Origin of the sequence: Kitasatospora sp. NPDC058406 (genome assembly GCF_042722765.1) — a bacterium.
Classification (GTDB): Bacteria; Actinomycetota; Actinomycetes; order Streptomycetales; family Streptomycetaceae; genus Kitasatospora.
Genome location: NZ_JBHXKE010000001.1, coordinates 62084 through 117793 on the forward strand (window position 1 = coordinate 62084; position 55710 = coordinate 117793).

At 73.8% G+C, this 55710-nt stretch carries 50 protein-coding genes, 1 pseudogene and 1 riboswitch; of the genes and pseudogenes, 19 read left to right on the forward strand and 32 right to left on the reverse strand.

All coding sequences use genetic code 11. The features are described from left to right. Nucleotides 1-133 precede the first annotated feature (133 nt). From ACFWOG_RS00265 to ACFWOG_RS00295, 7 genes are all read right to left on the reverse strand, one after another. On the reverse strand, nucleotides 134-748 hold the full coding sequence (locus ACFWOG_RS00265; protein WP_329948884.1) for a hypothetical protein: 615 nt from the start codon (nucleotides 746-748) through the stop codon (nucleotides 134-136). Between the two features lie 153 nt (nucleotides 749-901). Then, the gene (locus tag ACFWOG_RS00270) at nucleotides 902-1705 is read right to left on the reverse strand and encodes an exodeoxyribonuclease III (RefSeq protein ID WP_329880456.1); all 804 of its coding nucleotides are present in this window, start codon (nucleotides 1703-1705) and stop codon (nucleotides 902-904) included. 151 nt (nucleotides 1706-1856) lie between these two features. Next, complete coding sequence (gene ggt / locus ACFWOG_RS00275; RefSeq protein WP_329948885.1) at nucleotides 1857-3659, reverse strand: gamma-glutamyltransferase; 1803 nt, start codon at nucleotides 3657-3659, stop codon at nucleotides 1857-1859. Nucleotides 3660-4122: 463 nt separating this feature from the next. Beyond that, the gene (locus ACFWOG_RS00280; protein ID WP_380353293.1) at nucleotides 4123-5229 is read right to left on the reverse strand and encodes an ROK family glucokinase; all 1107 of its coding nucleotides are present in this window, start codon (nucleotides 5227-5229) and stop codon (nucleotides 4123-4125) included. Next, nucleotides 5226-6188, reverse strand: a complete 963-nt coding sequence (locus ACFWOG_RS00285) for an ATP-binding cassette domain-containing protein (protein ID WP_380353296.1) — start codon at nucleotides 6186-6188, stop codon at nucleotides 5226-5228. The genes ACFWOG_RS00280 and ACFWOG_RS00285 overlap by 4 nt, the downstream gene beginning before the upstream one ends. Continuing rightward, nucleotides 6185-7216 carry an ABC transporter permease gene (locus ACFWOG_RS00290; RefSeq protein ID WP_380353299.1) on the reverse strand — a complete coding sequence of 344 codons (1032 nt, stop codon included), beginning with the start codon at nucleotides 7214-7216 and terminating at the stop codon, nucleotides 6185-6187. Before ACFWOG_RS00290 ends, ACFWOG_RS00285 begins: the two co-directional genes overlap by 4 nt. Beyond that, nucleotides 7213-8229 carry a substrate-binding domain-containing protein gene (locus tag ACFWOG_RS00295; RefSeq protein WP_329948888.1) on the reverse strand — a complete coding sequence of 339 codons (1017 nt, stop codon included), beginning with the start codon at nucleotides 8227-8229 and terminating at the stop codon, nucleotides 7213-7215. The genes ACFWOG_RS00290 and ACFWOG_RS00295 overlap by 4 nt, the downstream gene beginning before the upstream one ends. 355 nt (nucleotides 8230-8584) lie before the next feature. On the opposite strand from ACFWOG_RS00295, the gene ACFWOG_RS00300 reads away from it, so the two are divergent. After that, the gene (locus ACFWOG_RS00300) at nucleotides 8585-9712 is read left to right on the forward strand and encodes an alpha/beta hydrolase-fold protein (protein WP_329948889.1); all 1128 of its coding nucleotides are present in this window, start codon (nucleotides 8585-8587) and stop codon (nucleotides 9710-9712) included. A 141-nt stretch (nucleotides 9713-9853) separates the two neighbouring features. Here the strand turns inward: ACFWOG_RS00300 and ACFWOG_RS00305 are convergent, their stop codons facing one another. Next, nucleotides 9854-11446 (reverse strand): PucR family transcriptional regulator, encoded by a 1593-nt coding sequence (locus ACFWOG_RS00305; RefSeq protein ID WP_380353303.1) that lies wholly within the window; start codon nucleotides 11444-11446, stop codon nucleotides 9854-9856. 421 nt (nucleotides 11447-11867) lie between these two features. Between ACFWOG_RS00305 and ACFWOG_RS00310 the strand changes: the two genes are divergently transcribed. The 5 genes from ACFWOG_RS00310 to ACFWOG_RS00330 all read left to right on the forward strand — a co-directional run bounded on the left by ACFWOG_RS00310 (nucleotide 11868) and on the right by ACFWOG_RS00330 (nucleotide 18779). Further along, nucleotides 11868-12755 carry an FAD binding domain-containing protein gene (locus tag ACFWOG_RS00310; RefSeq protein ID WP_329948891.1) on the forward strand — a complete coding sequence of 296 codons (888 nt, stop codon included), beginning with the start codon at nucleotides 11868-11870 and terminating at the stop codon, nucleotides 12753-12755. Beyond that, on the forward strand, nucleotides 12752-13240 hold the full coding sequence (locus ACFWOG_RS00315; protein ID WP_329880469.1) for a (2Fe-2S)-binding protein: 489 nt from the start codon (nucleotides 12752-12754) through the stop codon (nucleotides 13238-13240). The genes ACFWOG_RS00310 and ACFWOG_RS00315 overlap by 4 nt, the downstream gene beginning before the upstream one ends. Continuing rightward, the gene (gene pucD / locus ACFWOG_RS00320) at nucleotides 13237-15633 is read left to right on the forward strand and encodes a xanthine dehydrogenase subunit D (protein ID WP_380353306.1); all 2397 of its coding nucleotides are present in this window, start codon (nucleotides 13237-13239) and stop codon (nucleotides 15631-15633) included. The genes ACFWOG_RS00315 and pucD overlap by 4 nt, the downstream gene beginning before the upstream one ends. Nucleotides 15634-15921: 288 nt before the next feature. Continuing rightward, nucleotides 15922-17412, forward strand: a complete 1491-nt coding sequence (locus ACFWOG_RS00325; protein ID WP_380353309.1) for an NCS2 family permease — start codon at nucleotides 15922-15924, stop codon at nucleotides 17410-17412. Between the two features lie 167 nt (nucleotides 17413-17579). Next, on the forward strand, nucleotides 17580-18779 hold the full coding sequence (locus ACFWOG_RS00330) for an XdhC family protein (RefSeq protein WP_380353312.1): 1200 nt from the start codon (nucleotides 17580-17582) through the stop codon (nucleotides 18777-18779). Between the two features lie 60 nt (nucleotides 18780-18839). On the opposite strand, the gene ACFWOG_RS00335 is transcribed toward ACFWOG_RS00330, so the two are convergent. After that, the gene (locus tag ACFWOG_RS00335) at nucleotides 18840-19136 is read right to left on the reverse strand and encodes a hypothetical protein (RefSeq protein ID WP_329880474.1); all 297 of its coding nucleotides are present in this window, start codon (nucleotides 19134-19136) and stop codon (nucleotides 18840-18842) included. Between the two features lie 158 nt (nucleotides 19137-19294). Here ACFWOG_RS00335 and ACFWOG_RS00340 point away from each other — a divergent pair, with 158 nt between their 5' ends. Then, complete coding sequence (locus ACFWOG_RS00340) at nucleotides 19295-19588, forward strand: hypothetical protein (protein ID WP_329948895.1); 294 nt, start codon at nucleotides 19295-19297, stop codon at nucleotides 19586-19588. 10 nt (nucleotides 19589-19598) lie between these two features. On the opposite strand, the gene ACFWOG_RS00345 is transcribed toward ACFWOG_RS00340, so the two are convergent. From ACFWOG_RS00345 to ACFWOG_RS00410, 14 genes and pseudogenes are all read right to left on the reverse strand, one after another. Beyond that, complete coding sequence (locus ACFWOG_RS00345) at nucleotides 19599-20228, reverse strand: LysE family translocator (protein WP_329880477.1); 630 nt, start codon at nucleotides 20226-20228, stop codon at nucleotides 19599-19601. 99 nt (nucleotides 20229-20327) lie between these two features. Beyond that, nucleotides 20328-20525 (reverse strand): hypothetical protein, encoded by a 198-nt coding sequence (locus ACFWOG_RS00350; protein ID WP_380353315.1) that lies wholly within the window; start codon nucleotides 20523-20525, stop codon nucleotides 20328-20330. Next, complete coding sequence (locus ACFWOG_RS00355) at nucleotides 20518-20715, reverse strand: type II toxin-antitoxin system VapB family antitoxin (RefSeq protein WP_329880480.1); 198 nt, start codon at nucleotides 20713-20715, stop codon at nucleotides 20518-20520. Before ACFWOG_RS00355 ends, ACFWOG_RS00350 begins: the two co-directional genes overlap by 8 nt. A 72-nt stretch (nucleotides 20716-20787) precedes the next feature. Further along, the gene (locus ACFWOG_RS00360) at nucleotides 20788-22584 is read right to left on the reverse strand and encodes an SDR family oxidoreductase (protein WP_380353318.1); all 1797 of its coding nucleotides are present in this window, start codon (nucleotides 22582-22584) and stop codon (nucleotides 20788-20790) included. Next, nucleotides 22581-23477: a M24 family metallopeptidase gene (locus ACFWOG_RS00365; protein WP_380353321.1), complete on the reverse strand. Its 897-nt coding sequence runs from the start codon at nucleotides 23475-23477 to the stop codon at nucleotides 22581-22583. The genes ACFWOG_RS00360 and ACFWOG_RS00365 overlap by 4 nt, the downstream gene beginning before the upstream one ends. A 30-nt stretch (nucleotides 23478-23507) precedes the next feature. After that, the gene (locus ACFWOG_RS00370) at nucleotides 23508-24641 is read right to left on the reverse strand and encodes a PDR/VanB family oxidoreductase (RefSeq protein ID WP_329880484.1); all 1134 of its coding nucleotides are present in this window, start codon (nucleotides 24639-24641) and stop codon (nucleotides 23508-23510) included. Nucleotides 24642-24736: 95 nt separating this feature from the next. After that, nucleotides 24737-25651: a metal-dependent hydrolase gene (locus ACFWOG_RS00375; protein WP_380353323.1), complete on the reverse strand. Its 915-nt coding sequence runs from the start codon at nucleotides 25649-25651 to the stop codon at nucleotides 24737-24739. 233 nt (nucleotides 25652-25884) lie between these two features. Beyond that, on the reverse strand, nucleotides 25885-26664 hold the full coding sequence (locus ACFWOG_RS00380) for an IclR family transcriptional regulator C-terminal domain-containing protein (RefSeq protein ID WP_329880488.1): 780 nt from the start codon (nucleotides 26662-26664) through the stop codon (nucleotides 25885-25887). 347 nt (nucleotides 26665-27011) lie between these two features. Then, complete coding sequence (locus ACFWOG_RS00385) at nucleotides 27012-28472, reverse strand: catalase (RefSeq protein WP_329948900.1); 1461 nt, start codon at nucleotides 28470-28472, stop codon at nucleotides 27012-27014. Between the two features lie 367 nt (nucleotides 28473-28839). Next, nucleotides 28840-29895 (reverse strand): annotated as a pseudogene (alc, locus tag ACFWOG_RS00390) (allantoicase); the annotation flags it as partial. Then, nucleotides 29892-31337 (reverse strand): allantoinase AllB, encoded by a 1446-nt coding sequence (gene allB, locus ACFWOG_RS00395; protein ID WP_380353328.1) that lies wholly within the window; start codon nucleotides 31335-31337, stop codon nucleotides 29892-29894. The pseudogene alc and the gene allB, both read right to left, overlap by 4 nt. A 111-nt stretch (nucleotides 31338-31448) precedes the next feature. After that, nucleotides 31449-32591, reverse strand: coding sequence for a glycerate kinase (locus ACFWOG_RS00400; RefSeq protein ID WP_380353331.1), 1143 nt, complete (start codon nucleotides 32589-32591; stop codon nucleotides 31449-31451). Between the two features lie 366 nt (nucleotides 32592-32957). Then, the gene (locus ACFWOG_RS00405) at nucleotides 32958-33845 is read right to left on the reverse strand and encodes a 2-hydroxy-3-oxopropionate reductase (protein WP_329948904.1); all 888 of its coding nucleotides are present in this window, start codon (nucleotides 33843-33845) and stop codon (nucleotides 32958-32960) included. A gap of 66 nt (nucleotides 33846-33911) precedes the next feature. Continuing rightward, nucleotides 33912-34775, reverse strand: a complete 864-nt coding sequence (locus ACFWOG_RS00410; RefSeq protein WP_380353334.1) for a TIM barrel protein — start codon at nucleotides 34773-34775, stop codon at nucleotides 33912-33914. Between the two features lie 192 nt (nucleotides 34776-34967). Here ACFWOG_RS00410 and ACFWOG_RS00415 point away from each other — a divergent pair, with 192 nt between their 5' ends. The 7 genes from ACFWOG_RS00415 to ACFWOG_RS00445 all read left to right on the forward strand — a co-directional run bounded on the left by ACFWOG_RS00415 (nucleotide 34968) and on the right by ACFWOG_RS00445 (nucleotide 40783). After that, on the forward strand, nucleotides 34968-35234 hold the full coding sequence (locus ACFWOG_RS00415) for a thiamine-binding protein (protein ID WP_329950530.1): 267 nt from the start codon (nucleotides 34968-34970) through the stop codon (nucleotides 35232-35234). Then, entirely contained in the window at nucleotides 35231-35611 is a 381-nt protein-coding gene (locus ACFWOG_RS00420; protein WP_329880499.1) for a helix-turn-helix domain-containing protein, read from the forward strand. The genes ACFWOG_RS00415 and ACFWOG_RS00420 overlap by 4 nt, the downstream gene beginning before the upstream one ends. Nucleotides 35612-35812: 201 nt before the next feature. Further along, nucleotides 35813-36316 (forward strand): 2-oxo-4-hydroxy-4-carboxy-5-ureidoimidazoline decarboxylase, encoded by a 504-nt coding sequence (gene uraD / locus ACFWOG_RS00425; protein ID WP_380353338.1) that lies wholly within the window; start codon nucleotides 35813-35815, stop codon nucleotides 36314-36316. Between the two features lie 59 nt (nucleotides 36317-36375). Continuing rightward, on the forward strand, nucleotides 36376-36711 hold the full coding sequence (uraH, locus tag ACFWOG_RS00430; RefSeq protein ID WP_329880501.1) for a hydroxyisourate hydrolase: 336 nt from the start codon (nucleotides 36376-36378) through the stop codon (nucleotides 36709-36711). A 28-nt stretch (nucleotides 36712-36739) separates the two neighbouring features. Continuing rightward, on the forward strand, nucleotides 36740-37654 hold the full coding sequence (gene pucL / locus ACFWOG_RS00435) for a factor-independent urate hydroxylase (protein ID WP_329950517.1): 915 nt from the start codon (nucleotides 36740-36742) through the stop codon (nucleotides 37652-37654). A gap of 198 nt (nucleotides 37655-37852) precedes the next feature. Continuing rightward, nucleotides 37853-39340, forward strand: coding sequence for a nucleobase:cation symporter-2 family protein (locus tag ACFWOG_RS00440; protein WP_380353342.1), 1488 nt, complete (start codon nucleotides 37853-37855; stop codon nucleotides 39338-39340). Nucleotides 39341-39397: 57 nt separating this feature from the next. Continuing rightward, nucleotides 39398-40783 carry an 8-oxoguanine deaminase gene (locus tag ACFWOG_RS00445; protein WP_329950515.1) on the forward strand — a complete coding sequence of 462 codons (1386 nt, stop codon included), beginning with the start codon at nucleotides 39398-39400 and terminating at the stop codon, nucleotides 40781-40783. A 363-nt stretch (nucleotides 40784-41146) separates the two neighbouring features. Here ACFWOG_RS00445 and aceB read toward each other — a convergent pair whose 3' ends face one another. After that, nucleotides 41147-42796, reverse strand: a complete 1650-nt coding sequence (gene aceB / locus ACFWOG_RS00450; protein WP_380353346.1) for a malate synthase A — start codon at nucleotides 42794-42796, stop codon at nucleotides 41147-41149. Between the two features lie 182 nt (nucleotides 42797-42978). Here aceB and ACFWOG_RS00455 point away from each other — a divergent pair, with 182 nt between their 5' ends. Further along, nucleotides 42979-43794 (forward strand): IclR family transcriptional regulator, encoded by an 816-nt coding sequence (locus tag ACFWOG_RS00455; RefSeq protein ID WP_329950513.1) that lies wholly within the window; start codon nucleotides 42979-42981, stop codon nucleotides 43792-43794. A gap of 267 nt (nucleotides 43795-44061) precedes the next feature. Next, entirely contained in the window at nucleotides 44062-44586 is a 525-nt protein-coding gene (locus tag ACFWOG_RS00460; RefSeq protein ID WP_329950512.1) for a hypothetical protein, read from the forward strand. Nucleotides 44587-44628: 42 nt separating this feature from the next. Here ACFWOG_RS00460 and ACFWOG_RS00465 read toward each other — a convergent pair whose 3' ends face one another. Further along, nucleotides 44629-45888, reverse strand: a complete 1260-nt coding sequence (locus tag ACFWOG_RS00465) for a hypothetical protein (protein ID WP_329880509.1) — start codon at nucleotides 45886-45888, stop codon at nucleotides 44629-44631. Between the two features lie 9 nt (nucleotides 45889-45897). Beyond that, a riboswitch (cyclic di-AMP (ydaO/yuaA leader) is annotated at nucleotides 45898-46046 on the reverse strand. A 520-nt stretch (nucleotides 46047-46566) separates the two neighbouring features. On the opposite strand from ACFWOG_RS00465, the gene ACFWOG_RS00470 reads away from it, so the two are divergent. Further along, the gene (locus ACFWOG_RS00470) at nucleotides 46567-46896 is read left to right on the forward strand and encodes a MoaF N-terminal domain-containing protein (RefSeq protein WP_329880511.1); all 330 of its coding nucleotides are present in this window, start codon (nucleotides 46567-46569) and stop codon (nucleotides 46894-46896) included. A gap of 81 nt (nucleotides 46897-46977) precedes the next feature. Here ACFWOG_RS00470 and ACFWOG_RS00475 read toward each other — a convergent pair whose 3' ends face one another. Both ACFWOG_RS00475 and ACFWOG_RS00480 read right to left on the reverse strand, forming a co-directional pair. Next, entirely contained in the window at nucleotides 46978-48120 is a 1143-nt protein-coding gene (locus ACFWOG_RS00475; RefSeq protein WP_380353351.1) for an alpha/beta hydrolase, read from the reverse strand. Nucleotides 48121-48469: 349 nt separating this feature from the next. Further along, nucleotides 48470-49090 carry a TetR family transcriptional regulator gene (locus tag ACFWOG_RS00480; RefSeq protein ID WP_355406053.1) on the reverse strand — a complete coding sequence of 207 codons (621 nt, stop codon included), beginning with the start codon at nucleotides 49088-49090 and terminating at the stop codon, nucleotides 48470-48472. 191 nt (nucleotides 49091-49281) lie between these two features. On the opposite strand from ACFWOG_RS00480, the gene ACFWOG_RS00485 reads away from it, so the two are divergent. Continuing rightward, nucleotides 49282-50046: an SDR family NAD(P)-dependent oxidoreductase gene (locus ACFWOG_RS00485; RefSeq protein WP_380353354.1), complete on the forward strand. Its 765-nt coding sequence runs from the start codon at nucleotides 49282-49284 to the stop codon at nucleotides 50044-50046. An 85-nt stretch (nucleotides 50047-50131) separates the two neighbouring features. Here ACFWOG_RS00485 and ACFWOG_RS00490 read toward each other — a convergent pair whose 3' ends face one another. The 5 genes from ACFWOG_RS00490 to ACFWOG_RS00510 form a co-directional block, all read right to left on the reverse strand. Further along, nucleotides 50132-51067, reverse strand: coding sequence for a phosphotriesterase (locus ACFWOG_RS00490; RefSeq protein ID WP_380353357.1), 936 nt, complete (start codon nucleotides 51065-51067; stop codon nucleotides 50132-50134). Beyond that, a complete protein-coding gene (locus tag ACFWOG_RS00495; RefSeq protein WP_380353359.1) occupies nucleotides 51064-51567 on the reverse strand; it encodes a carboxymuconolactone decarboxylase family protein in 504 nt (167 codons plus the stop codon). Before ACFWOG_RS00495 ends, ACFWOG_RS00490 begins: the two co-directional genes overlap by 4 nt. Nucleotides 51568-51584: 17 nt before the next feature. Continuing rightward, complete coding sequence (locus ACFWOG_RS00500) at nucleotides 51585-52160, reverse strand: DUF4865 family protein (RefSeq protein ID WP_380353362.1); 576 nt, start codon at nucleotides 52158-52160, stop codon at nucleotides 51585-51587. Between the two features lie 73 nt (nucleotides 52161-52233). After that, a complete protein-coding gene (locus ACFWOG_RS00505) occupies nucleotides 52234-52800 on the reverse strand; it encodes a helix-turn-helix domain-containing protein (protein ID WP_329880520.1) in 567 nt (188 codons plus the stop codon). Nucleotides 52801-53012: 212 nt separating this feature from the next. After that, the gene (locus tag ACFWOG_RS00510; RefSeq protein ID WP_329950506.1) at nucleotides 53013-54050 is read right to left on the reverse strand and encodes an LLM class flavin-dependent oxidoreductase; all 1038 of its coding nucleotides are present in this window, start codon (nucleotides 54048-54050) and stop codon (nucleotides 53013-53015) included. Between the two features lie 579 nt (nucleotides 54051-54629). Between ACFWOG_RS00510 and ACFWOG_RS00515 the strand changes: the two genes are divergently transcribed. Beyond that, nucleotides 54630-55619: an aldo/keto reductase gene (locus tag ACFWOG_RS00515; protein ID WP_329880523.1), complete on the forward strand. Its 990-nt coding sequence runs from the start codon at nucleotides 54630-54632 to the stop codon at nucleotides 55617-55619. Nucleotides 55620-55710 lie beyond the last annotated feature (91 nt).

The following is a 55710-nucleotide window of genomic DNA, read 5'->3' on the forward strand; positions in this document are numbered from 1 at the left end:
CCGCCCCGGGCGGCCCCCCGCCCCCGGCCTCCCCCCCCCCCCGCGGGCCGGCCGCCCGGGCGGACCGGGCGGGCCCGCCGGCGGCCCCGCCCGGCGCCACCTCTGCGCGAACCCCTCCGGGGCCGGCACGTCTTCAGGCGGACCCGGTACCGGCCCGCCGCCGCAGCAGCCAGAAGCCACCGACGCCGCCGGCGATCAGCAGCGCGCCACCCGCGAGCTCCAGCGGGTCGGCCGCCACCGAGCCGCCGAGGCCGGTCTTCACCGCGCCGTGCGGGGCGACCTGCTGGCTGCCCGCGCCGGACTGACCGAGCGACCCGGCCCACTCGCCGGCCGCCTCGCTCCACCCGCCCAGACCCGAGGGCGTGGACCCGGCGCCGGAGGACGAGACCGTCACGGTGGTCACGGTGACGGTGGTGGCGAAGGCCCCGCCGTCCGGACAGGTGCCGTCGACCTTGCTGTCGCCGCTGTGCTTGCCCGCCAGCCGGGCGGAGCCGGTGTGCTTGCCGTCCGAACCGAGCGTGAGGGTGGCCGGCCCGCCCTCGAAGGCCGGGGAGTTGGCGGTGATGGTCTTGGCTTCGGGCTTGTCGGACTTCTCGCAGGAGACCGTGACCGTCACGGTCTGGCCCGGTGCGGCCTGGGTCGGGCTGACCGTGGCGGCGCCGTCCTTGGCCAGCGCGGTGGGAGCCGTCAGGCCGGTCAGCACCGCTGCGCCGATCAGGGCGGCGGCGGCCGTACGCGTGGGGCGCATGCCGGAACCTCCGGGATTCTCGGGCGCAGCCGCGGACTCGGATGTCCACGTGATCGAACAACTACACCCAGTTACTCACCGACGGTAGGCACCTCTCCCCCGCCCGGCCACCGCTCGGAGCCGTTCGAGCGACCGGCCGTCACCCACCGTGACTCAGAGGTCGAGGTCCACGACGACCGGGGCGTGGTCCGACGTGCCCTTGCCCTTGCGGGCCTCGCGGTCGACGTAGCTGTCGGTGACGGCGTCGACGAAGGGCTTGTTGGCGTAGGTGAGGTCGATCCGCATGCCGCGGTTCTTCGGGAAGGCCAGCTGCCGGTAGTCCCAGTAGGTGTAGGGGTGGTCGTACTTGAGCGGGCGGGGCACCACGTCGTGCAGGCCGGCCTCGCCGAGGGCGGCCAGCGCGGCCCGCTCGGCGGGGGTGACGTGGGTCAGGCCCTCGAAGGCGGCGACGTCGAAGACGTCCTCGTCGGCCGGGGCGATGTTGAAGTCGCCGAGGACGGCGAACGGGCGGCTGCCGGCCGCGTCCTCCAGCGAGGCCTGGCGCAGCGCCTCCAGCCACTCCAGCTTGTACCGGTAGTGGGCGTGGTCGACCTCGCGGCCGTTGGGCACGTAGACCGACCAGACCCGGACCGGCCCGCAGGTGGCGGCGACGGCGCGCGGCTCGACGTCGGGCAGCAGCGCGTCGTCGGCGAGGTAGCCGGGCTGGCCGGGGAGGTCCCGGACGACGTCCTCCAGGCCGATCCGGGAGACGATCGCCACGCCGTTCCACCGGCCGGTGCCGTGCGCGGCCGTCTCGTAGCCCAGCTCGCGGACCGGCTCGTACGGGAACGCGTCGGCGGCGCACTTGAGCTCCTGGAGGCAGAGCACGTCGGGCTTGGCGCTCTCCAGCCATTCGAGGAGCTTGGGCAGCCGCGCGGTGACGGAGTTGATGTTCCAGGTGGCGATGCGGACGGTCACGGCGGGCGGCCTTCCCGATGGCGGTACGGACGAGGGGTGGACGCCCTGGCAGGCGTCCACCCCGAATCTACCGAACGGCACCGACAATCCGGCCCGGCCGCAGGGCCCGGGCCCTGGTCGGGCTCTGGTCGGGCCCGGGTCGGGGGGCAGGTCAGGGAGCGGGGCGGACCACCGCCGCCGAACCGCCGCCGCGCCGCACCGGTTCGGCGGCCGCGACCCAGCGGCCGTCCGGCAGCCGCTCGACGCCGGTCGCGGCGCCGATCTCCGGCGTGCTCGCGAAGACGTGGCCGAGCGCCTCCAGCCGGGCCCGCTCGGGCAGGGCCAGGAAGGCCGGCTCGGCCTGGGTGGCGGCCGTGTTGCGCTGGCTGGCCCGCGGTGCGGCGATCGCCTGCTCCAGGCTCAGCCCCCGGTCGAGGCGACCGAGCAGCACCTGGAGGGTGGTGGTGATGATGGTCGCACCGCCGGGCGATCCGACCGCCAGCACGGGCTCGCCGTCGCGCAGCACGATGGTCGGCGAGAGCGAGGAACGCGGGCGCTTGCCGGGGCCCGGCAGGTTGGGGTCGGGAACCCCGGGGACGAGCGGCGTGAAGTTGAAGTCGGTCAGCTCGTTGTTGAGCAGGAAGCCGCGGCCGGGGACGGTGATGCCGCTGCCGCCGGTCTGCTCCAGGGTGAGGGTGTAGGAGACGACGTTGCCCCAGCGGTCGGCCACGGTGAGGTGGCTGGTGCTCAGACCCTCGTACGGCTCGGCGGTGGGCGCCACGCCCTCGCTCGCGCAGTCGGCGGGGTGACGCGGGTCGCCGGGCGGGAGCGGGCTGGTGAGGGCGCGGTCGGGGCTGATCAGGCAGGCGCGCGAGGCGGCGTAGCGCGCGGAGAGCAGCTCCCGCACCGGGACGTCGTTGAACGCCGGGTCCCCGACCCAGCGGTTGCGGTCGGCGAAGGCGATCCGCGTGGAGTCCAGGAAGTGGTGGTAGTACTGCGTGGCGTCGTAGTCGCCGACCTCGCCGTCCTCCAGGATGCCGAGGGACTCGCCGACGGTGGTGCCGCCGGAGCTGGACGGGGCGATCGAGTAGAGGTCGTAGTCCCGGTAGGCGACGTGGGTGGGCTGCTGCCGGCGGACCTGGTAGCCGGCCAGGTCCACGGCGTCCACCTTGCCGGGCCTGGCGACGCGGCCGGAGGCGGGGTCGACCGGCGGGTGCTGGACGGTGCGGACGATGTCGGCCGCGAGGTCTCCCTGGTAGAGCGCCTTGACGCCCTCCCGGCCGAGCTGCGCGTACGTGGCGGCGAGGTCGGGGTTGCGGAACGTCGAGCCGACGACCGGGAGGCCGCCGCCGGGCAGGAAGAGCTTCGCGGTGTCCGGGAAGTCCTTGAACCGGGCCTGGTTGAGGGCGGTCTGGTCCTGGAACGTCTGGTCGACGGTGAAGCCCTGCTCGGCGATCCGCCGGGCGGGTGCGAGCGCCTCGGCGAAGGGGCGCTTGCCCCAGAGCCGGACGGCGGTCTCCCAGGTGGCCGGGGAACCGGGGACGCCGACGGAGAGGCCGCTGGTGACGGCGTCGGCGAACGGCAGCGGCTTGCCGTCCTCCAGGAACAGGGACGCGTCGGCGGTCCGGGAGGCGGTCTCCCGGCCGTCGATGGTGTGCACCCGGCCGGTGTCGTGGTCGTAGTAGACGAAGTACCCGCCGCCGCCGATCCCGGCCGAGTACGGCTCGGTGACGCCGAGCGCCGCGGCGACGGCCACGGCGGCGTCCACCGCGTTCCCGCCCTTGCGCAGGACTTCGATCCCGGCGGCCGTGGCGTCGGCGTCCACACTGGCCACCGCCCCGCCCCGGCCCACGGCCTCGGGCACCTTGGCCGGTGTCGCCGACGGCGGCCCGGCCGCCCCGGCAGGGCCGGCGACCGAGCACACCAGGGCGGTGGCAAGCAGCAACGGCGGGGCGATTCGAGCCAGCGCTCTCATCCGAAATCCTCCTGAATAGGCGTCAACTCCGTTGTTTCACAGGAGCCATGACCCCGACAACAGGGCCACGGCGCTACCAACGGGTAGTTGACGCGCGGCGGCCGGCCCGGAGGAGACGGACGGGCACGCTTCGGCTCCGGTCCGCCGGAACGAACGGGCAGCCGCCCGTGCGGCCGGTGGCCGGCGCGCGTACCCGTCGAATCCCGGCACGAAGGGCGCGGCCCCTCCGTGCACCCGGCCCCGCCACCGCCGCTCCCCGGCGCCGCCCGTCCTGCCCCGCGCCCCTGGTGGCATCGGCGCGGGGCGCACGTCGGCCGGAGGGACCACCACGACGGGCGGAGGCTCCACCACCCCGGGCAGTTCCTCGGCCGGCTGACGCGTCCCTGCGGGGCGCTCCCTGCGCAGGAAGTCGGCCGGGCCGACTTCCTGTGCTCCGGCCCTCCGCCCGGCCGCCTTGCAGGGCCTACGGGAGGGTGCGTTCGACCCGGCGCCGCTTGATGGTGCGGAAGCGTCGGGCGACCTGGCGGGCGAGGTCGGCAGCGCCGACCAGGCCCGCCTCGTTGCCGAGCGCGGCGTGCACGATGGTCGCCTCCGGGCGGAAGCCGCGGCCGGTCAGGGCGCGGCGGAAGGTGTCCCGCGCGGGGCCGAGGAGGAGGTCACCGGCCTCGGAGACGCCGCCGCCGATGACGAAGCGGCCCGGGTCGAGGGCCGCGGCCAGATTGGCGATGCCGACCCCGAGCCAGGTGCCGACCTCGTAGAGCAGTTCGGTGGCGGTCGGGTCGCCGGCCCGGGCGGCCTCGGTCACCAGCGGGCCGGTGATGCCCTCGATCACGCCGCCGGCCCGCGCCAGCAGCGGCTGGACCACCGGGGACTCCTCGACCACCAGCTCGCGGGCGTCACGGACCAGCGCGTTGCCCGAGGAGTACTGCTCCCAGCAGCCCCGGTTGCCGCACGGGCACCGGTGACCGCCGGGCACCACCTGCATGTGCCCGAACTCGCCCGCCAGCCCGTACCTGCCCCGGTCGACGAAGCCGTCGCGGACGACGGCGCCGCCGATGCCGGTCCCCAGGGTGAGCATCACCATGTGGTCCTCGCCCCGGCCGGCGCCGAACCGCCACTCGGCCCAGGCGGCGGCGTTGGCGTCGTTCTCGACGATCACCGGGAACCGCAGCCGTTCGCTGAGCGCCTGCTGGAGCGGCTCGTTGCGCCAGTTCAGGTGCGGGGCGAAGAGCACCGTGGCCCGGTCGGCGTCCACCCAGCCGGCCGCACCGATGCCGACCGCGTGGACGTCGTGCCGGTCGGCGAGCCGGAGCACCAGCTCGACGATGACGTCCTCGACCACCCGGGGGCTCTTGGACTTGTCCGGGGTGTCCGTGCGCAGCTTCTCCAGCACCCTGCCCTCGCCGTCGACCACGCCGGCGACGACCTTGGTGCCGCCGATGTCGACGCCGATGGTCGGCAGCCTCAGCAGGCCGGCGGGCAGGGAGCGGCGGCGGCGTTCGGCGCGCGGGCCGAGGCCGAGCAGGGTGGGCAGGACCGGAGGCCGGGTGGTGCCTTGGGGGCTGGTCACGGCTGCGGGCGCTCCTCGGCTGAGTCGGTGGACGCGGGATCGGCGGACGCGGGGCGAGGGGACCGCGGATCGGTGGACGCGGGATCGGCGGGCGCGGGGCGGGGGGACCGCGGGTCGCCGGACGCGGGATCGGCGGCCGGGCCGGGGGCGGTGGGCCGGGCCAGCTCGTGGGAGAGCTCGGCGAGGTCGGAGCCGCCGGCCATCTCGGTGGTGAGCTGTTCGAGGCCGATCTCCGCCCTGGCGTGGCTGCCGGCCATCCGACCGCGCCTGAGCAGGGTGAAGTGGTCACCGACCAGGTACGCGTGGTGCGGGTTGTGGGTGATCAGCACCACGCCGAGACCGGCGTCCCGGGCGGCGGTGACGTACTTGAGCACCACTCCGGACTGCTTGACGCCGAGCGCGGCGGTCGGCTCGTCCAGGATGAGCACCCTGGCGCCGAAGTGCACGGCGCGGGCGATCGCCACGCACTGGCGCTGGCCGCCGGAGAGGGTGCCGATCGGCCGGTCGACGTCGGGCAGGTCGATGCCCATGTCGGCGAGCGCGCTCCGGGTGGTGGCGCGCATGCCGTCGGCGTCCAGCCGCAGCCCGCCCCAGCGCTTGTAGCCCTGCTCGGAGCCGAGGAAGAAGTTCCGCCAGACGGGCATCAGGGGCACCACGGCGAGGTCCTGGTAGACGGTGGCGATGCCGCGGTCGAGGGCCTGGCGCGGCGAGTCGAAGCGGACCTCCTCGCCGCCCACCGTGAGGGTGCCCGCGTCGTGCCGGTGCAGCCCGGCGATGATCTTGATCAGCGTGGACTTCCCGGCGCCGTTGTCACCGAGCACGCAGCTGATCTCGCCGGACCGCAGGGTCAGCGAGACGTCCTCCAGCGCACGGACCGTGCCGTACGTCTTGCCGACGCCTTCGAGGGCGAGCAGCTCGGTGCCCGGGGCGGGCGCCGTCGTCGTGTCAGGCACGGTCATCGCGGCCCCCGTTCGGCACGGCGCTTCACCCAGGAGTTGAGCAGGGCCGCGAGCAGCAGCATCCCGCCGAGGAAGAACTTGAACCAGTCCGGGTTCCACTGGGCGTAGATGATGCCCTTACTGGCCATGCCGAAGATCAGCGCGCCGAGCGCGGAGCCGGCCACCGAGCCGTAGCCGCCGGTGATCAGGCAGCCCCCGATGACGGCCGCGACGATGTAGATCAGCTCGTTGCCGACGCCCTCGCCGGACTGCACGGTGTCGAAGGAGAACAGCAGGTGCTGGCCGAGCACCCAGGCACCGAAGCCGACGAACAGGTAGAGCACGGTCTTCGTGCGGGCGACCGGGACGCCGACCGCGCGGGCCGCGTCCGCGTCGCCGCCGACCGCGAACACCCAGTTGCCGAAGCGGGTGCGCAGCAGTACCCAGCTGCCGACGAGCAGCAGGCCGAGCCACCACCAGACGGTGGCCTTGATCGTCAGGCCGCCCACCGTCACCTCGGAGGCGAACAGCCAGCGGCAGGAGGCGAAGCCCTCCATGTCGGAGATCGGCTTGGTGGAGACGGTGCCGGAGACCAGCTTGGTGACGCCGAGGTTGGCGCCGGTGAGCATCAGGAAGGTGCCGAGCGTGACGATGAAGCTCGGCAGCTTGGTGCGGGCCAGCATCCAGCCGTTGAACAGGCCGACGGAGAGCGTCACTCCCAGGGAGACCAGCACGCCCACCCAGGTCACCGCGGTGAGCTGGTAGGAGACCATCGAGGAGGTGAGCGCGGCGGTGGTGACCAGCACGCCGGCGGACAGGTCGAACTCGCCGCCGATCATCAGCAACGAGACCGGCACGGCCATGATCCCGATGGTGGAGGCCGCGTACAGCACGGTGCCCAGCGAGGAGACCCGCAGGAACGGTTCGGCGACCGCGGCGAAGACCAGGAAGACCGCGGCGGCGGCGATCAGCGCGCCGAGTTCGGGCCGGGCGGCCAGCCTGCGCAGCGCCGCCGGGCGGTCCTGGGCCAGGACGTCCGGGGTGCTCAACGCGTCCCCCTCGCCACGTACTCGGCGAGCGCGTCGGCGTTCTCCCGGGTGAGGATCTGCGGGCCGGTGGCGACCGGCTTGCCCCCGCCGAGCATGTCGAGGTTGGAGCGGTAGAGCCAGAGCAGGTCGACGCCCTCGTAGCCCTGGAGGTAGGGCTGCTGGTCGACGGCGAAGCCGACGGAGCCGGACTTGAGGCCGGACACCACCTGGGTGCCCAGGTCGAAGGTGTCGAGCTCGACCTGGCGGCGGGCGTCCTGGACGGCCTGCAGGCCGGTGGCGGCCATCGGGCCGGAGAGGGTGAGCACGGTGTCGATGCCCTGGTCGGACTGGAGCTTGGCGGAGATCGCCGCGCGGGCGTCCGGCATGTTGACGCCGTCCACGTAGAGCACCTGGAACGGGCCGCCGGACTTGGCCTGGGCACCGGAGCAGCGCTGTTCCTGCCCCACGTTGCCCTGCTCGTGGATCACGCAGAGGACGTTCTTGCGGCCGCGGGCGGCCAGCTCGGCGCCGGCGGCCTGGCCGGCGGTGGACTCGTCCTGGCCGATGTGGGTGAGCGCGCCGAACCGGGCGGAGTACTCCTGGCCCGAGTTGATGGTGATCACCGGGATGCCGGCGGCCTTGGCCTTGCCGAGCACGTCGGCCATCGCCTCGCCCTTGGCGAGCGTGACCAGCAGGCCGTCGACCCGCTGGTCGATGGCGGCCTGGACGAGCTGGACCTGGTTCTGGGTCTGCGCGTCGTTGGAGTACAGGAAGGTGATGTTGTCCTTGGCGGCGGCCTGCTCGGCGCCCTTGCGCACGGTGTCCCAGAAGGCGTCGCCGGCGCCCGCGTGGGTCACCATGGCCACCTTCCAGCGGGGGGTGGTGACGGCGCCGCCGGCGGCCGAGGCCTGGGCGCGGGCCTGCTCGGCGCGTCTGCCTCCGGTGCTGCTGCAGCCGGCGACGGCGACCAGGAGGGCCAGGACGGCGCAGGCGGGCAGGAGCCGGCGGAGGGGACCAGTGCGGGTTGTGCTCATCCCCCTAGTCTCGCTGCCCGGCGGACGCGGCTTCGCACCGCCTCGCCCGGCGACCGGATCCGTACGGGCGGTATCGTGCCCTGCGGGGGATTCCTGGGAGTCCGCTGGACGCGACGTCCGGGCAGAGGCTGCCAGGGTGGCAGACTAGGGCGGGCCCGAAAAGGGAGCAGCGCGTAAACGTGATGTTCCTCTCAGGTTTCGCACAGATTCGGACGGCAACCGATCCCCGTTTCAGGCCGTCTGATGCCATTGAGGTGGCGTTCCGGGCGAGTGGGGCCCGGGCGGCTTCCAACCCGGATACGAGAACTTCATGCAACTGACAGGTACGCCATTCTTCATCTGCACGGTCATTCTCGTGCCGATCTCCATCGCGGTGGCGATGCTGCTCTGGGGCAAGGTCCGAGGGCCGCAGCCGGTGCGTGTCCTGTCCAGGCTCGCGATGCTCGTGTTCTGCCAGGTCACGGCCGTGATCATGGTCTTCGTCATGGTCAACAACGCCAACCTGATCTACGGCAGCTGGGACGACCTGCTCGGCACCGGCAAGCACGTCCGGGCGGTGCCCGCCGTCCCGCCGGCCGACCCGGGCGCGGCGAACGGCACCGGGCCGGCCCCGACCCCCGGGGCCACCGGCGCACCGGCGGGCGGCGGGGACGCCAAGCCGCCGGCCACCAAGGTCCAGCAGGCCTTCCGCGGCGTCGACGACCCGAAGGTGCCGGGCGACGTCCAGAAGACCGACCTCAAGGGCCAGCTCTCCGGCGTCGACGGCGAGGTGCTGGTCTGGCTGCCGCCGCAGTACAACGACCCGGCGTTCAAGGACAAGAAGTTCCCGGTGGTCGAGCTGATCCCCGGCTACCCGGGCTCCTCCTCCACCTGGTACGGCACGCTGAAGGTCTCCGAGCAGCTCAAGCCGCTGATGCAGCAGGGCAAGGTGGCGCCGTTCATCCTGGTCTCGCCGCGCACGCTGCTGCTGGGCAACCGCACCGACGCGGGGTGCACCGACATCCCGGGCAAGGTCAACGCGGACACCTGGCTGACCCGCGACGTCCCGCAGATGATCCTGGACAACTTCCGGGCCGACCCGTCCGCCGACCGCTGGGCGATCGCCGGGTACTCGGCCGGCGCGCACTGCGCCTCCAAGCTCTCGCTGGCCCACCCCAACCGCTACCGGGCGGGGATCAGCCTCTCCGGCTACAACGACCCGGCGACCGAGAAGGACTCGCTGGTCGGCAAGGACCCGGCGCTGCGCGAGGCCAACAACCCGGTCACCATCGTCAAGCACGCCGCCCAGCCGCCGAAGGTGGCGCTCTACGTCTCCGGCAACAAGGGCGACGGCTTCGAGGACGGCCAGGCCATCGCGGCGGCGGCGAAGGCGCCGACCACCGTCCAGGCGGTCGAGACCACCGGCCCGCACTCCAGCGACGTCTGGAAGGACATGGTGCCGGGCGTCTTCGAGTGGCTGACCGGCGTCATCCCGGTCCAGTAGCCCCCCGACGGGTCACGGTCCGCCCGGCGGACACGACGGACACCCGGACACGACGGACACGACGAACACGCGGTCATGGCGAGGCCCCCGGAGCACGGTGCTCCGGGGGCCTCGTCTCCGTCCGGGCGGCGGCCGGCCCGGTCAGGCCAGTTCGAGGGCCAGGTAGAAGTCCACCCGGTCCTCCAGCCGGGACAGGTCGCGGCCCGTCAACTCCTCGATCCGGCCGATCCGGTAGCGAAGCGTGTTGACGTGGACGTGGAGCTGCGCGGCGCACCGCGTCCACGAGCCGTCCGACCGGAGGAACGCCTCCAGGGTGCGGACCAGGTCGGCCTGGTGCTCGATGTCGTAGGCGATCACCGTGTCCAGCAGCCGGCTGCGGAACGCCCGGCGGACCTCGTCCGGGACGGCGGCCAGCAGCAGCACGTGCGAGGCGAGTTCCTCCGGCCCGGCCACGCAGACCCGGCCGACCCGGGCGGCGGCGATCCGGCGGGCGTGCCGGGCCTCCTCCAGCGCGCCGCGCAGGCCGCCCGCCTCGGAGGCCGGGGCGGAGACGCCGAGGGTGATCCGGCCCTCCGAGCCGAGCCCGGCGTCCAGCGGGGCGAGCAGTTCGCGCAGGGTCTCGGCGGGCACCGCGCTCTCCAGGGCGGGCATCACCACCACCGCGCCGGTGCCGGCCCCGGCGACCAGCGCGCGGTCGGTGGTGCCGTTGAGAGCTTCCTCCAGGATCGCGCGCACCGCGCCCTCCGGCAGGCCGGTGCCCTCGGCGCTGAGCACCAGCCAGGAGCCCTCCGGCGCCTGCGGCCCGGGCTCGGGGCTCTCGTAGCGGGCGGCCATCGCCGAGGACGCGTACAGGGTGCGGCTGATCTCCGCCGGGTCGGCGTCCCGCTGGAGCAGGGTCAGCACCTCGTCGGCGAGGCGGCGGCGCAGCCGGCGCCCCTCGTCCCGGCGGTGCCGCTCGGCGGCGACCAGCCGGGCCAGGTTCTCGGCGAGCTGCTGGCGCTTGCCGGTCCATTCGGTGACGTCACCGGCCACCACCAGCACCCAGTCGGCGAGCGGCGCCTGCGTCTCGGGGGCGACGGGCGCCGGCAGCAACGAGTACGGGCCGACGGCCAGCCGGGCCCGGTGCGGCGGGCGGCGGCGCTGGCGCTGCGCGGCCAGATGGGCGCGGACCAACTGGTCGCGGTCCGCCGCGGGGAGCCGGTCCGCGGGGCCGGCGATCACCGCGCCGGTCGGGGTGAGCACCCAGCAGTCGAGGTCGAGGTCACCGCCGAGCAGGTCGAGGACGGCGTCCAGGCCGCCGCCGCCCGCGGCGGAGACCAGCAGCCGGTGCCGGTCGACCAGGGCCGACAGGTCGGCGGCCCGGTCCGCGGAGACCTGGCGGCCGACGAACTCGGTGACGGTGCCGAAGGCGATGTCGTCGGGTACGGCCAGCAGCGGCATCCGGTGCCGCCGACAGGCCTCCACCAGGTCCTCGGGGACCGGCCCGACCTCGGCCTCGCCCGCCGCCAGGGCGACCGCCCCGCCCGCCACGATCGTCCGTACGAACCGCTCGGAGTCGGCCGGTCCGGTACGCCAGAGCATGCCGGTGAGGACCAGCTCGCCGCCGTGCAGGTACCGGCCCGGGTCATGCAGGTCGGTCGTCATCACACCGCTGACCTGCCGGTCCAGCTCGTCCTCGGCCGCGAGCAGGCGCAGGCGCGGGGCGCCGGGGGCGAGCAGATCACGGACACGCATCCGCGGGCTCCTAACGGGCTGGGGGTGGGGGAACGGGACCGGGCGTCCGGTCCGGGGTGACAGTGTGCCCGAACACGCGTGCTCGGTGTTACGTCCCAACGGGTGCCCGGATCACGGGGTCGCGGCTCGGAAATCACGGCCGGATCACGGTCGTGGGTGGCACTCGGCGCACGGCTGGGCTGCGACGTCGTTCTCCTTAGAGGAACGTACAGGATGCCGGGCGGGACCACAGCCGGGGCTTCATGCCATCGGTGACTGCCAGTGGGCCCCGTCACAGCGGTTCACTGGCCACACGCCGCCGGACACACTCCGGTGACCGGGGCCCGACGCGGAGGGAACGACGCGGCGAGCACGGCCCGAACACACGGTCCGGGCACTGTGCCCACCCGTCCGGCCGGAAACGACTTGAGGAGACACCCGCATGGAGTTCCTTCGGCCCGCCACCTGGGACGAGGCGCTCGCGGCGAAGGCCGAGTACCCGGCCGCGCTGCCCATCTCGGGCGGCACGGACGTCATGGTCGAGATGAACTTCGACGTGCACCGGCCACCCGCGATTCTCGACCTGAACCGCGTCACCGAGCTCACCGAGTGGACCGACGACGGCGAGGTCGTCCGGCTCGGCGCAGCCGTCCCCTACAGCCGCATCATCGACGAGCTGTCCGGCCCGCTGCCGGGTCTCGCACTCGCCGCCCACACCGTCGGCTCGCCGCAGATCCGCAACCGGGGCGGCGTGGGCGGGAACCTCGGCGCGGCCTCGCCGGCCGGCGACTCCCACCCGGCGCTGCTGGCCGCCGGCCGCGACGTGTTCGTCGAGGCGGCCTCGGTGCGCGGCACCCGGCTGATCCCGATCGACGACTTCTACGTGGGGGTGAAGCGCAACTGCCTGGAGGCCGACGAGCTGATCCGCGCCGTGCGGATCCCGGTCGCGGACGGCCCCCAGCAGTTCTCGAAGATCGGCACCCGCAACGCGATGGTGATCGCGGTCTGCGCGTTCGGCTTCGCCCTGCACCCGGGGACCGGCACCGTCGGGACCGGGATCGGCTCGGCCGCCCCCACGCCGCGCCGCGCCGTCGAGGCCGAGGAGTACCTGCGGGACGTGCTCGCCGAACGCGGACTCTGGGAGACCGGCGAGCTGCTGGGCGCCGAGGTCGTCCAGCGGTTCGGCGAGCTGGTCAAGGGCGCCGCCTCCCCGATCGACGACGTCCGGGGCACCGCCGACTACCGGCGGCACGCGCTCGCCGTGATGGCGCGGCGCACCCTCACCTGGACCTGGAACGACTACCGCAAGCAGATCAGGAGCGCGGCATGAGGGTCACTTTCACCGCCAACGGCCGGCCGGTCGAGGCCGACGACGTCTGGGAGGGCGAGAGCCTGCTCTACGTGCTGCGCGAGCGGGTCGGCCTGCCCGGTTCGAAGAACGCCTGCGAGCAGGGCGAGTGCGGTTCCTGCACGGTCTACCTGGACGGGGTGCCGGTCTGTTCCTGTCTGGTCGCGGCCGGCCAGGTGCAGGACCGCGAGGTGCGCACCGTCGAGGGGCTCGGTGGCGAGGACGGCGAGCTGGGCCTGGTCCAGCAGGCGTTCGTCGACGCCGGCGCCGTCCAGTGCGGCTTCTGCACCCCCGGCCTGCTGGTGCAGACGGACGCGCTGCTGGAGGAGGACGCGCAGCCGTCCGACTCCGACATCCGGGAGGCGCTGTCGGGCAACCTGTGCCGCTGCACCGGCTACGAGAAGATCATGGACGCGGTGCGGCTGGCGTCCGCCCGCAAGTGCGCGGGTAAGGCGGTCGCGGAATGACCACGCGTTCGAGCGCGCGGAACGCCGCGCGCAGCATCCAGGGGCAGAAGAACCTCCAGGACATCCGGCAGTCCAGCAAGGACGGCATCGGCGGCTCGCCGCTGCGTCCCGACGGCACGCTGAAGGTGCGCGGCGAGTTCGCGTACTCCTCGGACCTCTGGCACGAGGACATGCTCTGGGGCACGGCGCTGCGCTCGCCGCACCCCCGGGCCACCATCCTGAGCGTGGACGTCTCCGAGGCGCTCACCGTGCCCGGCGTCTACGCGGTCCTCACCCACGAGGACATCCCCGGCACCAAGTACTACGGACTGGAGATCGCCGACCAGCCGGCGCTGGCGATCGACAAGATCCGCTACCACGGCGAGGCGATCGCGCTGGTCGCGGCCGACCACCCGGAGACCGCCCGGCGCGCGATGAAGAAGATCAAGGTCGAGTACGAGGTGCTCACCCCGATCGTCACCGAGGAGCAGTGCCTCGACCCGGAGACGCACGGCTACGTGCACGAGCCGCACGAGTACAAGTCGCACGCCCACGGCAACATCTGCCACGAGCAGCGGCTGGTCTCCGGCCGCGGCGTGACCGACGAGGTGCGGGCGCTCGCCGACGTCGTCGTCACCGGCACGTACGAGGTCGGCATGCAGGACCAGGCCTTCCTCGGCCCGGAGTCCGGGCTGGCCGTGCCCGCCGAGGACGGCGGCATCGACCTCTACGTCGCCACCCAGTGGCTGCACGTGGACCGCCAGCAGATCGCGCCGGTGCTCGGCCTGCCGGAGGAGAAGGTCCGGCTCACCCTGGCGGGCGTCGGCGGTGCCTTCGGCGGTCGCGAGGACCTCTCGATGCAGATCCACGCCTGCCTGCTGGCCCAGCGCACCGACAAGCCGGTCAAGATCGTCTACGCCCGGGACGAGTCCTTCTTCGGCCACGTCCACCGCCACCCGGCGAGGATGTTCTACGAGCACGGCGCCACCCGCGACGGCAAGCTGGTCTACGCCGACGCCCGGATCGTGCTCGACGGCGGCGCGTACGCCTCCGCCTCGCCCGCCGTGGTCGGCAACGCGGCCTCGCTCGGACACGGCCCGTACGTGATCCCGAACGTGCGGATGCACGCCGTCGCGCTGTACAGCAACAACCCGTCCTGCGGGGCGATGCGCGGCTTCGGCGCCGTCCAGGCCGCGTTCGGCTACGAGACCCAGATGGACCGGCTCGCCGCCGAACTCGGCATGGACCCGGTCGAACTCCGGCAGCTCAACGCGGTGCAGCAGGGCGACCTGATGCCCACCGGCCAGGAGATCGACGCGCCCGCGCCGGTCGCCGAACTGCTCCGGCGGGTCAAGGACATGCCGCTGCCCCCGCCGCTCGACCTCGACGACCTGGACGTCCGGCAGCTGCCCGGCGCGCTCTCCAACACCTCGCACGGCGAGGGCATCGTGCGCGGCGTCGGCTACTCCGTCGGCATCAAGAACGTCGGCTTCTCCGAGGGCTTCGACGACTACTCGACCGCCCGGGTGCGGCTGGAGGTGATCGGCGGCGAGCCGGTCGCCCTGGTGCACACCGCGATGGCCGAGGTCGGCCAGGGCGGCGTCACCGTGCACGCGCAGATCGCCCGCACCGAGCTCGGCGTCGAGCAGGTCACCATCCAGCCGGCCAACACCGAGGTCGGCTCGGCCGGTTCGACCTCGGCCTCGCGGCAGACCTACATGACCGGCGGCGCCGTCAAACTCGCCGCCGAGGCGGTCCGGCACGCGCTGATCGAGAAGGGCCGGGGCCGCTACGGCTGGTCCCAGAACGACATCACGCTGGTCGGCGGCAAGGTGGTCTCGGCGTCGGCCGGCCCGCTGGTCTCCATGGTCGACCTGCTCGGCGACGAGGCGATCGACCTCACCCGGGAACACCACCACCGGCCGACCGTGCCGTTCGACAAGGAGACCGGGCAGGGCTTCGGCCACGTCCAGTACACCTTCTGCGCGAACCGCGCGGTGGTCGACGTGGACATCGAGCTGGGCCTGGTCAAGGTGGTCGAGCTGACCGCCGTCCAGGACGTCGGCAAGGCCCTCAACCCGCTCTCCGTGGTCGGCCAGATCCAGGGCGGCTGCACCCAGGCGCTCGGACTGGCCGTGATGGAGGAGATCATCGTGAAGGACGGGAAGGTGCGCAACGCCTCCTTCACCGACTACCTGATCCCGACCATCCTCGACACCCCGCCGATCCCGGTCGAGATCCTCGAACTCCCCGACCCCAACGCGCCGTACGGGCTGCGCGGAGTGGGTGAGGCGCCGACCGTCTCGGCGACGCCGTCCATCGTGGCCGCCATCCGCAACGCCACCGGCCTGGCGCTCCACCGGATCCCGGTCCGGCCCGAGCACCTGACCACCGAACGGCCCGGGGCGCTGTAGCCACCGGACCCGAGGACCTCCCCGGGGCGGCGACCGTCTTCCCCGCCGCCCCGGGGCCGCACCACCGGCACGTCACCGAACCACCGCACCCCTGCGCCCTCGCACCCTCGCGTCACCGCACCCTCGCGTCACCGCAGCACGGACCGCCGCCTCCCACGCCGGGGCTCGGCGGCGGCCCGGACCACCCGCGCACCAGTGAGTCGAAACGTCCCCCTGTGCCACAGCTTCGTTGACTGGCTGTCAGGTCGGCTCGCCCACCCCAACCCCCTTTGACACTTGGGAGTGGACATGACCAGGATCCCCACGGAGCCCGGCACCACTGAAGACAGACCCACCGAGTCCACCGAGGACGGCGCCCCCACGCCGGCCGCGGCCGCCCCGCCCAGGAACGCCCTGGACGCCTACTTCAAGATCTCCGCCCGGGGATCGACCCTCGCCAACGAACTCCGCGGTGGCGTCACCACGTTCATGGCGATGGCCTACATCATCCTGCTCAACCCGCTCATCCTGGGCGGCGCCGACGTCACCGGCGTCAAGCTGGACCACGCCGCGCTCACCACCGCCACCGCGCTCGCCGCCGCCGTCACCACGATCCTGATGGGCGTGGTCGGCAACGTCCCGCTCGCGCTCGCCGCCGGCCTCTCCGTCTCCGGCGCCGTCTCCGCGCTGGTCGTCCCGCACACGACCTGGCCGCAGGCGATGGGCCTGTGCGTCATCTACGGCCTGCTGATCGTGCTGCTGGTGGTCTCCGGCCTGCGCGAGAAGATCATGAACGGCATACCCCTGCCGCTCAAGCACGCCATCACCATCGGCATCGGCCTCTTCGTCACCGTCATCGGCCTCTTCAAGGCCGGGTTCACGCACACCGGCGGACCCACCCCGCTGTCGCTCGGCCCGGCCGGCGAACTCGCCGGCTGGCCGGTCCTGGTCTTCTGCGTCACCCTGCTCGCCATCTTCGTCCTGATGGCCCGCAACGTGCGCGGCGCGATCCTCATCGGCATCGCCGGCGGCACCGTCCTCGCGGTGATCGTCAACAAGGCGGCCGGCGTACCCGCCGGGGCCTGGCGCAACTCCGTGCCCGTCTGGCCCGGATCCCCCGTCTCCGCACCCGACTTCGGCCTCTTCGGCGACGTCGACCTGTTCGGCGCCTTCGGCGGCTCGGGCATGGGCGCGATCAGTGCCTCGGTCGCCGTCTTCACCCTCGTCCTCGCCGGGTTCTTCGACGCGATGGCCACCATCATCGGCGTCGGCACCGAGGCCGGCCTCGCCGACAAGCGGGGCCGGATGCCCGGCCTCTCCAAGGCGCTGTTCATCGACGGCGCCGGCGGCGCGGTCGGCGGTCTGGCCGGCGCCTCCGGCCAGACCGTCTTCGTCGAGTCCGCCACCGGGGTCGGCGACGGGGCCCGCACCGGCCTCGCCTCCACCGTCACCGGCGGGCTCTTCGCCCTGATGCTGTTCTTCTCGCCGCTGGCCGGCATCGTCCCGGTCGAGGTCGCCTCCGCCGCCCTCGTCGTCATCGGCTCGATGATGATGAGCCAGGCCCGGCACATCGACTGGTCCGACCGCGACGTGGCCATCCCCGCCTTCCTCACCTGCGTCCTGATGCCGTTCACCTACAGCATCACCGCCGGGGTCGCGGCCGGCGTCATCTCCTACACGGTGATCAAGGCCGGCCGGGGCAAGTGGCGCGAGCCCGGCGCGCTGATGTGGATCCTGACCGCCCTCTTCGTCGTCTACTTCGCGCTCACCCCGGTCAAGTCCTGGCTGGGTGTGCACTGACCGACCCGTCCGAAGCGGTACCGCCGCCGTACGGGATCGTTCTCCCGTACGGCGGCCCGGTCCGTCGGCGGCCCGGTCCGTCGGCCGACCCTTCCGTCCGTGACCCTTCCGTCCGCGCCCGCCGGTCCCTCTCCGGCTACCCTCGAAAGCGACAAGGAGCTCCCGCCATGCAGGACATCGCCGAGCAGCTGCAGGCCTGGCACGCGTCCGGCCGCGCCTTCGCCGTGGCCACGGTGGTCGGGGTCTCCGGCAGCGCGCCGCGCGACCCCGGTGCCGCGCTCGCCGTCGACGAGGCCGGCGAGGCGATCGGGAGCGTGTCCGGCGGCTGCGTCGAGGGCGCCGTCTACGAGCTCTGCCGGGCCGCCCTGGAGTCCGGCCGGCCCGTCCTGGAACGGTTCGGCTACAGCGACGAGGACGCCTTCGCCGTCGGCCTGACCTGCGGCGGCGTCATCGACGTCTTCGTCCAGCCGGTCGTCCCCGGCGCCGACCCGGCCCTCGACACCGGCCTCGCCGCCGTCGCCGCGGGCACCCCGGTCGCCCTCGCCCGTGCCGTCGCCGGCCCCGCCGCCCTGCTCGGCGCCACCCTCACCGTCACCGCCGACACCCACCACGGCGCCCTCTCCCCCGCCCCCTCCACGGTGGCCGCCCTGGAACGGGCCCTGGTCACCGAGGCCCGGGCCATGCTCGACGCCGGCCGCACCGGACAGCTGGTGCTCGGCCTCGACGGACGCCCCTGCGACGAGCAGGAGCGGGGCACCGTGACCTTCTTCGTCGAGTCCTACGTGCCCCCGCCGCGGATGCTGGTCTTCGGCGCGATCGACTTCGCGGCGGCGGTCGTCCGGATCGGCAAGTTCCTCGGCTACCACGTCACCGTCTGCGACGCCCGCCCCGTCTTCGCCACCCGGCAGCGCTTCCCCGACGCCGACCGGGTCGTCGTCGACTGGCCGCACCGCTACCTCGACACCCAGCTCGACCGGCTCGACGGCCGCGCCGTGCTCTGCGTGCTCACCCACGACGCCAAGTTCGACATCCCGCTGCTGGAGCGCGCGTTGCGGCTGCCGGTCGGCTACGTCGGCGCGATGGGCTCCCGCCGCACCCACCGCGACCGGGAGGCCCGGCTGCGCGCGAGCGGCCTGACCGACGCCGAGATCGGCCGGCTGCGCTCCCCCATCGGTCTGGACCTCGGCGCCCGCACCCCCGAGGAGACCGCCGTGTCGGTCGCCGCCGAGATCGTCGCCCACCGCAGGGGCGGCAGCTGCCTGCCGCTCAGCGCCGGGGACGGGCCGATCCACCACGACCTGGCGCTCGCGGACGCCCCGGCGGACGCGGCGGAGCCGGGGAGCGTGCGGAAGCCGCACGCGGCCTGACCCGACGGGCCGCATCGGGTCGGGAACAGGTCAGGCCCGGTCAGGAACGGATCGGGTCGGTCAGGTCACCACGCTGTAGGCCTCGCAGATCAGCGGGGGCGCCGACGGGATCCCGATCTCGCGGAGGATCGGCAGCAGCACCGTCCCGAACTGCTCGAACGCCTCCCGGGACTCCCAGACGTCGGTGACGTGCCAGCCGCGACCGTCCGGATTCGGCCCCGACACGTGCAGCACCAGCCCGCGCACCGGCCAGTCGGCGGGACTGTTCAGCCCCGCGCCGCCGGTCAGCCGGTCCACCGCCTCCTCGTACTGCGCCTGGGAGAGTTCGGGGAAGTCGAAGGTCACGATGATCGCCATGAGGTGCTCCTGTCCGCGCCGGGGTGGCGATCCCAGTGCAGCCCGCGACCCACCGGGCGGCCATCCGGCGCCGCCGCCCGGGTGACGTTGCGTGGCCGCCGGGGCAGCGGGAGCCTGGAGAGGAGGACTCACCGCGAGCCCGCGGAAGGAGCACCGCCATGCGTGCCCTGCTGGAGATCGAGCTCGACACCGCGACGGCCAACCAGGTCGTCAGGGACGGCGCCGTCGCCGAGAAGTTCGACCGGATCATGGCCGGTCTGAAGCCCGAGGCCGTCTACGCCTTCGCCCGCAACGGCCGGCGCTGCCAGATCGCCGTCATCGACGTACCCGACGAGGCCGCGCTGCCCTCCGTCTGCGAGCCGTTCTGGCTGGAGTTCAACGCCTCCGTCGACGTGCACCTCTGCATGGACACCGACCAACTGCGCGAGGGCCTGCGCCGTCTCGGCAGCTGAACCGGCGACGCTAGGGCGTGTCCGAGACCGCCAGCCGCACGCCGAAGCCCAGCACCACCAGCCCGGTCACCCGGTCCATCGCCCGGCGCGCGGCCGGCCTGCGCAGCCAGCCGCGCAGCACCTGGGCGAAGCCCACCAGGACCGCCGACCAGAGCAGCCCCTCCGCGACGTGCACGCAGGTCAGCGCCACGCCCGCGGCGAAGTGCGGCGCCCCCGCCGGGATGAACTGCGGCAGCACCGCCACGTAGAAGACGCCGACCTTGGGGTTGAGCAGGTTGGTCAGCGTGCCGCGCCGCCAGCCGTGCGCCAGCCCGCCGCCGGACGGCTGCGCCTCCTCCGGCTCGGCGTCGCCGCCCTTGCTCCGGAGCATCCCGATCCCCAGCCACACCAGGTACGCGGCGCCCGCCCACCGCAGGATCTCGTACGCCAGCTGGGAGGCGGTGAGCAGCGCGGTGACGCCCGCCGAGGTCAGGGTGCCCCAGAGCAGCGTCCCGGTCTGGATCCCCAGCACCACGCCCCACGCCTGCCGCCGGTGCCCCAGCGCGGACGTGCGCAGGACCAGCGCGGTGTCGAGCCCGGGCGTGAGGGTCAGCAGCCCCACGACGAAGGCGAAGGACCAGAGGGCGGTGCTCATCTCCATGGTCCGTGATCGTACGGGCCGCCCCGCCCGCACACGGACACCCTGCGCGGCGGCCCCGGCGGCGGGCGGACGAGCGTCCGCTCCCCGCCGGGCACGACGTCAGTCGGCCGTCCCGGGTGGAACGACCCGAATGCGCAGGGCATCCGCCTTGGAACGGGCGCTGTGCACGATCTCCAGCTCGACAGCACCGCAGACGGCGAGCAGCCCGGCGTTGTGGAGCGGTTCGATCACCGCTCGAACCGCCGGCTTCGGGTACCGCGCGAATGCCGACTTGTCGATCAGAAAGCGCTCACTCACCGTGGTCCGCCGAACCGGTGAGGTCAGGCAGACCCCCTTCGGCAAGCCAGTTGAGGAAGGACTCACGCTTCCGACGATTGACCGCGTCCTCCAGGGCGGCATTGACCGTCGCCACCTTGGTGGTCGTCCCGAAGATCTCTGCGGCCTCGGCCAGCAGCTCGTCCTTGACGTCTATCACCGTGCGGGTCACAGCGGACCTCCGGGGATCGAAGAGCCTGTGGTGATATCGAAATTCACCGTATCCGATATCTCGGCCGCGGGATCAGGTCACGTTGAGGCGGGCGGCCAGGCGGAGCAGGCCCGGGGAGAGGCGGGAGAGGAAGCGGGCGGCCTTCGCCTCGGGCGTCACGGGGACGACGGCCTTCCCGGTCCGTACCGCGTGCAGGACGGCGGTGGCGACCTTCTCGGGCGGGAAGCCGCGGCGGGCGTAGAGCCTGGCGGCACGGGCCTGCTTGGCGGCCTGCTGGTCGGCGGTGGTCGCGGAGAAGGTGGAGGTGCGGGTGATGTTGGTGTTGACGATGCCGGGGCAGATCGTGGAGACGCCGATGCCGTGGCCGGCCAGCTCGGCACGCAGGCAGTCGGAGAGCATGAAGACGGCGGCCTTGCTGGTGGCGTAGGCGGTGAGCGCCTTGGACGGCAGGTAGGCGGCGGCCGACGCCAGGTTGACGATGTGACCGCCCTCGCCGCGGTCGGCCATCAGACTGCCGAACGCCCGGCAGCCGTGGATGACGCCCCAGAGGTTGACGTCGAGGACGCGCTGCCACTCCTTCTCGGTCGTCTGGAGGAAGGTCCCGGAGTGGCCGATGCCCGCGTTGTTGACGATCACGTCCGGCACTCCGTGCTCGGCGGCGACCTGCTGGGCGAAGGCGTCGACCGCGGCGCCGTCGCTGACGTCGACCCGGTAGGCGTGGGCGGGCGGCCCGATCAGGGCGGCGAGTTCGGCGGTGCGGCGGGCCGCGTCCAGGTCGAGGTCGCAGACCACCACCCGGGCACCGTCCTCGGCGAAGGCGAGCGCGGTGGCCCGGCCGATGCCGCTGCCACCGCCGGTGACGACGACGAGCCGGCCGTCCCCGGCGGCAGCGGCGGCGCGGTCCTCGGGGGCGTCCCGGCCGGCCTCGGTGCGGGCGACGTGTTCACGGACCATCCGGGCCAAGGCGGTTCCCTTCTCCAGCAGTGCGGACCAGTGGGTGGCGTGCAGGGTCCGGCGGGTCAGCCGCGGCACCCAGCGCTCCAGGCCCTCGGAGAGGTAGGTGCCCACGTAGTGGTCCCGGGTGAGGGTGATCAGCTGGACCGGCACCTCGGTGGGCCGTTCGCGCGGGTTGCGCAGCGCGGGCCGCATGTTGGCCCGGTACAGCTCGATGCCTCGCACCGCGTCCCGGCGCAGCGTGGGCTGCGGGTGGCCGGGGCGCGGGCTGACGCCCTCCAGGTCGCGCAGCACCCGGGGCCAGGCGCGGGCGAGGCCGAGCCGCCAGACGCCGGGGGCGAGGAAGGGCAGGTGGAAGGCGGTGATGTACCAGGAGTGGGCGCCCTGGGCGAGCAGTTGCCTCAGGTGGCGCGGGGTGGGGCGGCGGAAGCGGTCGCGGAGCCAGAACCCCATGTGGTCCAGGCAGGGCCCGGACATGGTGGTGTAGGAGGCGAGCCGTCGTTCGGCACCGGGGGTGGTGACGGCCTCCCAGGACTGCAGCGAGCCCCAGTCGTGGGCGACGACGTGCACCGGGCGGTCCGGGCTGACCGCGTCGGCGACGGCGAACAGGTCGTCGGCCAGCTGTTCCAGGCGGTAGCCCTCGCGGCCGGCCGGGACGCCGGAGGCGCCTGCGCCCCGGACGTCGTAGCGGACGACGTGGTGGTCGCGGGCGAGGTCGGCGGCGACGTCGTCCCAGACCACGTGGGTGTCCGGGTAGCCGTGGACCAGCAGGACGGTGGGGGCGCCCGGGTCGCCGTCCTCGAAGACGGCGAGCGGCAGGCCCCCGGAGTGGACGGTCCGGCGGCGGGAGGCGGCACGGTGCGGCACCCGGGGGGCGGGGTGCCCGGCGCGTCCGGTGTCGCGGCTGGTCGTCATCGGGTCGCCTCCTGAGCGGTCGCGGTGGTCGGGGTCGCGGTGGTCGGGGTGGTCGCGGCGGCGCCTGCCGCGGTCCAGCGGCGGACGTGCGGGAGGTCGTCGTCGAGCCAGTACGCGTCGTCCTCGGTGACCACCAGCAGCTCCTCGAACTTGATGCCGACCTCCCGGAAGCCGATGTGCGGCTCCACCGCCCAGAGGCCCGGGGTGGGCGCGTGCCGGGAGGAGCGGCCGTCCGCCCAGAGCGGGGAGCGGCCGTGCAGGCGCTCGCTGATCAGCTCGCGGCCGAGCGTCTGGAGTGTACGCACCCCGAAGCCGAACACGTTCACCCCCGCCGGGCCGCGGGCGGTCGTCCGGGTGACCTGATGGCCGATCACCCGGCCCGGGTAGACGCGGTGGCGGTTGTCGTAGCCGTGCGCCTCGATCTGCGCGTCGACCGCCGCGTACACGTCGGCGAGCGGCCTGCGGGCGCGGACCTCGGTGAGGATCAGCTCGCGGTAGACCCGGAGGTCGGCGGCGAGGCGGTCCCACACGCGGTTCTCGCCGACCTTGCCGCCGTAGCCGATGTCGGCGGTGTAGCCGTCGACGACGGGCGCACAGTCCAGCACGTACGGCATGCCCTCCGTCAGCCGGCGGTTGCCGGCGAAGAACTGCAGCGGCGTGTGGAAGTGCCGGAACGCCGTCCGGTCGCCGAACCAGGCGAACGGCACGTGGAAGAAGTCCTGCACACCGGCCGCGACCAGCCGGCGGCGCAGCCGGGCGGTCGCCTGCCGCTCGGTGACCCCGGGTTCGATCCAGGCGGCGACCTCCTCGGCGCAGTGGTAGGCGAGCTGCTGGGTCTCCCGGAAGCGGGCGAGGTCGTGCTCGGTGTAGGGGAAGGCGGGGGTGCGCGGCACGGCGGGGGCTCCTTCTGGGGGATCGGCGGCCTACGGCCGGTCGGACGGGTCCTGCGCCCGGGGCCGGCCGGGCGCACCGAGGTCGAGCACCAGGGTCTCGCCCGCGGCGGCCCGGGAGACGCAGGGCAGCAGGGCGCCGGCGGCCCGCTGTTCGGCGGTGAGGCGGCGGTCGCGGTGGTCGGGGGTGCCGGCCAGCAGCCGGACCTCGCAGGTGCCGCAGAAGCCCTGGTGGCAGGAGTACGCCAGGTCGGGGCGGGCCTCCCGGAGCACGTCCAGGGCCGAGCGGTCGGCCGGGACGTCGAGGGCCGGTCCGTCGGTGCCGAGGCGGACGGTGAACGGCTCGCCGTCGGTGATCGGCGCGGCGCCGAACCGTTCGAAGTGCAGGGAGGCGGCGGGCGATCCGTCGAGGGCCCGCTGGACGGCGGCGAGCATCGGGGCCGGGCCGCAGCAGTAGACGGCCGCACCGCGCGGGGCGCGGGCGAGGAGCTCGGCCCCGGTGGGCGGGCCGCCGTGCTCGTCGTCGGTGCGCAGGTGGACCCGGTGCGGGTCGAGGGCCCGCAGCTCCTCGGAGAACGGGAGGGTACCGGCGCTGCGGCCGACGTGGACGAGGTGCCAGTCCAGGCCGTGCCGCCGGGCCTCGCGGGCCATCGGGAGCAGCGGGGTGATGCCGATGCCGCCGGCCACCAGGAGGACCGCCGGTTCGGCGCAGAAGGCGAAGCCGTTGCGGGGACGGCGGGCGGTGAGCCGGGTGCCGGGGTGGAGGGTGTCGTGGACCTCGGCGGAGCCGCCGCCGCCCGCGGGCAGGTGCCGGACGGCGATCCGGTAGGCGGCGGGGTCGGCCGGGTCGCCGCAGAGGGAGTAGTGGCGCTCGCGGCCGGACGGCAGCACGAGCCGCAGGTGGGCGCCGGGCTGCCAGGGCGGGAGGGGACCGCCGGAGGGGTCCGCGAGGGTGAGTTCGACGACGTCGGTGGCGGCCGGGCGCCGGGCGGTGACGACCAGTTGGAGCGCCGGGGTGGGGCGGCCGGGCGGGCGGCGGGGGTTGCGCCGGAGCAGCGGGCTGCCGAGGGCGGGGCTGTAGCGGTCGCCGAAGGCGGTGAGGAAGCGGAAGAAGGTGTCGGCGCGGGGGCGGCCGTAGAGGTCGGGGGGTGGGGTGCGCAGATCCATCCGGCGGGGTCCTTGGGTCCTTGGGTCCTGGGCGGCGGGTGGGCCGGGGGCGGGTGGGCCGGCGGCGGGCCCCGGGGCGGGGGCCGCCGTCCCCGTCAGCGGCCGGCGGCGGCGCGGGCGGCCGGGGAGGTGGCGAGGTAGCCGAGGGCCTGGCTGGAGGACCCCTCCTGGGTGGGGTGGTACCCGGGCCGGAGGTAGCGCAGGCCGGAGCGAATCGAGGTGAGCGGGTCGGGCAGCAGTCCGCGCCTGGCGATCCGGCCGGCCTCGCGCCAGGTGGGCCTGATCCGGCCGTCGAGGGTCGGGTCGGCGGCGAGCAGGAAGCGGGCGCCGCGCACCCAGAGGTGGACGAGGAGCGGCCCGGAGATCGCCATGCCGCGGATCCGCCGCAGGTAGCCGGGGTCGAGGTGGACCATCAGGTCGTAGGCGACGCTGCGGTGCTCGACCTCCTCGGCGCCGTGCCAGCGCAGCAGGTCGAGCATGGTCGGGTCGGCCTCGGCCCGGTCCAGGCCCGGGGAGTTGAGCGCCCAGTTGCCGAGGAAGGCGGTGAAGTGCTCGATGGCGGCGACGAACGCGACCCGCTCGATGATGTTCTCGCGCTGCCGGGCGGGCGTCAGCCCGGGCTTGTCGCCGAGGACCCGCTGGAACAGCCAGGAGATCTGACGCACGTACGGGCGGGGGTCGAGGCCCTGCCCGAGCAGGTGGTCGAGGACCTCCTGGTGGGCCTCGGCGTGGATGGCCTCCTGGCCGATGAAGCCGAGCACCTCGTCCCGCAGCTGCTCGTCCCGGATCATCGGCAGGGCGTCCTTGAACACCTTGACGAACCAGCGCTCGCCCTCCGGGAGGAGGAGGTGCAGGACGTTGATGACGTGGGTGGCCATCGGCTCGTCGGGAATCCAGTGCAGCGGCAGTCCGGACCAGTCGAAGCGGACGTCGCGGGGCTCCAGGACGAGGCTCTCGTGCACCCGGACGGCCGGCGCGGCGAGGGCGGGAACGGGGGTGGGGCTGGACATGACGGGGCCCTCCTGACCTGCGGGTGGCGGCTCGTGGCGGCTCGACCCGGCAAAACGTACTCGCGGGTAGTGCGCGCCACAAGAGGTTCGACACCTCTTATCGACATCGAGTCTAATAAGTGATGTGCACCGCGGCGGGCCCGGCGAAACACCCGGGGCCGACGGCCCGGCACCCCGGGAAACACGAGGACCCCGCCGCGGCGCGACGGGGTCCTGCGATCCTCCGCGGTGCTTCAGACGGCCATGGCCAGCATCAGCGGCGCGGCCCGGACGGCGAGCAGCTCGGCGGCGGCCTTCAGCCGGTGCACGTTGTCCACCGGCATCGAGGTGGCCAGGCAGCCGACCGTGCTGCCGGCCGTGACCGGGACCGCGGCGCAGACCGTGCCGAGCGCGTACTCCTGGATGTCCAGCACCGGAACGGTGGCCGGCTGACGCTCCAGACGGTGCATCAGCTGGTCGGCGTCGGTGACCGTCCGGGAGGTCAGCCGGGCCACCGGGTGCCGGGCGAGGTGGTCCCGGCGCGCGTCGTGGTCGAGCTGGCTGAGCAGGCACTTGCCGATCGCGCTGGCGTGCGCGGTGGCCCGGAAGTCCACCCACTCCTGCACCGCCGGCGCGTGGTCGCCCGCCGACACCGCCTCCACCGACAGCTCGCCGTCGTGGTAGCGGCTGAAGTACACCGCCGCGCCCAACTCGTCCCGGAGCTCCTCCAGTTTGCGATCCAGCCGGACCCGCACCAGCTGCTCCCGGTTCTGCTGCCCGAGCAGCGCGAAGGTGCCGCCGAGCACCCAACCGCCGTCCTGGCACATGAGGTAGCCCTCGATCTCCAGGATCTCGGCGAGCCGACGGACCGTCGGCAGCCCGAGGGACGTCTCCCTGGCCAGCGTGACCAGCGTGGCCCCTCCGGGGTGCCGGTCGACCGCCTCCAGCAGTCTGAGGGCGTGCTGCAGGGAGGTGAACGGACCGGGCAGGCCCTGGGCCGGCGCGGCGTGGCGACCGGGGGCTGGTGTCGACATGTCGTCCCCTTCCGATGTCCCCCCGCAGGTGTGACCGGCGGGTGGTGTCCAGCCTATCCACCGCTGTACACCGCCATCCGCCCCTCTGCGGATTTTCGTGCAGGTGCGGTGAAGCACTTGACGGGCATATGCCCCGCCGATGCCCCCGCGTACCCCCGCCCGCCGGGTGGCGCAGCGGCGGACGTTCCTGACCGTCGATCGGCGGCAGGGCGCCTGCGGCGGGCGGTGGCGGGCGTCCGGCTGGCGGACGGGCACCGGGCCGCTCCCCCACTGCCTGGGGGAACGGCCCGGTCGGGGGGCGGCGCCGGGGTGCGGGCCCCGACGGCCGGGGAGGGTGGTCCGGTGGATCAGCCCTCGTCGCCGGCCCGGAGCCTGGTGACGGCGGCCTCCAGGCGGGCGCCGTACTCCTGGTCGGCGGCGTGGAAGTGGGCGAGGTTCCGCTCCACGACGTCGTCGCGGGAGACCTGGGCCAGGAAGCCGGCCAGGTTGTCGATCAGGCGGGCCCGCTCGGCCTCCGGCATCAGCCGGTAGAGCTCACCGGCCTGGAAGAAGTCGTCGTCCTTGGTGTGGGCCGGGGTGGTGTGGGTGCCGGTCCAGCCGCTCAGCCCGGTCGGCGCGGCGAGCGCGGCGCCGGTCTGGGCCGGCCCGTCGTAGGAGTTGGGCTCGTAGTTGCGGGCACGGCCGGCCGGGTTGAGCGCGCCGAGGCCGTCCCGGCCGTAGTTGGCGGCCTCGGTCGCGCGCGGGGCGTTGACCGGCAGCCGGGTGTGGTTCACCCCGAGGCGGTAACGCTGGGCGTCGGCGTACGCGAACAGGCGGCCCTGGAGCATCTTGTCCGGGGACGGGCCGATGCCGGGCACGAAGTTGTTCGGCGAGAACGCGGCCTGCTCGACCTCGGCGAAGACGTTCTCGGGATTGCGGTTGAGCACCAGGCGGCCGACCTTGACCAACGGGTAGTCGGCGTGCGGCCAGACCTTGGTCAGGTCGAAGGGGTTGAACCGGTAGTCGGCGGCCTCGGCGACCGGCATCAGCTGGACGTAGAGGGTCCAGGACGGGAACACCCCGCGCTCGATGGCCTGGTGGAGGTCGCGCTGGTGGCTGTCGGCGTCGCCGCCGACCGCCTCGGCGGCCTGGGCGGCGTCCAGCGAGCGGATCCCCTGGTTGGTCTTGAAGTGGTACTTCACCCAGTAGGCGTCACCCTGCTCGTTGACCCACTGGTAGGTGTGCGAGCCGTACCCGTTCATGTGGCGGTAGGACGCGGGGATGCCGCGGTCGCCGAAGAGCCAGGTGATCTGGTGGGTCGACGCGGGCGAGTGGGCCCAGAAGTCCCAGACGTTGTCGGCCTCCTGGACACCGGTGTACGGGTCGCGCTTCTGGGAGTGGATGAAGTCGGGGAACTTCAGCGGGTCCTTGATGAAGAAGACCGGGGTGTTGTTGCCGACGAGGTCGTAGTTGCCCTCCTCGGTGTAGAACTTGAGCGCGAAGCCGCGCGGGTCGCGGACGGCGTCGTTCGAGCCCAGGTTGCCCGCGACCGTGGAGAAGCGGAGGAACACCTCGGTGCGCCTGCCGACCTCGCCGAGGAAGGCGGCCCGGGTGTACGGCGAGACCTCGTCCGTGACCTCGAAGTAGCCGTACGCGCCGGAACCGCGGGCGTGCACGACGCGCTCCGGGATGCGCTCACGGTTGAACCGGGCGAGCTTCTCCAGCAGGTGCTGGTCCTGGACCAGCAGCGGACCGTAGGCGCCGGCCGAGGCCGAGTTCTGGTTGTCGGCGACCGGGGCGCCGGACTCCGTGGTCAGGATCTTGGACATGACGGGTCCTTCGGATGTCGATAAGGGTGTGACGCTTGGGGGAATGCGGCGCCGCCCCGGGCCGCGGCGGGAGGGCTCCGCGGGTGGCGCGGAGCCACCGCGGCCGCGGCCCCCGGCCTGCGGCGGCGCCGGTCGGGACACGGGCTCCGGCGCCGGTTCAGATGCCGAGCAGGCGCCAGGCGGCCGAGCGGCGGCGGGAGGAGTGCTCGCCGTCGGGGCCGTCGGCCGGGCTGAGCGCGGCGACGGCGGTGCGGGCGGCGTCGGCGTCCACCAGCGGGCGGGCCGCGGCCAGTTCGGCGGCCTCCCCGGCGGTGAGACCGGCCTCGACGAGGGCCGCGGCGGCCTCGTCGACCGGGACGGCGTCGAACCAGCGCAGCGCGAGACCGGCCCGGCCCGCCTCGGTCGGGCGGCCGGTGAGGCGGAGGCGGGCGAGGCCGCCGTCGGGGTACACGTTGATCCGCACATGGGTCACCGGGCGGGCCGGGTTCAGCCGGAAGCGGTGCCGGGTGTCGGGCTGGAGGCGGGTGCGCGGCAGGAGCGCGAACCAGCCGTCCGGGTCGGCGGCGGGGTCACCGCCGGCGGAGGCGTCGTAGCCGACCAGGTCGGCCCAGCCGGGGGCGTTGGCGACGAAGTGGGTGGTGTCCACCTCGGCGGCCAGGACCTCGCCGCCCCCGGCCAGGGCGATCCGCACCCAGTCGTTGGCCTTGTCACGCCGACGCCGGGTCTCCCAGCCCTCACCCATGACGGAGGCGCGGCCGGGAGCGTTCAGGTTGTGCGGGGAGGAGAAGTAGCGGTCGGAGGCGGCCTCCGCGACACCGCCGTGCTCCTGGGCGGCCAGGTCGAAGGTGAGGCCGTCCAGCTCGCGCGGGTCGGGAAGCACCTCGCCGTGGACGCGGAGCCGGGCGACACCGCCGTCCGGGAAGATGTTGAGCCGTACGTGGGTGAACCGGGTGGCGCTGCTCACCTCGAACGCGTGGGCGGTGTCGCCCCGCAGCGGGGTGCGCGGAAGGATCTCCACCCACGCGGCGGCCGCGACCTCGGCGGGCGAGGGGTGGCCGGGTATCGAGGCGGCCTCGACGGAGGCGCTCTCCGGGTAGTTCCCGGTGAAGTGCGCGGTGTCGACGACCAGGCCGCGGATCACTCCGGCGGCGCCGAGCCGGACGACCGCCCAGTCGTGGTCCTCGTCGGTGGGGTGCGGCTGTTCGGCACCCGTGCCCCGGCGCCGCCGGGACTCCCAGCCGTCCATGATCTGGCCCTTGTGGCCGAAGGTGTGCGGGCGGAACACGGCGGCCTCGGCGACCAGCAGGTTCTCGGCGTCGGCGAAGGTGTCCTCGTTGGTGGCGACGACACCGGCGCCGAGCCGGCGGGAGGCCAGGTCGACCAGCTCGGTGAACGGGGCGTTCGGGGTGGGGACGGTGGTCACTGCGACTCCTCGGGGCCGGGGGTCGGACGGGTGGACCGGGCGGGCCCGGGACCGGTGGACACGGGGCCGGTGGGCCCGGAGCCGGTGGGCCGCGGGCGGGTGAGCTGGACGCCGAACGGCTCGCCGGCGACGTCGACGACCCGGCCGCGCAGCCAGGTGGTGCGGACGGCGCCGGTGAGCGTCCGGCCCGCGTACGGGGTGACGGGGTTGCGGTGGTGCAGGTCGGCGGCGTGCACGGCGAAGCGGCCGTCGGGGTCGAAGGCCACCAGGTCGGCGTCGTGGCCGACGGCGACGGCGCCCTTCGTCCCGGTGAGACCGGCCAGCCCGGCCGGGCCGGCGGACATCCAGCGGACCACGTCGGAGAGGGTGTGACCGCGCCGCCGGGCCTCGGTCCAGACCGCGGGCAGGCCCAGCTGGAGCGAGGCGATGCCGCCCCAGGCGGCCGCGAAGTCCCCGCTGCCGCCGCGTTCGGGCAGCAGCTTGAGGTCGGGGGTGGACGGCGAGTGGTCGGAGACGACCGCGGCGAACTCCCCTGCGGCCAGGGACTCCCAGAGGGCGTCGCGATTGGCCTCGTCACGGATCGGCGGACAGCACTTGAACGCGGTGCCGCCGTCCGGGACCTGCTCGGCGGTGAGGGTCAGGTAGTGCGGACAGGTCTCGGCGGTGACCTCGACACCGTCCGCGCGGGCCCGGCGGAGCAGCGGCAGCACGGCGGCCGAGGAGACGTGCAGGACGTGCACCCGGGCGCCGGTGCGCCGGGCGGTGTCGAGCAGCCGGGCCACCGCGGCGGTCTCCGCACCGGCGGGCCGGGAGGCGAGGAAGTCCCGGTAGTGGACGCCGGGTTGCTGCGGTGCGGCGGAGAGGACGGCCGGGTCCTCGGCGTGGATGATGGCGAGCGCGCCGATTCGGGCCTGTTCGGCGAGGGCGGCCTCCAGATCGGCCTGTTCGAGGTGCGGGAACTCCTCGACGCCGCTCGGTGCCAGGAAGGACTTGAAGCCGAACACGCCCGCACGGTGCAGGGGTTCGAGGTCAGCGAGGTTTCCGGGCACGGCCCCGCCCCAGAAGCCGAGGTCGACCCAGGCCTGACCCTCCGCGGTCTTCCGTTTGACCTCCAGCCCGGCCGGGGTGGTGGTGGGCGGCACCGAGTTGAGCGGCATGTCGACGACGGTGGTGACACCGCCGGCGGCGGCCGCCCGGGTGGCGGTGGCGAAGCCCTCCCACTCGGTGCGGCCGGGTTCGTTGACGTGCACGTGGGTGTCGACCAGGCCGGGGAGCAGCGCGGTGTCACCGAGGTCGGTGAGCGCGTGGCCACCGGCGGGGAGGGAGCCGTGCGCGGCGATCCGCGCGATCCTCCCGTCCCGGACCAGCACGTCCGCGGGGCGCTCGCCGTCCGGCAGGACCACCCGGCGGGAGCGGATCACCGCGGTCTCGCTGATGGGCATGGGGGACCTCCGAAACCTGGTCGAGGGGTGGGGTGCGCCGAAGGATGGCCCGGAGCCTAGGGCCGCCTTCAACAAATCGTCAATGGAGGAAACTACGAGGGTCCGCGCCGGTCACCGGTGGAGGAACTCCGCCGCCAGTCGCTCCCCCGCGACCTCGGCGAGCTCTCCCGCCCTGGTCAGGCCGTCACCGGGCTGCTCGCCCAACTCGCTGAGCGCGTACGCGGCGGCGAAGCCGGCCGCCCGCCACTCGCGTTCGGACAGTTCCACCCGTCCCGCCACGGCGGCCACCCGGACCCCCGCCCGGGCGGCGGCCGCCGCGACGCCGGCGGGGGCCTTGCCGTGGAGCGTCTGCGCGTCCAGGCAGCCCTCGCCGGTGACGACGAGGCGTGCCCCACGCACGGCCGCGTCGAAACCCAGCAGGTCGAGCAGGAGCTCGAAGCCGGGTCGCATGGTGGCGCCCAGCAGGGCGAGCGCCGCGAAGCCGACCCCGCCCGCGGCCCCCGCGCCGGGGGCGTCGCGCACCTCGCGGCCGACCGTCGCGCCGACCGCGTCGGCGAACCGGGTCAGAGCTTCCTCCAGGACCAGCAGGTCCTCCCCGCTCGCGCCCTTCTGCGGGCCGTAGACGGCCGTCGCGCCGCGCGGACCGAGCAGCGGGTTGTCGACGTCGCAGGCGACCACGATCTCGACGCCCGCCAGGGTGCCGGCGAGCCGTCCGGGGTCGATCCGCTCCAGGCGCCTCAACGCCGCTCCACCGGGCGGGAGTTCGACGCCTTCGCCGTCGAGCAGCGAGACGCCGAGCGCCTGGACCATCCCGGCCCCGCCGTCGGTGCAGGCGCTTCCGCCGAGGCCGAGCACGATCCGCTTCGCCCCGAGCCCGACGGCCCGGCCGATCAGCTGGCCGACCCCGTAGGAGCCGGCCGCGAGCGGGGCGGTCCGGCCGCCGGGGAGCCGGGCCAGCCCGGAGGCCTGGGCCAGCTCGACCACGGCGGTGTCGCCCCGGACGGCGAGCGCGGCGTCCACCGGCAGGCCGGTCGGGCCGGCCACCTTGGCGGGAACGCGGGCGAAGCCGGCCGCGAGCGCGGCGGCCAGGGTCCCCTCGCCGCCGTCGGCGACGGGCAGTTCGCGGACCTCGGTACCGGGGGCGGCACGGCGGATGCCGGCGGCGATCCGGGCGGCGGCCTCGGCGGCCTCCAGGGTGCCCTTGAACTTGTCGGGAGCTACGACCACATGGCCCTGGTGGGAGGTGGGGGGCATGGCGTGGGCCTCACTTCTGGTCTGGCGATGGTCCGTCAAGCATGGGCCCCGGCACATCCGGGGCGGCTCCCTCCCCGCCGTCCCCCTCGTCCCGCTTCCGGAGGGCGAGGGACTCCCCTCGACGGGGGAGGGAGCCGGGCGACGCGCCGCTCGGCACGACCGAAGTGCCCCTGGAGGGTGGGCGCGTCACCGTCCGGTCGACCGGCGGGCGGGCGGATGAGCCCCGCACCGCCCGCCGGTCGGGCCGGTCGCCGCCCCGGCCGCACGGGTACGCACGCGGCCGGAGCGGCAGGTGGCGACCTCCCGGTGGCGCGGGCACGACCGGACAGGTACACGCCACCGGGAGGAGTCGAGGGGCCGGGAGGGCTACTTCACCTCGCGGCCGGAGAGCCGCTCGACGCCGCGCAGCAGCGCCGAGTGGTCGAGGGAGCCGTCGCCGTTGGCACGGGCGGAGGCGACCAGCTGGGCGACGACCGCGCCGACCGGGAGGGCGGCGCCGACGGCGCGGGCGGCCTCGGTGACGATCCCCATGTCCTTGTGGTGCAGGTCGATGCGGAAGCCGGGGGCGAACTCGCGGTTCAGCATGTTGGTCTTCTTGCGGTTCAGCACGGTCGAGCCCGCCAAACCGCCGCCGAGCACGTCCAGCGCGGCCCCGAGGTCGACGCCGGCGTTCTCCAGGAAGACCACGGCCTCGGCCACGGCCTGGATGTTGACGGCGACGATCAGCTGGTTGGCGGCCTTGACCGTCTGGCCGGCCCCGGCCGGGCCGACGTGGACCACCGTGGTGCCGAGCACGTCGAACAGCGGCTTGGCCTCGGCGAAGTCCTCGGCGGCGCCGCCGACCATGATCGAGAGAACGGCCTCGACCGCGCCCGCCTCGCCACCGGAGACCGGGGCGTCCAGCGCACGGACGCCCTTCTCCCGGGCGGCGGCCTCGACCCTGATCGAGGTCTGCGGGGTGATGCTCGACATGTCGATGACGAGCGTGCCGGGCCGGACGTTCTCCAGGACGCCGCCCTCGCCGAGGACGGCCTGCTCGACCTGCGGGTCGGCCGGGACCATGGTGATCACGACCTCGGCGTCCCGCACCGCGTCCGCGATGCTGGTGGCGCCGTGGCCCCCGGCCGCGACCAGGGCGTCGATCTGCGGCCGGGTGAGGTTGTAGCCGGTGACGTGGTGGCCGGCGCCGACCAGGTTGGCGGCCATCGGGCTTCCCATGATGCCGAGGCCGATGAAGGCGATCTTGCGGCTCATCGCGTCGTTCCTTCTGTCCGTGGAGCGGGGAGGGTGGGGTGGGCGGCCGGCGCGGCCGGGCACGGCCTAGGCGACGCGGTGCTCGCGCGGGAGCCACCCGAAGCTGTCGGCGCTGACGCCGGTGGACGGGCGGTACTCGAGGCCGATCGGGCCGGTGTAGCCGGCGGCGGTGAGCCGGGCGAAGAGGTCCTCGAAGTCCAGCCCGCCGGTGCCCGGCTCGTTGCGGCCGGGGGTGTCCGCGATCTGCACGTGGCCGATCCGGTCGGCGTACGCGTCGATGACGGCCGCCGGGTCCTCGCCGTTGCGGGCCAGGTGGTAGAGGTCGCAGAGGAACCTCGCGTTGCCCAGGCCGGTGGCGGCGTTGACTCTGTCGACCACCTCGACCGCGGCGGCGGCGGAGACCAGCGGGTAGTCCGGGGACTCCGGCCGGTTCAGCGCCTCGATCAGCAGCACCGCGCCGATCCCGTGCGCGGCCCGGGCGGCGAGGACGAGGTTCTCCAGCGCGAGGGCGTCCTGCCCGGCCGGGTCCTCGCCGGCGACCCGGTTGCCGTAGAGGGCGTTGAGGGCCGGGGTGCCGAGCGAGGCGGCGAGGGCGGCGGCGACGGGGACGTTGGCCCGGAACCGCTCCTTCTCGGACGGCACCGAGACGGTACCGCGCGCCCCCTTCACGAGGTCGTCGAGGAAGTTGAGGCCGGTGAGCCGTACGCCGGCGTCGGTGAACGCCTTGCGGAGCGCGTCCAGCTCCGCCTCGGCGGGGCTGTGGTCCTCGCCGAACGGCCACCACAGCTCGGCGGCGGTGAATCCGGCGGCGGCCGCCGCGGCCGGGCGCTCCAGCAGCGGGAGCTCGCCGAACAGGATCGACAGGTTGACCGTGAAGCTGTGCCGGGAAGCGGCGGTCACGTCCATCACCTCGTGTCTCTCTTCCGTCATCCACAACTTCCACGATTCGGAAGAGGGATTCTGTCTGGTGGAAGCATGTCCGGCCCCTCGGAGAACTGTCAAGGCGTCTACAACATTTTGTTGAAGACTCCGCCCGCCCCGACCGCGCAGTCGCCACCGAGCGGCCCGAACCGGCCACTGACCGCCCCACCCCTCGCTCGCTACAGTGAGCGGGTGCGATTGATGGTGGAGTTCACGACAGAACCGTTCGAGCTGGACACGTTCCCGGAGCACGCCGCGGCGGCCCGGAAGGCGGTCGACGAAGCAGGCCTGGCCGTCGCGGTCGGCCCCTTCGGCACCGGCGCCGAAGGCGAGGCCGACCAGGTCCTGGCCGCCGTGACCCGGCTGCTCCGGGAGAGCCTGGACGCCGGCGCGACCCGGATATCGGTCCAGGTCAGCGTGCTCGGCGACGAAGGCGCCGACGCGCCCGAGGAGGGTGGTAGGCCGTGACCGAGCACGTCGAACACCCGCTCGCCGCGGCGCTGAAGCCGCTGCTGGACGCGGTCGGCGCGACGCCCCTCCCGGTGGGCGAGGCGAAGCCCGAGGACGTCGTCCTGGAGTGGGAGGGCGCACCGGCACTGGCCGTCCGGCTGCCCCACCTGAGCAACGCGCTGGACCGCCTGCTGGCCGAGACGGCCCGCCAGTTCGACGGCCGGCCGCTGGCCGAGCTGGACCGCTGGGAGAAGCAGCGCGTCGTCGCCCTGCTGGAGGAGCGCGGCGCGTTCACCGTCCGGCACGGCGTCGAGACGGTCGCCACGGCACTCGGCGTGAGCCGCTTCACCGTGTACAACTACCTCAACCGCCAGGACGGTTCGAAGTCCGGCTGAGCCCGCGGGCCCGGGTGCGCCCCGCCGGCAGGGTCAGTGTGACCCCGCCCCCGGCGGGGCGCACTTGTCGCATCACACACGAGAGACCCCGCGACCAGGGCCGTCGCGAAACGTAACCACCAACCGTTCAACAAAGTGTTGACGACCTGATCCCACCGATCTAGCTTGTGCGGGTGGCACCACTCCCCAGGAGGTCCACCCGTGACCAACCACCCCCACGCCCTTGAAGCCCTGACGGCGGCCGACGCCGCCGAGCTGAGGGAGATCCTGCTGGACGTCTGCTCCAGCCCCGGCTGGGCCGACGCCGTCGTCGCGGCCCGACCGTGGACCGACCGCCGGGCACTGCTCGACGCCAACGCCGAGGCCGTGGCCGGGCTCTCCGCCGCCGACCTGCACGACGCGATGGCCGGCCACGCCCGGATCGGCACGCCCAGGCCGGGCGACGCCGCCTCCGAGCGCGAGCAGGCCGGCGTCCTCGGGGCCGAGGACGCCCTGCTCGACGAACTGCGCCGGGCCAACGCCGCCTACGAGGCCAAGTTCGGCCACGTGTTCCTGATCTGCGCGACCGGCCGTACCGCGGCCACCATGCTCGCCGCCCTGCGCGAGCGCCACCCCAACGACCCGGCCACCGAGGCCGAGATCGTCCGGGAGGAACTGCGGAAGATCAACGACATTCGCATCAACCGCCTGCTCGACGATAACTGACGCATCATCAGGTATCACTGACGCAGGATCACCACTGCCATCAGTAAGGTCACCCACCCATGACCGGCATCTCCACCCACGTGCTCGACACCAGCCTCGGCCGCCCGGCCGAGGGCGTCCCGGTCGAGCTCGCCCAGCACACCGAGGGTGGCTGGCAGGTGCTCGGCACCTCCGCCACGGACTCCGACGGCCGGGTCGAAGACCTGCCGGCCGTGGAGGCGGGCTCGGTCGTCCGGCTGCTCTTCGACACCGCCGCGTACTACGCGCCGGCGTCGGCCGAGCCGCCGTTCTTCCCCGAGGTCTCGATCGTCTTCACGGTCGCACCCGCGCAGCACCACTACCACGTGCCGTTGCTGCTCAACCCCTTCGGATACTCGGTCTACCGCGGAAGCTAGACCGCTCGATTGATATGGGAGCCACGCCATGGCCCACGTGCTCGGCCAGAACCAGTACGGCAAGGCGGAGAACCGCATCGTCCGGGTCTACCGCGACTCCACCCGCCACGAGATCAAGGACCTGAACGTCTCGGTCGCCCTCTCGGGCGACTTCGAGGACGTCCACCTGACCGGGTCGAACGCCCACTGCCTCCCCACCGACACCACCAAGAACACCGTGTACGCCTTCGCCAAGGAGCACGGGATCGAGTCGGCCGAGGCCTTCGGCATCACCCTGGCCCGCCACTTCGTCGACAGCACCGAACCGGTGCACAGCGCCCGGATCCGGATCGAGGAGTACGCCTGGGACCGGATCCGCACCCCGGACAGCAGCGCGCGCTTCATCGGCTCCGAGGAGGTCGGCCACTCCTTCGTCCGCTCCGGCCAGGAGACCCGCACCACCGAGATCGTCTACGACGGCGGGTCGGTCCAGGTCGTCTCCGGCCTGAAGGACCTGGTCGTGCTGAACTCCACCAACTCGGAGTTCTGGGGCTACATCAAGGACCGGTACACCACACTCCGGGAGGCCTACGACCGCATCCTGGCCACCCAGGTCACCGCCCGGTGGAAGTACGGCTACACCGGCCGGGACGACGAGGCCCAGCCCAACTGGAACCGCTCCTACACCCACGTGCGGCGCCACCTGCTGGAGGCGTTCGCCGAGACCTACTCCTACTCGCTGCAGCAGACCCTGCACGCGATGGGCACCCGCGTCCTCAACAACCGCGCCGAGGTGGACGAGGTACGCCTCGAACTGCCCAACAAGCACCACTTCCTGGTCGACCTGGAACCCTTCGGCCTGAAGAACGAGAACGAGGTCTACTACGCCGCCGACCGGATGTACGGCCTCATCGAGGGCACCGTGCACCGTGAGGGCGTCGTCCCGGTCATCCCGGTCGCCTGACCTCCGCCACCCGCTCCACCCGTTTTCTCCACCCCCACCCACCGGAGACCGTGCCCCCCTCGCGGCGGCCGGCCCGGGGAGCCGGAGAGACCGGCCGAGGGACCCTTGCACCGCCGTCCCGACCTCGGCCACCACGTGATCGACCGCTCTCCAGCGCCACGGGCGCGCCGGGAGCCACGGGCACAAGAGGGGCTCGACATGGCACCCAGCACCACCGGCACCACCGACGGCGGTTCCACCCCTGAAGGATCCCCCGGTCCGGACGCGGCCTCCGGGGCCTCCGGGCCCGGAGCCCCGGGCGCCCCGGGCAGTCCGGCGAGGACGGCGGAGGTCCACCCCGTGGACCAGCTGCTGCCACCCGTCAGGCTCGTCACCACCGGACTCCAGCACGTCGCCGCGATGTACGCGGGAGTCGTCGCTCCCCCGCTCATCGTCGGCGCCGGCGTGGGCCTCTCCCCCGCCGAACTCGCCCTGCTCATATCGGCCAGCCTGTTCACCGCCGGGCTGGCCACCCTGCTCCAGACCCTCGGCGTCCGGCGGATCGGCGCACGGCTGCCGTTCGTGAACGGCGTGTCGTTCGCCGGCGTCGCCCCCATGATCGCCATCGCCAAGGAGCACGGACCCGAGGACGCCCTCCCGGTGATCTTCGGCGCGGTGATCGTCGCGGGGGTCCTGTGCCTCCTCGCGGCGCCGTACTTCTGCAAGCTGATCAGGTTCTTCCCGCCGGTCGTCCAGGGCACCGTGATCACCCTCATCGGGGTGTCCCTGCTCCCGGTGGCCGTCAACTGGGCGCGCGGCGGTTCGCCGGACGCCCCCGGATACGGTTCCATGCGGGCCGTCGGACTCGCCGCGCTCACCCTCGCCGCGGTGGTCCTCGGCAACCGGCTGCTGCGCGGCTTCTGGCAGCAGCTCTCCCTGCTCCTCGGGCTGGCGGCCGGCACCCTGCTCGCGTTCCCGCTGGGCCTCGCCGACTTCGGCGCGGTCCAGGACGCACGGATCTTCGCGCTGCCCTCCCCCTTCCACTTCGGCGCACCGGCGTTCGACGCGGCCGCGATCGCCTCGCTCTGCATCGTCATGGTGGTCTCGATGACCGAGTCCACCGCCGACATGCTCGCGCTCGGCCGGATCGTCGACCGCGAGGCCGACGAGAAGGTGCTCGCCGCCGGCCTGCGGGCCGACGGGCTGGCCACCGCGCTCAGCCCGGTCTTCAACGGCTTCGCCGCCAGCGCCTTCGCCCAGAACATCGGGCTGGTGGCCCTGACCCGGATCCGCAGCCGCTTCGTGGTCGCGACCGGCGGCGGCATCCTGGTCCTGCTCGGGCTCTTCCCGGTGCTCGGCTCGGTCGTCTCGGTCGTCCCGCAGCCCGTCCTGGGCGGCGCCGGGATCGTGCTGTTCGGCACGGTCGCCGCCAGCGGCATCCGCACCCTCGCGGAGGCCGGCCTGGACTCCGGCGCCAACACGGTCCTGGTCTCGGTCTCGCTCGGCGTCGGCATCGTCCCGATCGCCGCACCGACCTTCTACGACGCGTTCCCGGAGGCCGTCCGCACCCTGCTGCACTCCGGGATATCGGCCGGCTGCGTGGCGGCCGTCCTGCTCAACCTGCTCTTCCACCACCTCGGCGCCGCCCGCCGGTCCACCCCCGACGCCGCACCCGACGCGCCGGCGCCGACGGCGACACCGTCCTGACCCACCGGGCGGGCATGCGCCCCGTGCCCGCCCGGCCCTCCCCCTTGGAGTCACACCATGGCAGTCCAGCCCCCGCCCGCCGATCAGCGGATCGTCATCGAGAACGCCGCGATCGCCACCGTCGACGCCCGCGACACCGAGTACACCCGCGGCCACGTGGTCATCCTCGGCAACCGCATCGAGTCGGTCGGCGAGGGCCCCGCCCCGCAGTGGCTGGACAACGTGGTGCGCCGGATCAACGCCGAGGGCCACCTCGTCACCCCCGGCCTGGTCAACACCCATCACCACTTCTACCAGTGGATCACCCGCGGCCTGGCCCAGGACGACATCCTCTTCGACTGGCTCGTCGCCCTCTACCCCACCTGGGCCCGGGTCGACGACCGGCTCGTCCACGCCGCCGCCCAGGGCTCCGCCGCCGCGCTGCTCAAGTCCGGCTGCACCACCGCCGCCGACCACCACTACGTCTTCCCGAAGGACGGCGGCGACATCCTCGGCGCCGAGATCGAGGCCGTCCGCGAGCTGGGCCTGCGGTTCACCGCGCTGCGCGGCTCGATGGACCGCAGCAAGAAGGACGGCGGGCTGCCCCCGGACCACGCCGTCGAGGAGCTCGACACCATCCTGACCGCCTCCGAGGAGGCCGTCGACCGGTACCACGACGCCTCCTCCGACTCCATGCTGCAGATCGCCCTCGCGCCCTGCTCCCCGTTCTCGGTCTCCACCGAACTGCTGCGCGAGTCCGCAGTCCTGGCCCGCCGCAAGGGCGTCCGCCTGCACACCCACGGCTCCGAGACCGCCGAGGAGGAGGCGTTCTGCAAGCAGCTGTTCGGAATGGGCCCGACCGACTACTTCGAGTCGGTCGGCTGGCTCGGCGAGGACGTCTGGATGGCGCACTGCGTCCACATGAACGACTCCGACATCGCCAAGTTCGCCGAGACCGGCACCGGCGTCGCCCACTGCCCGTCCTCCAACGCCCGGTTGGCCGCCGGCATCGCCCGCGTCCCCGACATGCTGAGGGCCGGCGTACCGGTCGGCCTCGGCGTCGACGGCACGGCCTCCAACGAGTCCGGCGAGCTGGGCACCGAACTGCGCAACGCGCTGCTGATCAACCGCCTGCACGGCTCCCCCCGCGCGCTCACCGCCCGCCAGGCGCTGCGGCTGGGCACCATGGGCGGCGCCCGGGTCCTCGGCCGCCAGAACGAGATCGGCTCGGTCGAGGCCGGGAAGCTCGCCGACCTCGCCCTCTGGAAGCTCGACGGTCTCATGCACTCCTCGATCGCCGACCCGGTCGCCGCCCTCACCCTCGGCGCCCTGCCGCCGCTGTCCGTGCTCTTCGTCAACGGCAACGCGGTCGTCGAGAAGGGGCAGTTGACGACGGTGAACGAGGACCGCATCGCCCGGGCCTGCGCCCGCGCCGCCCGGGAGCTCGCCGCCCGGCCCGTCTGACCGCGCCGCCGGGGCGCGCCGTCCGCCCCGCACTCCGTCCGCTCCGCACGAGCACCACACCTCCGAACTCCGGGCCGCCCAGGGACGGTGCGTCACCCGGACTCCGCCGGTCGCCCCCTCGGGGGCTCCCGGCGGACCGCCCCCCCCGCCCCCCCGCGCTGGGGCGGGGGGGGGGGGGGGGGGCTCGGGGGCGGACCCGTCGCGGGGCCGGGGCCGGGCGGGGGCGGGGTCGGGCGGGGGGCGGCCGAGTGCCGACGGGCCGGCGACCACGTCCACCGCACCGTACGGGACGGCCGAAAAGGAGCCGCCCCCTGCTCCAACACGGCAGAGGGCGGCAGGCGTTGCGCCGGGTAGCCTGGGGTTTCAGCCCAGCAGGGGAAGCGCGGGGAGGGTCAGGAACTCCTCGAACTCCTCGGCCAGGGCGACCTGTTCGAAGAGCTGGGCGGCCTCGCGCCAGCGTCCGGCGGCGTAGGCCTCGGCACCGAGTTCGGCCCGGAGCCCGGCCAGTTCCTCGGCCACCAGGCGGCGCACGAGGTCGGCGGTGGCCTTCTCCCCGGTGTCGGCGAGGACGACGTCGTTGTGGATCCACTGCCAGATCTGCGAGCGGGAGATCTCGGCGGTGGCGGCGTCCTCCATCATGTGGAAGATGGCGACCGCGCCCACGCCGCGCAGCCAGGCCTCGATGTAGCGGACCCCGACCTGGACCGCGTTGTGCAGACCCGCACGGGTGCAGCTGCCGCCGGCGCCAGCGACGTCCAGCAGGTCGGCGGCGGTGACCGGTTCGGCCGGCCCGGGGTTCTCCTTCTGGTGCGGGCGGTCGCCGAGGACGGCGTCGAAGCAGGAGCGGGCGACCGGGACGAGGTCCGGGTGGGCGACCCAGGAGCCGTCGAAGCCGTTGCCCGCCTCGCGCTCCTTGTCGGCGGTGACCTTCACCAGGGCGGCCTCGTTGACCGCGGGGTCCCTGCGGCTGGGGATGAACGCGGCCATGCCGCCGATCGCGTGGGCACCGCGCCGGTGGCAGGTCCGGACGAGCAGCCGGGTGTAGGCGGCCATGAACGGCGAGGCCATGGTGACGCTGTTGCGGTCCGGCAGGATGAAGTGCTCGCCGGCGTCACGGAAGTTCTTGACGATGGAGAACAGGTAGTCCCAGCGGCCCGCGTTGAGCCCGGCGGCGTGCTCGCGCAGCTCGTAGAGGATCTCGTCCATCTCGAACGCGGCGGTGACGGTCTCGATCAGGACGGTGGCCCGGACGGTGCCGTGCGGGATGCCGAGTTCGGCCTGCGCGTGGGTGAAGACGTCGTTCCAGAGCCGCGCCTCCAGGTGGCTCTCGGTCTTCGGGAGGTAGAAGTACGGACCGGAGTTCGGGTCCCCGCCGCCACGGGCGAGCAGCCGGGCGGCGTTGTGGAAGAAGTAGAGGCCGAAGTCGAGGAAGGCGCCGGCCACCGGTTCGCCGTCGACCAGGAGGTGGGTCTCGTCCAGGTGCCAGCCGCGCGGGCGGACCACGACGGTGGCCAGCTCGGCGGCGGGCCTGAGCGTGTAGGCCCTGCCGGCCGGGGAGGTGAAGTCGATCCGGCCCTCGAAGGCGTCGATCAGGTTGAGCTGACCGCCGACGACGTTCTCCCAGGTCGGGGAGGTGGCGTCCTCGAAGTCGGCGAGCCAGACCCGGGCGCCCGAGTTGAGCGCGTTGATCACCATCTTGCGGTCGGTGGGGCCGGTGATCTCGACCCGCCGGTCCTGGAGCGCCCGGGGCGCCTCGGCGACCTTCCAGTCGCCGGCGCGGACGGCGGCCGTCTCCGGGAGGAAGTCCAGGGTGCCGGTGCGGGCGATCTCGGCACGGCGCGCGCGGCGGCGGGCGAGCAGCTCGCGACGGCGGTCCTCGAACGCGCGGTGCAGGCCGACGACGAAGGCGACCGCCTCCGGAGTGAGCACCTCCTCGGCCCGGTGGACGCGCGGACCGGCGACAGTGACGACCGGAGCGGCGGGAGAGGCGCCGGGTCCCTGATCTGTAGCCATGAGCAGGACACTCCTAAGACAGTTGATCCTTGAGACGGTTGATCGGCAGGTGATCCGAACCCCGGCAAGCGGAGGACTTGATTCTGTAAGGTGGAGACTAGTTTCCGCGATACAGAATTTCAACGGTTTGTTGAGGAGATCGCCGAGACTGTACTCCTCCCCCGACAGCGAAGGAAACGCCGGTGGCCCCGACCTCCGACAGCCCGTCCGACAGAGCCTCCGACCGGGCCCCGGCCCCGGAGCGCGCCACCGGCGGCGTGCAGTCCGTCGAGCGCGCCTTCCACCTGCTGGAGGCACTGGCCGACTCCGGCGGCGTGGCGACGCTCAGCGAACTCTCCGCCTCCTCCGGTCTGCCCATGCCCACCATCCACCGCCTGGTTCGTACCCTCGTACAGCAGGGCTATGTCCGCCAGGACACGGCGCGCCGCTACACCCTCGGCCCGCGGCTCATCCGGCTCGGCGAGACCGCCGGGCGACTGCTCGGAAGCTGGGCCCGTCCCTACCTGGCCGAGCTGATGGAGGCCACCGGCGAGACGGCCAACCTGGCCGTGCTGGAGGGCGGCGAGGTGGTGTACGTCGGGCAGGTGCAGTCGCGGCGCTCGATGCGGATGTTCACCGAGGTCGGCCGCCGGGTGCAGCCGCACTGCACCGGGGTCGGCAAGGCGCTGCTGGCACAGCTGCCCGAGGAGGAGGCGCGCGCCGTCCTGGGCCCCAACCCGCTGGCCGCCCACACCCCGCACACCGTGACCGACCCGCAGGAGCTGATCCGCCAGCTCGCCGAGGCGCGCGAGCGCGGTTACGTGGTGGACGACCAGGAGCAGGAGATCGGGGTGCGCTGCATCGCGCTCGCCGTCCCCGGCGCGCCCACGCCGACGGCGCTCTCGGTCTCCGGACCGGAGGCCCGGGTCCGGGCGCTGGAGGAGCAGGCCGGATCCGCCTCGCTGGTGCCGGTGATGCACGAGATCGCGGCCCGGCTGGGACAGGTCCTGGCCCCCTGACACCGCCCCGCCGGAGGCCCGGCCAAGGCGCTGTCGGAGGCAGTGCCGGAGGCCGACCGTGCGGGACGTCGGAGCCGCCGCCCTCCCCTGCCCGGGTTCGCCCGCCCGGGCGACCCGAGGGCGGGTTGGCCCGGCCGCGGCGGACGGGTCGGTCACTGTGGATCGGGACGTGCCCGCGACGGCGCGGGGCGCACGAACGCAGAGGCAGGGTGAGCGGCGATGTCGCGCAGAGGGTCCGTACGGGGTTTCCTCGGAAGGTCGCTGACGGTGGGGTCCGCGCTGGTGGCGCTGGCCGCCGGACCGGCGTGGGCGTGTCCCGACGCCGACGCGACGGCGGGCACCGACCCGGGCAAGGAGAGCGCGGCGACGGCACCCGCGGCGCCCGCGACGCCCGCCGTCTCCGACTCGGACCTGGCGGTGGTCCGGCTGGACCCGGACGCCGCCGCGCCCGGCGGCACCACCACGGTGCACGCCTTCATCAGCAACACCGGCCCGGAGCGGACGGCCTCCGCGTTCACCGTCGTCGTCACCCTGCCGGAGGGGGTGACGGCCGAGGGGCCGTTCTTCCCGGAGAACTGCTACGAGTTCCAGAACGGCCACCGGGTGCGCTGCACCTTCCCGGCCGGGCTGGGGGTGTACCGCAGCGCGACCGCCCTGATCCCGGTCAGGCTCGCCACGACCGTCCCCCTCGGCAACCTGGAGGGCGGCTACGTCGCGGTGCGCGGCGACGACGACCACAACGAGGCCAACAACCGGCAGCCGTTCGCGATCGAGGTCGTGCAGACCGCCTGAGACCGCCCGCTCCTCCGGGAGCGGACGGTCTCGGGGCCGGTCCTAGCGGTAGACCCGGACGTAGTCCGCGGCGAAGGTGATCGGCGCGGTGCCCTGGGGCGCGGGGTGGTACTGCCCCGCGCTCAGGGACAGGTTGAGGATCAGGTACGCGGACCAGGTGGTGCCGACGCCCTTGCCGTCCGAGAAGACCTTGACCCCGTTGACGTACCAGTCGACGGAGGTGGCGCCGTAGTGGGTGCCGATGGTCACCCAGCCGTCCTTGGCTATCGCCTTGGCGTCCGTGTAGTACAGGTGACCCGGCTTGACGTGGTTGGTCAGTTCCAGCAGGTTCGGGTTGTCGGGGTGGTACTCGAAGGTGTCGATCTCCCCGTTGCCGTTCTTCCAGGTCCACAGCGCCGGCCAGGCGCCGGTGCCGGCCGGGAGCTTGACCCGGGTCTCGGCGTAGTCGCCGGTCTTCACCTGGAAGCCCTCGCCGGAGTACTCGGTGGTGAGCAGCCCGGTGTCCCAGGACTGCTTGCCGTTCTCCAGCTTGTTGGCGCCCGGCCTGGCGGTGAACGTGGCGGCGCCGCCGCCGACGGTGACGTTGTTCTTGTTCAGCCAGTCGAGCTTGTTGTCGTCGGGGTTGTGGTTGCCGTAGCGGTAGGCGCTGCTGCGGTCGCCGGTCCAGCGGGAGCCGTAGGCGATCGGGCCGCTGAACTCGTCGGACCAGGTGAGCTTCTTGCCCGCGACGGGGGCACCGGTGGCGGGGGGCGTCGTCGGGCTCGTGGTGGGGGGCGTGGTGGGGGGCGTCGTCGGCGACGGGGTGGGGGTCGGGCTCGGCGTGGCGGTGGCGGAGACCACCAGCTGCCGGGAGGGCAGGTTGTGCCAGGCACCACCGAGGTCCTGCCAGAAACCGAACTGGGTGTAGGTGCCGGCCGCCAGGGTGCGCGCACCGGTGGTGATCGACAGGCCGCTCGGGCAGATCTGCGCGTTGCTGACGTTGCCGGGGAAGTCGAGGTTGCGGCCGGCCGCGTCGCGGATGCCGACGCCGACGGTCTTGGCGGTGAAGCAGGCCGAGGAGTGGACGGCCAGCGAGGCGGTCGAGGCCTTGCCGGCGACCATGGTCGCCGGGGTGAGGGCGTCCTGGGTGACGGTGGGCGCGGTGGCGGCCTGGGCTCCGGTGAGGGCCGGGACGCCGAGCAGGCCGGCGCCGGTGACGGCGAGCACTCCGGTGGCGGCGAGGGCGGCGGTGCGGCGCCGGTGGGTGGGGCGGGCGTGGCGGGGCGCGTGGCGCCGGGCAGGCCGGTGCGGGGCAGGGGGCATGGCTGGGTCCTCTACGACGCCTGCGAGGTGAGCTGTCGGGTTCGGGCTGAGGTTGCCCGGCCGCCCGGGGAGCGGCTTCACCCCTAGCCGCGGTCCGGGCGCGGAGGCGCACGGACCGGGCACTGACCTTGGGTCCCCCGCTCCCGTCCGCTGTGGTGCTCGGGTGCCGACCGGCGGGTGGACAGGACTCGGCGTCCCGACGGCGGGAGTCCGCGACAGCGGACGCCCCTGCAGGCTAGGCAGGCCGCCGGGGACCGGACAACCTCGCACGGACGGTTGTCGCGCAGGTCACAGACCCGGCGTCCGCGGATGATCAACGCGCCTGCGGAGTTGATCAGTTGGGAGGAAGCTACGGATCAGGCCCCGGCCGGGGCCCTCCGGTCCGGGGCGGCACCGGCGCCGCGCTCCCGAGGAGCACCGCGGCCCGGTCGAGGAGGGCCGCCCTGGAGGACCGCCCGGGAGGGCAGGTTCCCCGGCCGGTGGCGGGGTGGAGCGGGAGGCGGCCGGCAGGAGGGCGCGGCAGGAGGACGTCCGGTGCGGGGCCCGGCCCGTCGGCCCCGGCCCCGTGCCCGAGTACGCCGCGAAAGACGGGGCGGTCGGATAGGTTGGGGATCCAACCGCGCCGGAACCGTCCGGACCGCACCGGGAACCGCATGAGAGACGAGGACCAGCCCCACCATGACCGCCCCCCTGCCCGGCTTCGCCGGCCGCACCTTCCTGTTCCAGGTCGACAACGGCGCAGCCTTCCGCAACGCCTACTCGGCCGACGGCAAGCGGCTGCGCTGGGAGGGCCTCGGTGAGTCGGCCGGCCAGTGGGAGGACGTCGCCCTGCACGTCGCCGAGGTCGGTCCGCAGCTGTACTTCGTCAGCTGGACCGAACAGAGCGGCATCACCGTCAGTCACGTCATGGACCTGGGCCGGATGACGGTCCGCGCGTTCTGGACGTACGAGGGCGAGGGCGGCCGGGTCGGCGAGCTGCACACCGGCACGCTGCAGTCCGTGGCCTGACGGCCGCCTGTCGGCCCCGGGCCACCGGGGACGTGCCGGCCGTCCTGGCCGTCCTGGCCGCCTGCCGATCGGGCCCGGTGGTCAGACCGTCCGGCCGGGAACCACCAGGTGCTGCGAGATCCACTCCAGCGAGGACGGGAGCAGCCTGCTCCAGGTCTCGAAGTTGTGGCCGCCCGTTTCCAGCATGCTGTAGGAGACCTTCATCGGGCTGCGCGTCGCGGCCACGAACGCCTCGGTCTCGCGACGGTAGTCGCCGTCGCCCTCCTTGGTGCCGGCCAGCAGCACGGCCACCTCGGGCTGCGGCAGGTTCTTGAGGCGCCACATCAGGTCGGCCTCGTTGCGGCGCTGCTCGCTGCCCTTGAAGAGGTCACCGGTGGTCGGGTCCTCGGCGGCCCGGTAGTAGCCGGAGAGCGAGACGGCGGTCGGGTAGACCTCCGGGTGGCGCATGGCGAGCTTGAGCGCGCAGTAGCCGCCCGTCGAGTTCCCCATGAACGCCCACGCCCGCGGATCGCCGGAGACCCGGTAGGTCGCCTGGATCGCCGAGGGCACGTCCTTGGTGAAGTACGTCTCGGACTGCGGGCCGCCCGGGACGTCCTCGCACTCGGTGTCCTGCGGCAGGGCCGGCGAGGGACGCACCAGCACCAGGACGGTCGGCTGCATCCGGCCCTCCTGGAGCAGCTTGAGCGCCGCGCCCGGGTAGTTCAGCCGGGTCACGAGGTTCTTGGCGATGCCGGGGAAGCCGGTGCTGACGACCAGCGCCGGGAACTGCTTCTGCTCGTACTCCGGCTGGAAGTACTGCGGCGGCAGGTAGACGTAGCCCTCGGTGGAGAGCCGGGTGGTGGCACCGTCGATGCGGATCTCACGGATCTCGCCGGACTGCTCGGGGTCACGGCCCAGTGCCCCGCCGCCCTTGACCTCGGCGTGCCCGATGGTCTCGACGCGCAGCCGGCCGGAGGCGTCCGCCTTGTTGTGGATGACCACCGGACCGCTGTCGCCGGTGCCCAGCAGGTCGTCCCAACTGCTGTAGAAGGCGAAGTAGTTGTTGGCGACCAGGCCGAGCGCGGCGAGCACGGTGAGCTGCGTCGCGCACAGCGCGCCGATCCGGCCGAGCACCGCCTGCCAGGTCCGCTTCGACAGTCTCGGCCACAGCCAGACCGTCCCGGCCATCGCCGCGACGGCGATCAGGACGGTCAGTGCCAGCACCTTGTGGCTCGTCAGACCCATGTCTTGTTTGCTCCCACGCCTCGTACTCCCCCGCCCCCGGGGGAAGGACACCCGGGAGGGCCGCCCCGGTTCCCCGTCCACAACGGGGGCCGTCGCCGGGGCGCGACCACCCACCCTAGCGGTCCGAAGCGGTGCCCCGGACCCGCCGACCAGCGGTCATCGCCTCGGTCTCCGGGAGGAGACGCCCGCCGCGCGTACGGGCCGGCCTCGCGCGGGAGGGCCCGGCGAAGCACGCTCCGGACCACGGGAAGGGCGAGGGCGCGGTGGGGCGAGGGCCTCCCGCACGGCGCCGGGACCACGCTCGGACGGCGCCGGGAGGTCCGGGCCGGTTGCTCCGCCTGGGCCCGCGTCAGCTGACGCGGGCCCAGAGACCGAGGCCCGCGGTGAGCTCGTGCATGCAGCGGGCGCCGAGCTCCCGGGGCGATCCGGGGCCGGTGGCCGCGGCCCCGGAGACGGCCCACTGCTCGAGGGCGACCCGGATGGCGGTGGTGGCCGCCGCGGCGGCGAGCCGGATCTCCAGCACGTCGGTGCCCTGCGGACAGCGGGCGGCGATCGCCAGGTGCAACCGCTGCTCGGAGTCGGCGTGCACCCGCTGCCACACCGAGGCGAGGCGGGGGTCGCGGAGCAGGTCGCGGGTCCACTGCATGGCCTCGACGGCGTCGTCGTCGGGCGGCGTCAGCGACTCGGCCGCCGAACGTTCCAGGGCCTCGCGCACCGGCAGGCCGGCCGAACCCTCGGCGAAGAGCCGCACCCAGCGCTCGCCGCCCGCCGCGAGCAGCGGGGCGACGGCGTCCTCCTTCTCCGAGAAGTAGCGGTAGAAGGTGCGCAGCGAGATGCCCGAGGCCTGGGCGATCTCCTCCGCGGTGGTCGCCTCGGCCCCGCGGGCGGCGAAGAGCGCCGCGGCGGCGCGGGCGATCTCCAGCCGGGTGCTCTCGCGGCGGCGCTGGTTGAGGGTGGGGCGTCCGGTCACGGGGTCAGGCTACGCGGACGGCGGGCCCGGTGACACGTTGCGCCGCCCTGGCACGGGAAGACGGCAGGGCGTGGCCGGTCGATGTGACGCGAGGAGCACAGGTGACGCGTCACGCCTTTTTGGCACGACGTGCCACATGGGCGTACGGTGCCAGTGAGGTCGCGAGACCACGAACGGAACGGAGTACCACCATGGAGCGCTTCAACGGACGGAACGTCCTGGTCACCGGCGGCGGCTCGGGCATCGGACAGGCCACCGTGCACCGGATCCTGGCCGAGGGCGGGCGGGTCGTCGCCGCCGACGTCAACGGGACCGGCCTCGGGGCCACCCTGGAGCGGGCGACCGCCGACGGCACCGCCGACCGCCTCACCACCGTGGTCCTGGACGTGTCGGACGAGACCGCCGTCCGGACGGGCGTCGCCGAGGCGGTGGCAGGACTCGGCGGGCTCGACGTCCTGGTGAACGCCGCCGGCATCCTGCGCTCCTCGCACACCCACGAGACCAGCCTGGAGTTCTGGAACAAGCTGGTCGCGGTCAACCTGACCGGCACCTTCCTGATGACCCGCGAGGCCCTGCCCGCCCTGCTCGCGGGCGGCCGGGGCGTGGTGGTGAACTTCAGCTCCACCTCCGCGACCTTCGCCCACCCCTACATGGCCGCCTACGCGGCGACCAAGGGCGGCATCCAGTCCTTCACGCACGCGATCGCCGCCGAATACGCCAAGCAGGGCCTGCGTGCGGTCTGCGTCGCACCCGGCAGCATCGACAGCGGCATGACCCACGACCCGGGGCTGCCCGCGGACGCCGACCTCGGCCTGCTGGCCAAGCTCTCCCCCGCCCTCGGCCAGGGCTTCGCCGGACCGGAGACGGTCGCGGGCGTGATCGCCATGCTCGCCTCGGAGGACGGCGCGTTCGTCACCGGGACGGAGATCCGGATCGACGGCGGCACCCACATGTGAGGCGTGGCGCCGCCTGGGGCCCGCCCGCACCGACCGCCCGCGTCGGCCGGGCGGGCCCTCCGGTCGCTCAGGCCGCTCCGGTCGCTCAGGCCGGCCGGCCCGGCCCGAGCCACTCGGCGGCGAAGGCCCGCGCCGGGTTGGCGGTGAGAAGCCGGTGCGGAAGATCGGGGCCGAACGCCCGGGAGAGCCGCGGCGCCAGGGCCGTGAGCAGGTGTGCGGGACCAGGGGCGCGGCGGGCCGAGCGGGTGGTGGTGTCACCACCGAGGAGCAGCCGGTCGCCGTGGCCCGCCTCCACCACCGCGGCGACGGTGTCGAAGAGGTGGTGGTCGGTCGCGTGGTGGGCACGGGAGGGACCGTCCAGGGCGAGGTACGCGCCGGACGCGGCGAGCTCCCGGTGCAGCCGCAGGTCGGGGTGACGGTTGAGGTGGCCGAGGATCACCCGCTGCGGCCGGACGCCGTGGCGACCGCAGAGCAGATCGAGGACCTCGGGTGCGGCGGTGCCGAGTTCGTGGTGGACGGCGATCGGCGCGCCGGTGGCGTGGTGCGCCTCGGCGGCTGCCGCCATGACCCGGCGGGTGTGCGGGCCGAGCCCGTGGTACTCCCCCGCCACCTTGATCAACCCGGCCCGGACCCCCTCGGGGGCGCCCCGCAGTCCGACGGTGAGCTCGGCGACGAACAGGCCCGCGAGCCCGTCGTAGCGCCGTTCCAGTTCCGCCGGGTCGTAGTGGACGGCCTGGTGGAGGCCGGTCGCGGCGACCAGGTGGACGCCGGTCGCCCGGGAGAGGGCGGCGAGCTCCTCGGCCCGCCGCCCCATGCCGAACGGGGTCCACTGGACCAGCGCCCGCCCGCCGGCCGCGGCGAAGTCGCGCAGGACCGCTTCGGCGGCGGTGGGGTCGTCGAGCTCCTCGCCGGGAAGCAGCGGGCTGCGCAGGAAGAGGTGGTCGTGCGCGTCGCAGACACCGAGGTCGACGGGGTCGAGGTCGCCGAGGACGGTGCGGACCGAAGGGCGCGTGGTGCTCACGGCGCCCCGGCCCCCGCGGCGGCGGCGTCGTCCGCCTCGGCGAAGGTCGCGGCCGCGACGCGCAGCCCGGCCAGGGCCTTGGGGACACCGACGTAGGGCGCGAGGTGGACCAGGACCTCGGTGATCTCCTCCCTGGTCAGACCGATCCGCAGGCTGTTGCGGACGTGGTCGGCCAGTTGCGGTTCCACTCCGCCGAGGGCGGTGAGGGCGGCCAGATTGGCGACCTGGCGGTCCCGCAGGGCGAGCCCCGGGCGCTGGTAGGTGCCGCCGAACAGGGTGGTCACGATCCAGTCGGGGAAGCCGGGCGCGAGTTCGTCGAGCGGGCCGAGGGTGCCGGTCCGGGTCCGCGGGTCGGCCAGCCGGTCCAGCAGGGCGTAGCCGGCGGCGCGGTCGAACGGGGCGGGAACGAGGCCGGCGGCGGTGACGTCGGCCGGGACGGAGCCGGTGGCGGTGGGGCCGGTGGCGGTGGGGCCGGCGAGGACGGGATCGGCGAGGTCCATCGGGAAGGGCGGTCCTTTCACCAGTGGCGGCCGACGGGCAGCCGGTCGAGTTCGGGGCTGGACAGGTGGTGCACGCGGTAGCGGGTGCCGGGCGCGTCCTCGGGGGCGGCGCGGAGCCAGAGGGCGATGTGCAGCAGTTCCCACCGCCCCGGGTCCACGGCGACGGCCGCCGTGTGCAGGTCGGGGTGGTCGGGCAGTTCGGCGAGCGCCCGTTCGACGGCCTCGGCGGGGTCGGCGTCCTCGGGGAGCCGGTAGAGGCGGCGGGTGGCGGCGGCCGGGGTGCCCGGCGCGCCGCCCCGGCGCAGGCCCGCGCCCAGCCAGTGCCGGACGGCGGGCCGACCGAAGTCGGCGCTCAGCCCTCGGAATCCCGGGCCCCAGAGGAAGCCGTTCATGCCTTCGGCCGTGCGCCAGAGGTAGAACGGCGCGTACTGGTTGACGGGCGACCCGTCGAGGCCGCGCTCGCGGACCAGATAGGCCTTGAGTCCGAGACCGGGGTGGCCGTCGAGGAGGTGTCCCCTGGTGGCGATCCGCCGGTGGACGACCGTCATGTCGTAGTCGGCGGGGAGGGTGATCTCGTACTGCATGGCGTGCACGGGCGGACTCCCCGGGGGTCGGCGGAACGCGGGCGGGTGCGACGCGGGCGGGACGGCGGTCCTGCGGCCCCGTTCAGCCGGCCCGGTGCGCGGCGAGCAGGGCGGTGACACCGCGCACGGCCTGCTCGAACGGTTCGGCGCTCTCGGCGGCGCGGGCGAGGACGTAGCCGCCCTGGACGACGGCGACCACGGCGGCGGCGAGGTCGGCCGGGTCGGCGGCGGAGCGGAGCTCGCCGGTCGCCTGCCCCTCGGCGACGACCTCCGCGATCCGGCCGCGCAGCCAGGTGAAGGTCTCCTCGACGGGGGCGCGCAGCCGCGGGTCGGCGACCACCTCCGGGTCCTGGGCCATCCGGCCGATCCGGCAGCCGCGCAGGACGTCGCGCTCGCGGTTCAGGTAGGCGGCGATCCGGTCGCACGCGGTGCCGGGAGCCGCCAGGTCGGCCTCGGCGACGGCGCGCATCTGCTCGGCGCTGCGGCGCAGGGCGGCGGCCGCGAGGTCGGGCTTGCCGTCGAAGTGGTGGTACATGCTGCCCTGGCCGACGCCGGCGCGCTGCTGGATGGCCTTCGGGCTGGTGCCGACGTAGCCGCGCTCCCAGAGGAGCTCCTGGGTGCTCTCGACGAGACGGTCCTGGGTTGCCATGACGATCACGGTACCCACCGGCGGGCGCGATGTACATACCAGTAGGTACAGAACCCTCGGGAGGCCCGAACGCCCGGAGACGCCCACGGGCCGTGGGCCGCCCCCCGGCGGTCCACGGCCCTGCGAGATCGTCGTCCCCGGCGAGGCCGGGCGGCATTCACCGCAGGACGGTGGCGCGCATCACTCCGCACACCGCCGGGCGTCACGGAGCGTCACGCCTGCGGCCGGACGGACGGCAGCTCGCGCCGGATCACGGGGGCGACCTCGCTCGCGAACAGCTCCAGCTGCTCGTGCTGGACGTCCTCGGTGAGCGCGTCCACCCCGATCCCGACCACCTCGTTGCCGAAGGCCTCGTGGTAGCGGTGGATCTTCTCGATCACCTGCTGCGGGCTGCCGACCAGCGCCGAACCGCGCTCCAGCGCGTCCTCCAGCGACTCGAACGGCGACTTGTTGTGCCGGCCCGCCGCCGAGTCGAACAGGGCGTCCCAGTACGGGCGGAACCCCTCCACCGCGTCCTGCGACCGCTCGGCGATGAACAGCCCGCCGAACCCGGTCCCCACCCGGGCGTCCTCGGGGGCGCGGCCGTAGTGCTCCCAGCGCTCGCGGTAGTGGTCGACCAGCGCCTTGTACTTCGGCAGCGGGTGGAACGCGTTCGCGGAGAACAGCGGGTCGCCGTAGCGGGCCGCGAGCTCGGTGGACAGCGTGCTGGTGGCGCTGCCGTGCCAGACCGGGATCGGGGTCTGGTAGGGGCGCGGCCAGGTCGTGACCTCCTTCAGCGCCGGCCGGGTGGTGCCCTCCCAGCTGACCCCCTCCTCCCGCCAGAGCCTGCGCAGCAGCCCGTAGTTCTCGGCCAGCGCGTCCCACTGGCGGTCCTCCGGCAGGCCGAACAGGTCGAAGTGGCGCGGGTCGTTGCCCTTGCCGATGATCAGTTCGAGCCGCCCTCCGGAGAGCTGGTCGACCAGCGCATAGTCCTCCGCGACCCGCACCGGGTCGAGGACGGAGAGCACCGTGACGGTGGTGAACAGCCTGATGGTCAAGGTGCGGGCGGCGATGGCGCTCAGCAGCACGGGCGGCGCCGGGGAGAGGAACGGCTCACCGTGCCGCTCCCCCACCCCGTAGCCGTCGAAGCCGAGCCGCTCGGCGGTGACGGCCTGGTCGATGACGTTGTGCAGCTTCTCGGACGGGGTGCGCTGCACGCCGGTGACGGGGTCGGGCCCGTTGGACACGAGGGACGAGACGGTGAACCGCACGACGGTCTCCTTGTTGACGTTCGATGGGGTGCCCGTCGGGACCGCCCGGGAGGGCCGCCGGACTCCGGGGTCCGGGGATCCGGGCTCCGAGGTCCGAGGTCCGAGGTCCGGAGGGCCGGGGATCCGGCGACGCTCAGGAGGTCCGCGGGGCCCGGGACACCGGCGGCGTCGGCACCGGTGGGTTCACCGGGGCCGGAGCCGGGACGGGGCCCGGAGCCGGGACGGGGGTCGGGGGCGGGGTCGGACGGCGGCCGGGGTGCGGCTCGACGGGGCCGGACGGCCGGCGCGGCAGCCCGGCGCAGCGCACCACGGACGGTCGCTCACGCCGGGGCAGCACCGGGAAGGGGGTCACGCCGGAAGCCGGAGCTCCGGCCGGCTCAGCGCGAGGTGCTGCGGGAACGACAACAGCGAAGGAGGGTGGTACGAACGGACATCCGGCTCCCCCTTCGTCTCGCACACACACGATCCACCGCGAGCATAGGCACCGGTCAGGAGCGAGGCAAGGGTCGCCGGGCGAGCAGCGCCACGGGCTCGGCAAGTCCCTCGGCCGAACGCCCCCGGCCTGGCAGGATGTCCGGCATGAGCTACCTCGCCGCGGATGACCGCTATGCCTCGATGACCTACCGCCGGGCCGGCCGCAGTGGCGTGCTGCTGCCGGCCGTCTCCCTGGGCCTGTGGCACAACTTCGGTGACGCCCAGCCACTGGACGTCCAGCGGGCGGTGCTGCGCCGCGCCTTCGACCGGGGCATCACCCACTTCGACCTGGCGAACAACTACGGCCCGCCGTACGGCAGTGCCGAGCGCAACTTCGGCCACCTGTTCGCGCAGGACTTCCGCCCGTACCGGGACGAGCTCTTCATCGCCTCCAAGGCGGGCTACGACATGTGGCCCGGCCCGTACGGCGAGGGCGGCAGCCGCAAGTACCTGCTGGCCAGCCTCGACCAGTCGCTGGGCCGGATGGGCCTGGACTACGTGGACGTCTTCTACTCGCACCGCTACGACCCGGACACCCCGCTGGAAGAGACGATGGGCGCGCTGGCCTCGGCCGTCCGGGCGGGCAAGGCCCTGTACGCGAGCATCTCCAACTACCCGGCGGAGCAGCACCGGGAGGCGGTGGCGATCCTGCGCGACCTGGGCACGCCGGTGCTCCTGAACCAGTGCCCGTACTCGATCCTCAACCGGTCGGTGGAGGACGGGGTACTGAACGCGGTCGGCGACACCCAGACCAGTCTGATCGCCTACTCCCCGCTCGCCCAGGGTCTTCTGACGGACCGCTACCTGTCGGGCGAGGTGCCGTCCGGTTCGCGGATGTCGGTCGGGCACTTCCTGAAGGAGGAGGCGCTCACCGGGCGGAAGCTGGAGCAGTTGCGGGCGCTGAACAAGGTCGCGGAGCGGCGCGGCCAGACGCTGGCGCAGCTGGCGCTGTCATGGGTGCTGAAGGACCCGCGGGTGGTCTCGGTGATCATCGGGGCCAGCAGCGTGGCGCAGCTGGACCAGAACATCGACGCGCTGGCCGGCGGTCCGCTGACGGCCGAGGAGCTGGCGGAGATCGACTCGCTGAGCGGCTGAACGGCCGAGGAGTCGAGCGGCTGAGCGGTCGGGCGGCGGCAGGCGACGCGCCCGCCGTGGCGCCCGACAGCGGCACCCGGTCGGTCACTGG

What these genes read in the sequence shown, in the direction of transcription:
- ACFWOG_RS00345 (WP_329880477.1), bottom strand. Translation starts at nt 20,228, where the DNA reads ATGGAGATGAGCACCGCCCTCTGGTCCTTCGCCTTCGTCGTGGGGCTG.
- ACFWOG_RS00380 (WP_329880488.1), bottom strand. Translation starts at nt 26,664, where the DNA reads ATGTCGACACCAGCCCCCGGTCGCCACGCCGCGCCGGCCCAGGGCCTG.
- ACFWOG_RS00400 (WP_380353331.1), bottom strand. Translation starts at nt 32,591, where the DNA reads ATGCCCCCCACCTCCCACCAGGGCCATGTGGTCGTAGCTCCCGACAAG.
- uraH (WP_329880501.1), top strand. Translation starts at nt 36,376, where the DNA reads ATGACCGGCATCTCCACCCACGTGCTCGACACCAGCCTCGGCCGCCCG.
- ACFWOG_RS00305 (WP_380353303.1), bottom strand. Translation starts at nt 11,446, where the DNA reads ATGCGTGTCCGTGATCTGCTCGCCCCCGGCGCCCCGCGCCTGCGCCTG.
- ACFWOG_RS00310 (WP_329948891.1), top strand. Translation starts at nt 11,868, where the DNA reads ATGGAGTTCCTTCGGCCCGCCACCTGGGACGAGGCGCTCGCGGCGAAG.
- ggt (WP_329948885.1), bottom strand. Translation starts at nt 3,659, where the DNA reads ATGAGAGCGCTGGCTCGAATCGCCCCGCCGTTGCTGCTTGCCACCGCC.
- ACFWOG_RS00370 (WP_329880484.1), bottom strand. Translation starts at nt 24,641, where the DNA reads ATGGATCTGCGCACCCCACCCCCCGACCTCTACGGCCGCCCCCGCGCC.
- ACFWOG_RS00475 (WP_380353351.1), bottom strand. Translation starts at nt 48,120, where the DNA reads ATGGGTCTGACGAGCCACAAGGTGCTGGCACTGACCGTCCTGATCGCC.
- ACFWOG_RS00335 (WP_329880474.1), bottom strand. Translation starts at nt 19,136, where the DNA reads ATGGCGATCATCGTGACCTTCGACTTCCCCGAACTCTCCCAGGCGCAG.
- ACFWOG_RS00515 (WP_329880523.1), top strand. Translation starts at nt 54,630, where the DNA reads ATGAGCTACCTCGCCGCGGATGACCGCTATGCCTCGATGACCTACCGC.
- ACFWOG_RS00415 (WP_329950530.1), top strand. Translation starts at nt 34,968, where the DNA reads ATGGTGGAGTTCACGACAGAACCGTTCGAGCTGGACACGTTCCCGGAG.
- ACFWOG_RS00505 (WP_329880520.1), bottom strand. Translation starts at nt 52,800, where the DNA reads ATGGCAACCCAGGACCGTCTCGTCGAGAGCACCCAGGAGCTCCTCTGG.
- ACFWOG_RS00440 (WP_380353342.1), top strand. Translation starts at nt 37,853, where the DNA reads ATGGCACCCAGCACCACCGGCACCACCGACGGCGGTTCCACCCCTGAA.
- aceB (WP_380353346.1), bottom strand. Translation starts at nt 42,796, where the DNA reads ATGGCTACAGATCAGGGACCCGGCGCCTCTCCCGCCGCTCCGGTCGTC.
- ACFWOG_RS00410 (WP_380353334.1), bottom strand. Translation starts at nt 34,775, where the DNA reads ATGACGGAAGAGAGACACGAGGTGATGGACGTGACCGCCGCTTCCCGG.
- pucL (WP_329950517.1), top strand. Translation starts at nt 36,740, where the DNA reads ATGGCCCACGTGCTCGGCCAGAACCAGTACGGCAAGGCGGAGAACCGC.
- pucD (WP_380353306.1), top strand. Translation starts at nt 13,237, where the DNA reads ATGACCACGCGTTCGAGCGCGCGGAACGCCGCGCGCAGCATCCAGGGG.
- ACFWOG_RS00340 (WP_329948895.1), top strand. Translation starts at nt 19,295, where the DNA reads ATGCGTGCCCTGCTGGAGATCGAGCTCGACACCGCGACGGCCAACCAG.
- ACFWOG_RS00385 (WP_329948900.1), bottom strand. Translation starts at nt 28,472, where the DNA reads ATGTCCAAGATCCTGACCACGGAGTCCGGCGCCCCGGTCGCCGACAAC.
- ACFWOG_RS00445 (WP_329950515.1), top strand. Translation starts at nt 39,398, where the DNA reads ATGGCAGTCCAGCCCCCGCCCGCCGATCAGCGGATCGTCATCGAGAAC.
- ACFWOG_RS00485 (WP_380353354.1), top strand. Translation starts at nt 49,282, where the DNA reads ATGGAGCGCTTCAACGGACGGAACGTCCTGGTCACCGGCGGCGGCTCG.
- ACFWOG_RS00375 (WP_380353323.1), bottom strand. Translation starts at nt 25,651, where the DNA reads ATGTCCAGCCCCACCCCCGTTCCCGCCCTCGCCGCGCCGGCCGTCCGG.
- ACFWOG_RS00330 (WP_380353312.1), top strand. Translation starts at nt 17,580, where the DNA reads ATGCAGGACATCGCCGAGCAGCTGCAGGCCTGGCACGCGTCCGGCCGC.
- ACFWOG_RS00315 (WP_329880469.1), top strand. Translation starts at nt 12,752, where the DNA reads ATGAGGGTCACTTTCACCGCCAACGGCCGGCCGGTCGAGGCCGACGAC.
- ACFWOG_RS00470 (WP_329880511.1), top strand. Translation starts at nt 46,567, where the DNA reads ATGACCGCCCCCCTGCCCGGCTTCGCCGGCCGCACCTTCCTGTTCCAG.
- ACFWOG_RS00465 (WP_329880509.1), bottom strand. Translation starts at nt 45,888, where the DNA reads ATGCCCCCTGCCCCGCACCGGCCTGCCCGGCGCCACGCGCCCCGCCAC.
- ACFWOG_RS00495 (WP_380353359.1), bottom strand. Translation starts at nt 51,567, where the DNA reads ATGGACCTCGCCGATCCCGTCCTCGCCGGCCCCACCGCCACCGGCCCC.
- ACFWOG_RS00265 (WP_329948884.1), bottom strand. Translation starts at nt 748, where the DNA reads ATGCGCCCCACGCGTACGGCCGCCGCCGCCCTGATCGGCGCAGCGGTG.
- ACFWOG_RS00295 (WP_329948888.1), bottom strand. Translation starts at nt 8,229, where the DNA reads ATGAGCACAACCCGCACTGGTCCCCTCCGCCGGCTCCTGCCCGCCTGC.
- ACFWOG_RS00360 (WP_380353318.1), bottom strand. Translation starts at nt 22,584, where the DNA reads ATGACGACCAGCCGCGACACCGGACGCGCCGGGCACCCCGCCCCCCGG.
- ACFWOG_RS00325 (WP_380353309.1), top strand. Translation starts at nt 15,922, where the DNA reads ATGACCAGGATCCCCACGGAGCCCGGCACCACTGAAGACAGACCCACC.
- ACFWOG_RS00405 (WP_329948904.1), bottom strand. Translation starts at nt 33,845, where the DNA reads ATGAGCCGCAAGATCGCCTTCATCGGCCTCGGCATCATGGGAAGCCCG.
- ACFWOG_RS00285 (WP_380353296.1), bottom strand. Translation starts at nt 6,188, where the DNA reads ATGACCGTGCCTGACACGACGACGGCGCCCGCCCCGGGCACCGAGCTG.
- allB (WP_380353328.1), bottom strand. Translation starts at nt 31,337, where the DNA reads ATGCCCATCAGCGAGACCGCGGTGATCCGCTCCCGCCGGGTGGTCCTG.